A 57,404-nucleotide genomic window follows, 5' to 3' on the forward strand; every position below is an offset into this window, starting at 1 on the left:
GCGTCCGTGGTGGTGATCGGCCTACCGGTGATCGTGGTGGGTTCCGTGGTGGTGATCGGCCTACCGGTGATCGTGGTGGGTTCCGTGGTGGTGATCGGCCCACCGGTGATCGTGGTGGATACCGGGACCGGGACGATCGCGGTGGGTTCCGTGGCGATCGTGGGCCGCGGGACGACCGGGGCGGGGCCCGGGATGACCGTGGGCCGCGGGAGGGCTACCAGGGTGGGCGGGGCGACCGTCCGCAGGGTGGCTTCCGGGGCGACCGCGATGACCGGGGCGCGCGTGGCGGGTTCGACCGGGACCGTGGGGGGCAGCGCGACGGCGGCTTCCAGCGGGATCGGGGAAACTTCGACCGCGGCGGGCGCGGTGGCTTCGACCGGGATCGCGGTGGCCAGCGTGACGGTGGTCAGCGTGATGGAGGTCAGCGGGACGGCGGCTTCGACCGGGACCGGGGCGGGCAGGGCTTCCAGCGGGATCGCAGTGGGCCGCGGGATGGGGGCTTCCAGCGGGACCGCGGAGGGTCGGACCGTGGCGGGGCTCGTGAGGATCGTCCGCAGGGCGGTTTCCGGCGGGACGACCGGGGCGATCGCGGTGGCTTCCAGCGGGATGACCGCGGGGGTGACCGGGGTGGCTTCCAGCGGGATGACCGCGGGGGTGACCGGGGTGGCTTCCAGCGGGACGACCGCGGAGGCGACCGGGGCGGTTTCCGGCGGGATGACCGGGATGACCGGGGCGGTTTCCGGCGCGATGACCGGGGGGCGCGGGAGGCGTACCAGGAGAACCGCGGTCCTGAAGACCGGGGCGACGAGCGGCAGCCGGCCTTCCAGGCGCCCGCCATCCCCGACGACATTCAGGCCAGCGACCTCGACAAGGAAGTTCGCTCGGAGCTGCTGACGCTGTCGCGCGACATGGCCGACCGGGTGTCACGGCACCTGGTCGCGGCTGGGCAGATCATCGACGAGGACGCGGAACTGGCGCTGCAGCACGCGATCGCGGCTCGGCGGGTCGCCTCGCGGATCGCGGTCGTGCGGGAGGCGGTCGGGCTGGCCGCGTACGCCGCGGGAGACTGGGCCACGGCGATCGCGGAGCTGCGGACGTACCACCGGATGTCGGGGAAGCAGACCCACCTGGCCGAGATCGCCGACAGTGAGCGCGCGCTGGGCCGGCCGGAACGGGCAATCGACCTGTTCCGCGGGGCCGACCGCGAGGCGCTGGACAAGGCCAGCACGATCGAGCTCCTGATCGTGGCGGCGGGCGCCCGCGGTGACCTGGGCCAGCACGACGCCGCGGTGGCCATGCTGCAGGTGCGCGAACTCACCGCCGACGAGGACGCCGAGTGGGCGGCGCGGCTGCGGTACGCCTACGCCGACGCGCTGCTCGCGGCCGACCGCCGCGACGAGGCACGCGAGTGGTTCGCCCGCGCCGCGGCCGCCGACACCGACGAAACCACCGACGCCACCGAACGCCTCCTCGAACTCGACGGCGTCGTCATCGAAGGCGACGACGAGGACGAGGACGACCTCGCCACCGATGGGGCCGGGGACGAGTCCGACCAGACCGAGGCGCTCGCCGGTGACCGTGACGGGGACGGCGACGATCTCGACGGCGCTGATGACGTTGACGGCGCTGACGATCTCGACGGCGCTGACGATCTCGACGGCGATGAGGTTGAGGCGCGGGCCGGTGACGATGACTCGGACCAGGTCGGGGCGCGTGCCGGTGACCGTGACGATGACGATCTCGACAGCGATGAGGTTGAGGCGTGGGCCGGCGGGGACGACGACTCCGAAGACGATGATCTGGACGATGACGCGGTGCGGGCCGGGGACGAAGACGGCCTCGACGGGGGCCGGTCTGAGGCTCGCGCGGACGTCGACGATGCTCGGGTCCCGGACGGCGATCGCGCGGTGAGCGTCGATGAAGAGGACGACCTCGAAGGTGAGGACGACCTCGACGACGAGACGCGGACCGAGGCCGCGGTCGACCGGGTGGTCGCTCCCTCCTCCCCGGACGGCGGGGCCTCCGGTGACGCGGCCGCTTCGGGCGGTGTGGTGTCCGGTGGCGTGGCCGCTTCGGACGGCGCCGTGGTCGCTTCGAGCGGTGCGGGGTCCGGCGACGTGGCCGCCTCGGACGGCGGAGTGTCGGGTGACGGGGCAGCTGCTCCAGCCGTGCGGTTCTCTGATGGGGGACGGTCCGGCTCGGGCGACGATGGGGGACGGTCCGGCTCGGGCGACGATGGCGGGCTGTCCGGCTCGGGCGACGCGGTCGCGGGGGCGGAAGGCGACGAGAAGGCGGACGGGGACGAGTTCACCGGTGGTGGCTCGGACGGCGACGGGGAGCGCAAGGCGTGAGTGGTGGGCTGGTCGACGCGTACGACCTGGTGGTCTTTGATCTTGATGGGGTCGTCTATCTGATCGACCGGCCCATACCGGGCGCGGCGGAAGCCGTTGAGCGGCTGCGCGCCGATGGTGTTTCGGTTGCGTACGCGACCAACAACGCCTCGCGGCGCGCGGCCGACGTCGCCTCGCTGCTCACCGGGATGGGGGTTCCGGCCAAGGCCGACGAGGTTCTGACCTCGGCCGGCGCCGCCGCGGCCCTGCTCGCCCAGCGGCTCGCGCCGGGCTCGCCGGTGCTGGTGGTGGGCGCGGAAGCGTTGCGGGCCGAGGTTCGCGACGTGGGGCTGACGCCGGTCGAGACGTTCGAGGACAAGCCGGCCGCGGTGGTGCAGGGATACGGGCCGGACGTCGGCTGGCGCATCCTGGCCGAGGCGGCGCTGGCCGTGCGGGCCGGGGCGACCTGGGTGGCCACCAACACCGACCGCACCCTGCCCAGCCCGCGCGGCCCGCTGCCGGGCAACGGCTCGCTGGTGGCGGTGCTGCGTACCGCGCTGAACCGCGACCCGGACATCATCGTCGGCAAGCCCGAGCCGGCCCTGTTCACCACCGCGGCGACCCTGTCCGGCGCCGAGCACCCGCTGACCGTGGGCGACCGGCTGGACACCGACATCGAAGGCGCGAACAACGCCGGCACCGACAGCCTGCTCGTCCTGACCGGCGTGAGCGGACCGGCCGACCTCCTGGCGGCCGAGCCGGAGCGGCGCCCGACCTTCGTGGCGGCCGACCTGTCGGGGCTGTTCGAGCCGGCCGACGCGTCACGGATCCCGGGGGCGGAGACCACTTCGCTCGGCGGCTGGGACGTCACGGTCGCCGACGGCAATGTGACGCTGGGCGGGAGCGGCGCGGCCGTCGACGCCCTCCGGCTGTTGTGCCCGCACGCCTGGTCGGGGGCCACGGTGCGGGCGGGATCGGACGAGGCGCGAACGGTCCTCGGCGACTGGGGCGTCTGAGCTGGTCGCGGTCGAGCTTGGTGGCGGCCGTCTGAGCTGGTCGCGGTCGAGCTTGGTGGCGGGTGTTCGAGTTGGTCTTGGGCGTTCGCCGTTGACGGGCGGCCGGTCGGCTGGCTTGCCTTAGGGTGGCGGGGTGCCCGACGGCGAGGTCGAACGGTGGCTGCTGGAAGGGGACCCGGCGGTCCGGTGGCGGCTGCTCGGGGAAGGGCGGGAGCGGATCGCCACCGACGGGTGGGGTGCGCGGCTGCTGGCGGCGCAAAGTGACGACGGGAACTGGGGCGAGGGCGTCTACTCGCCCAAGTGGACGTCGACCACCTACACGCTGTTGCGGCTGCTCTGGCTGGGACTGCCGCCGGGGCATCCGGGTGCGCTGAGAGGATGCGCGCGGCTGTGGGAATGGCAGAAGCGGTGGCGTACGCCGGAAACCTGCATCGCCGCGATCCTGGTGCGGCTCAGCTGTTATCACGGTTATCAGGGTGAGCGGATCGGTGATCTGGTCGGGCATCTGCTGGAGCAGCAGCAGGACGACGGCGGCTGGAACTGTGCCGCGCGCGGCGACCGGACCAGGCACGGCTCGTTCCACACCTCGGTCCAGGTGCTGGAGGCGTTACGGGAGTACGACGGGCCGATCGATGTGGCGGCGGCGGTGCGGCGGGGGCGGGAGTTCTTTCTCGTACATCGGCTTTATCGATCGCATCGCTCGGATGCTGTAGCAATCAGGGGCAGCATGCGGTTTCCCGCCTTCCCGGAATGGCATTTCGACGTGCTGCGGGGGCTCGAATACTTCAGTGACAGCGGCGCCGGGGGCCGGGATGAGCGGTTGGAGGACGCCGTTCAGGTGATCCGGCGGGCGCGGCGCACGGACGGGCGGTGGCCCACCTATGCGCCTTATCCGGGACGGCAGTGGTTCGAGCTGGAACCCGTTGGGGCCGCCGGCCGATGGAGCACCGTGCGGGCGTTGCGCGTCCTCCGCTGGTGGGACTCAACCGACCAGACCTGACCGGTACGCGAAGACCCGTCCGAAGACGGCGCGGCTCCACCGACCATGCCCGACCGGTAGGCGAGGACCCGTCTGATCACGGCGCGGCTCAGTCGACCAGGCCTGATCGGTACGCGAAGACGACCAGCTGGGCGCGGTCCCGAGCGGACAGTTTGATCATGGCGCGGCTGACGTGGGTGCGGGCGGTCGCCGGGCTGACGACCAGGCGGGCGGCGATCTCCTCGTTGCTCAGGCCCTCGCCGACCAGGCCGACGATCTCGCGCTCGCGGTCGGTCAGGGACGCCAGCTGCGGATGCGGCTGCAGGACGCGGGACGGCCGGGACGCGAACTCGCGGACCACCTTGCGGGTCACCGACGGGGAGAGGAGCGCCTCGCCGGCGGCGATCAGGTGGATGGCGCGTACCAGATCAGCCGGTTTGGTGTCCTTGGTCAGGAAACCGCTGGCGCCGTGGCGGAGCGCGTCGAAGACGTACGCGTCGACCTCGAACGTCGTCAGCACCACGACCCGGGTGCCGGCCAGGTCAGGGTCGGCGGCGATCCGGCGGGTGGCCTCGATGCCGTCGATGCCGGGCATGCGGATGTCCATCAGCACGACGTCGGGGCGCAGGGCGCGGGCCTGCTCGACGGCGGCCAGCCCGTCCGCCGCCTCGCCGACGATCGTGACACCGTCCTCACTGTCCAGCAGGGTACGCAGGCCGAGCCGGACCAGGTCCTGATCGTCGGCGACGAGTACGCGTACGTCAGCCATCGGCTGCCCCCGGGTGGTAGGTGCGTGGCACGGCGCCGCGCAGCGGGATCGAGGCGGTCACCGCGAAGCCGCCGTCCGCGCCCGGACCGGTGTCGAGGCTGCCGCCGAGGGCCGTCACCCGCTCGCGCATGCCGACCAGCCCGTGCCCGCCGTCGTGGGCCGGTTGTGGAACGCCGCGGCCGGTGTCGGTGACCGCGATGCCGAGCCGGCCGTCGGCAACCGCGATCCGGACCGCGGCGGTGGCCGAGCCGGCGTGCCGGAGCACGTTGGTCAGCGATTCCTGGACCACGCGGTAGGCGGCGAGATCGACGGCGGTGGGCAGGCCGGTCAGCGGGCCCGAGATCGAGAGCTCGACGGATACGCCGGCCGAACGCGTCCGGTCGACCAGGGCGTCGAGGCGGGCCAGGCCGGGTGCCGGAGTGCGGTCGTCGACCTCCTCGGGGCCGCGTCGCACCGCGCCCAGGGTGACCCGTAGTTCGTCGAGCGACTCGCGGCTGGTCTTGCTGATCGCGGCGAGCGCTGCTTCGGCGGCCGCGAGCGCGGCGTGGTAGTCAGGCTGGGCCGGTGCGGGATCAGGCCCGTCGCCGGCCGCGGCATCGAGCCCGGCGGCGGAATCGACGGCGGCGGGGGGCTCAGGCGCGGCGGCGGAGTCAAGCGTGGCGGGGGACTCAGGCGCGGCGGCGGAGTCAACGGCGGCGGAGTCAAGCGCGGCGGGGGACTCGGACGCGGCGGGGGGTTCAAACGCGGCGGACGAGGGGGCGGTGGTGGAAGCGGCTGTCGCGTTCGGCGAGGGGGCGCGTTTGGCCAGCACGTGGAGGGCGATGTCGGCCTGCATCGTGATGGCGGCCAGCCCGTGGCCGACCACGTCGTGGACCTCCTGGGCGACGCGCAGACGTTCGGCGTCGGCGTGGCGGCGCAGCTCGTCGCGGCGGGACTGCAGCCGCTGCTCGCGGGTCACACGGACGGTAACGCCGACGGCCAGCGGAACCGCCACCCAGGCCGAGACCGGCAACGTAGGGATCAGCCCGAACCCGGTGCCGGCCATGCCGCACACGACGATCAGCACCGACGAGACAGCGGCCGCGGTGACCGACACCCGCAGCGGCCGGCGGGCGGCGACCATGTAGACGGCGAACCCCACACTGAACAGGATCGGGCCATAGAGCAGACCCATCAGTGTGTACGCACAGACGGCGGCAACCGTGACACCGAGGACCGGCAGCGGGAAGCGCCGCCGCAGCACGATCACGAGCGCCGCCACGACCACCGGGACGTACGCCCACCAGCCGTGCGGCGCGAGTCCGGTGTTGCGGGAAGCGGGCGCCGTCCCGAACACTCCGCTCAGGACCAGGAACAGCGCCAGCAAACCCGTCGGCCACTGTCACAGGATGTCACGCCGGCGGAGCACCACACCGCCCGCGACGGCGAAGACGACCAGGTACGCGGCCAGCACCAGCGCCGCCTGCCCACCGTCGACCAGGGCCGCCACCCCGGGCGTGTCCGTACCGCCGCCGAGCGCCGCCACCAGCGAACCGGCGTTCGGACCGGGCAGTCCCTTCTGCAGCTGCGCCACCCAGTCGAGCAGCGGCGCCGCGATCAGCGACAGCAGGTTCTGCACGGCCAGCAGCCACACCAGGCCCAGCCCGACCGGCAGCGCCACCCCGCGCAACGCGATGGCCAGCAGCGCCCCGAGCACCGTCCACATCGCCGCGATCAGCCAGCCGGCCCCGACCCCGACCAGCACATCGCCGCCCGAGGGCCAATCCAGCGGCACGCTCTCGCCCGCCGCGATCAGCGCACTCGCCGCGGCACCGAACGCGAACACCGCCAGCACCCCCACCAGCGCCGCGCCCAGGGCCACGACCAGCTTGGCGGCGTACACCCGAAGACGCGAAGGATCCTGGGTGAGCAGCGTCTTCCAGGTGCCCCAGCTGTATTCGCTGCCGACCGCGAGCACGCCCAGGATCAGCATCAGCGCACCGAGGAAGACCGGCAGCCCGCCGATGGAGTTGCCGACGAGCCGGTCCGGCAGCATCGACGCCAGTCCACGCCCCGCGGTCGGTCCGGCATCGGTGGCGCCGGCGTACCCCGCGTACGGAACGATGTAGGTAAAAATCAACGAAAGCGTGAGCGCGACCGCCAACAGCGTCCAAATCGCCGGCCGGCGCACCAGCTTGCGCGCCTCAGCGCGAATGTCATCAAACACGAGCGGTCTCCTCAAGGGGCGCGGTGGTCAGGTCGAAGAAGGCCTGTTCGAGGCTGCGTTCGCGCGGCGTGAGCGAGTGCACGGCGATGCCGGCGCGGACCAGCGCGACGTTGATCTCGGGCGCACGGCCGGGCGGGACGGCGAGGTCGAGGCCGTCGTCGCGGATCTCGACGGCGGTGCTGCCGAGCACGGTGCGCGCGACGGCGGCGGCTTCGGCGAGGGGCGAGGCGACGATCCGGAGGGTACGGTCACCGCGCAGCTCGGCCACCGTGCTCTCGGCAACGAGCCGCCCCCGGGAGATGATGCCGACCCGGTCGCAGAGTTCCTGCACCTCGGTCATCAGGTGACTGGACAGCAGCACCGTGCAGCCGGCCGCGCCGAGCCGCTTGACCAGCAGGCGCATGTCGGCCATGCCGGCCGGGTCGAGGCCGTTGGTCGGCTCGTCCAGCACCACCAGGCGCGGATCCTTGAGCAGGGCGGCCGCCACCCCCAGCCGCTGTTTCAGGCCGAGCGAGTAGGTGGCGTACCGGTCGTGGGCCCGCCCGGTCAGGTCAACCTGGTCGAGCACCAGCGCGATGCGGTCGGCACCCACCCGGGCGTGCCGCGCCATCGCTTTGAGATTGTCCGAACCACTGAGGTACGGGTAAAAGGCCGGCCCTTCGACCAGGGAACCCACCCGGGCCAGGTGGCCGCGCCGCCCCGGAGTGACACCGAACAGCCGCACCTCGCCCGACGTGGGCCGGATCAGCCCGAGCAGCATCCGTAACGTGGTGGTCTTGCCAGCGCCGTTCGGCCCGAGGAAGCCGTACACCTCTCCGGCCCGCACTTCGAGGTCGAGCGCGTCCACGGCGGTCAACGAGCCGTAGCGTTTGGTCAGTCGCCTCGTCGCTACGGGAGTGCTGTTCGCTACCGGGTTTTTCATGTCCCCGACACTCGTCGGCGGGCGCCCCGCTGACGTCCGCCGGCGTGCGGCTTCCGGTGTACGTCCCGGAGCGTAGTCCGAGCCGAACGCGGCTCTGCCGGAGCGCGAACCGCCCTGGGCTCAGGTCTCCCGGACCGCGGTTGCCGCGCGGTTCGCTACAGCAGCTTGCGGAGTTTAAGGAGGTCGAAGGGGTTGGCCTTGATCTTGACCTGGCCGGAGGCTACGGCGCGGGTGACGTCAAGGCCGCCGTGGATCAAGGAGATCAGGTCGTCGCTGTTCGCGATCAGGGCGATCTTCGCCTTCGGGTCGTCGCCGTCGGCTATGTCGACCAGCAAACCGTCGGTGAGGCGGGCGTGGAACGCTGTTTCGAGGTCGGTTACGCGGGCGGCCAGCGTACGGTCGAAGTCGAGCTTGCCCCTCGTCTCGGCGTTGCGTTCCAACCGGGCGGCGAGGTCGTGCAGAGCCTGCCGGCACTCGTCCACCGTGGCCATCGGCGTCCCTTCCTTCACAGCTTGATCCGCGACACTGGGATTGACCGCACGGTACCGCACGTTTTCGCGTTCGACCGACCGGTAGCGTGGCACCTGACGCGAAGGAGGGCGATCATGCAGGACGCATGGCGGGCGTATCTGGAGATGGCGCTCGGACTGACCGAGGCGCCCCGCAAAAGGGCGCAAAAAGTGGCCTCGGACCTGGTCAACCGCGGCGGCGCGACAGCCGCCCAGCTGCAGGGCCTGGTCGAGGATCTGATGAGTACGGGCATGCAGAACCGCGAGGCGCTGACCAACATCGTGCGCTTCGAGGTCGACCGGGCGCTGGGCATGGTCGGGCTGGCCACCGCGGACGAGGTCAAGGACCTGACCACCCGCGTCCGTGACCTGGAGAAGCGGCTGCGGGCGGCGCAGGCGCGGGTGTCCGCGGCCGAGTACGCCACCGGGCCGGGCTCGGACGGCGACGTGCTGGACAAGCCGGCGCCCCTCCCGGTCAAGAAGGTCGCGAAGAAGGCGGTCAAGAAGGCGGCACCGGCCGACCTCACGTCTCCGCCGGCCAAGAAGGCCACCCCCAACCAGATGCCCACGGCCGCGACCCCGCCGGTAAAGAAGGTCGCGCCGTCAAAGGTCGCACCCTCGAAGGCCGTGCCGTCGAAGGTCGCGCCGGTCGTCGGGGCCGCGCCCGGCAAGGTCGCGCCCGGCAAGAAGGCCGCACCCTCGAAGGTCGCGCCCGGCAAGAAGGCCGCGCCGGGGAAGAAAGCGGCGAAGGCCACCCCGGCGACGCCCGCGGGCACGGCCGAGTCGCCGGTGGCCGGTGTCGTGGACGCGGCGGCCGCGACCGAGCTGCCGCCGGTGACGAACGCCTCGTCCGGGACGGGCGCGTCGGGGACGAACGCGTCGTCGGGAACAGGTGCGTCGGCGGCGAAGAAAGCGCCGGCCAAGAAGGTCGCCAAGAAGGCGGTGGCCAAGAAGACCACGCCGGCCAAGAAGACTGCTCGCCCGGAGGGAGACCAGTGAGCTACCCGACGCCTACGCCCGGTCCGCGTCCTGGGCCGCCGCCGGGGCACAACATGTTCCAGCAGTCGGACGGCGAGACCGGCCACCCGGCTGTGGACGGCATGCTGGCCGCGCTGGAGAACGCCGCGCAGCTGCCGCCGGCCGAGCAGCTCGCCGAGTACGAAGCGGCACACGAGGTCCTGCGCGAGACGCTCGCGAGCATCGACGGCTAGTCGATGGCCCGTCGTGCTCGACTCGACGCCGAACTGGTTCGACGCAAGCTCGCCCGTTCGCGGGAGCAGGCCGCCGCGCTCGTCGCCGAAGGCCGCGTGCAGGTGCGCGGCACGGTGGCGCACAAGGTCGCCGCGATGATCGATCCGGCTGACCCGGTGCTGGTGACCGGTGAGGACCCCAAGGACGAGTACGTGTCCCGGGGCGGTCACAAACTCGCCGGAGCGCTGGCCGTGTTCGCCGAGCGGGGACTGACCGTCGCCGGTCGGCGTTGCCTGGACGCGGGCGCCTCCACCGGCGGCTTCACCGACGTGCTGCTGCGGGGCGGCGCCGCCCACGTCGCCGCGGTCGACGTCGGGTACGGCCAGTTGGCCTGGCCCATCCGTACCGATGAACGGGTCTTCGTTTTGGAGCGCACCAACGTCCGCACGCTGACCCCGGACCAGATCGGCGGGCCGGTCGATCTGACCGTGGCCGACCTGTCGTTCATCTCGCTGCGGCTGGTGCTGCCGGCGCTGGCCGCCTGCACCGCGCCGGACGGCGACCTCACGCTGATGGTGAAACCACAGTTCGAGGTGGGCAAGGACCGGGTCGGTGCCGGTGGCGTGGTCCGCGACCCGGGGCTGCGGGCCGAGGCGGTGCTGGACGTGTGTACGGCGGCCGCCGAGCTCGGGCTGGGTGTGGCCGACGTGACGGCCAGCCCGCTGCCGGGGCCGAGCGGCAATGTCGAGTTCTTCGTGTGGTTCCGCCGGGACGGGGTACGCGCCGACCCGGACCGCATACGCACCGTGGTCGCCGCCGGTCCGTCGGGTCGGATAACTTCGGACGAGTCGTCACCATTGGTAGCCGAGAGCGCCGTCCGGCCCCCGGACACCGCCCAGGGCCACCACTGAAGACAGGCCCCCTTTTGCGGAGGACATTTCGATGAGCCGTGCTGCCTTGCTGGTGGCCCACACGGGACGCCGGCAGAGCGCCGCGCACGCCCGGACCGTCGCCCAGGATCTGCTGGCCGCCGGGTTCGAGGTGCGGGTGCTGACCGAGGAGGCGGGTGACCTCGACTTCCCGGCCGGCGTGGTGCTGGTCAGCGACGACGCGGACGCCGCCGAGGGGGTGGAGATCGCGCTGGCCATGGGCGGTGACGGCACCTTCCTGCGGGCGGCCGAGCTGGCCCGCCCGGCCAAGGTGCCGATGCTGGGCATCAACACCGGACACGTCGGCTTCCTGGCGGTGGCCGAGACCGGTGACATCGACCGGGTGATCGAGGACGTGGTCGCCGGGTCGTACACCGTCCACGAACGGCTGACCCTGGACGTGCGGGCCGAGTACGACGGCCGGCTGATCGCCGAGTCGTTCGCGCTCAACGAGGTCAGCGTCGAGAAGGGACAGCGGGCCCAGATGCTCGAGCTGCTCGTCGACGTGGACGGGCGGCCGCTGTCCCGCTACGGCTGTGACGGCGTGGTGTGCGCCACGCCGACGGGTTCCACCGCGTACGCGTTCTCGGCCGGCGGGCCGGTGGTGTGGCCCGAGGTGGAGGCGCTGCTGCTGGTGCCGATCAGCGCGCACGCCCTGTTCAGCAAGCCGCTGGTGACCGCGCCGACCTCGACGTTCTCGATCACCGTGGACCCTTATACGTCCTTCGCCACGCTCTGTGCCGACGGGCGTCGCACCTGGGATCTCCCGCCGGGTGCGCAGGTCACGGTTCAGCGCGGTGACCTGCCGGTACGCCTGGTGAGGCTGGCTCCGCGGCCGTTCACCGACACTCTGGTGGCCAAGTTCGCACTCCCGGTGGATGGATGGCGCGGGAATCGGCGCTGAGCCGGAAGCGGTGAGGTGCGGGGACGCTGTGGACGAGCGCGGGAACCGGCGCTGGACCAGATGCGGGGACGCTGTGGAGGAGCGTGGCGGTCGGCGCTGAGCCGGAAGCGGTGAGGTGCGGGGACGCTGTGGACGAGCGTGGCGATCGACGCTGATCCACAGCCCTGGTGGGCATTCTTCGGCCGGTCCCACTACTGTCTGCCGTGTGCTGGAGGAACTGCGGATCACCGGGCTCGGTGTCATCGACGACACGACCCTGCACCTGAGCTCCGGGATGAATGTCATCACCGGTGAGACCGGCGCCGGCAAGACCATGGTGGTGACCGGTCTCGGGTTGCTGTTCGGGGGGCGCGCCGACGCCGGGCGGGTGCGCGCCGACCCGGGCCGCGCCGTTGTCGAAGGGCGGCTGCGGCTCAAGGGCTCGCTCGGCGGCGCCATCACGACGCGCATCACCGACGCCGGCGGCGAGGTCGACGACGACGGCAGCGTGCTGCTGAGCCGGACCGTCACCATCGAGGGCCGGTCCCGGGCGCACGTCGGTGGCCGGAGCATGCCGGCGTCCATGCTGGGCGAGATCGGCGAGCAGGTGCTGGCCGTGCACGGTCAGTCCGACCAGTTGCGGTTGCTGCGCCCGGCCGAGCAGCGGGCGGCCCTCGACCGGTTCGCCGGGCCCGAGCACGAGAAGCTGCTGGAGACCTATCGCGAGGCGTATTCGTCGTGGCGGGCCGTGGTCGACGACCTGGCCGACCGGCGGGCCAACGCCCGGGCCCGCTCGCAGGAGGCCGAGCTGCTCAAGCTCGGGCTGGACGAGATCACCCGGGTCGACCCCCAGCCGGGTGAGGACGACGATCTCAAGGCCGAGGTGCAGCGGCTCGAGCACGCCGAGGGGCTGCGGGTCGCGGCCACCCAGGCCGTGCTGGCGCTGTCCGGTGGCGTCGAGGTCACCGAGGATGTGCCCGACGCGACCCAGTTGCTCGGCACCGCGCGCCGCACCCTCGAGGCGCAGACGGCGGTGGACGCGTCGCTGGGCGACCTCGCGGCCCGCATCGAGGAGGCGGCGACCCTGGTCGGGGATGTCTCCTCCGAGCTGTCGACCTATCTGAGCTCGCTCGACGCCGACCCGGCGCGGCTGGAAGCGATCTACGAGCGGCGGGCGGCGCTGCGCGGGCTGTTGCGCAAGTACGCCGACGACGTCGACGGGGTGATCGCCTGGGCCGACAACGCGCGCACCCGGCTGGCCGCGCTCGACTCCTCCGACGAGTTGCTGGAGGAGCTCGACAAGGAGCGGCAGCGGCAGGAGACGCTGGTGCTCGACCTGGCCGGGCGGCTGACGGCGGCGCGTCAGGAGGCGGCCGGCCGGTTCTCCGAGGCGGTCAGTGTCGAGCTGGCGGGGCTGGCCATGCCGCACTCCCGGGTCGAGGTGGCGGTGATCGAGCGGTCCGAGGGGCCGGGACCGGACGGCGGCGACGAGGTCGAGCTGCGGCTGGTGGCCCATCCGGGTGCGCCGTCGCTGCCCCTGCAGAAAGGCGCGTCCGGTGGTGAGCTGTCCCGGGTGATGCTGGCCATCGAGGTGGTGTTCGCGGGGGCGGGCGGCCCGCCGACGCTGGTCTTCGACGAGGTGGACGCCGGGGTCGGCGGCACGGCGGCGGTCGAGATCGGCAAGCGGCTGGCGCGTCTCGCACGTACCCATCAGGTGTTGGTGGTTACGCACCTGCCGCAGGTCGCGGCCTTCGCCGATCGTCATCTGGTGGTCGCGAAGGACACCGGCGGGGCGATCACGACCAGTGGGGTACGGATCGTGGAGGAGACCGACCGGGCGCGGGAGTTGTCCCGGATGCTGGCTGGTCTGCCCGATTCGGACCTGGGGATAGCCCACGCCGAGGAGCTGCTGACCGTGGCCGGCAAGGAGAAGCGCGGCTGAGTGGGTTGTGCGGTCCGTGGCCGGCAAGGAGAAGCGTGGCTGAGTGGGTTGTGCGGTCCGTGGCCGGCAAGGAATAGCGCGGTGGGCATGGCGAAGCGCGCGGCTGAGTGCGTTGCGGACCGTGGGGGCAAGCGCGGCTGAGAGGGTTGCGGACCGTGGTGGGCAGAGAAAAAAGAAAAGAGATTTGCCCCTTTTGGGGGTGAGTTCGAGCATGTCGCGCGAGCTGAGGGTGAAGCCGCGTGACAGGATGGTGCACGATGCGACTTCCCACCTTGCGCCGGACCCGGACGGTCGAACCGGGGGCCTTCGCCGGCACCGCCCGCGTCGACCGCCGGACCAAACGCCTGGTCGGGCGGCTGCGCCCTGGTGAGATCGCGGTCATCGACCACGTCGACATCGACCGGGTGGCCGCCGACTCGCTGGTCGCGGTCGGTGTGCTCGCGGTGCTCAACGCCAAGCCGTCGATCTCGGGGCGCTACCCCAACCTCGGCCCGGAGGTGCTCGTCCAGGCCGGCATCACGCTGATCGACGGCCTGGGTGAGGACCTGCTGGAAAAGGTCAGCGAGGGCGACCTGGTCAGCATCGAGGACGAGAAGGTGCTGGTCGACGGCGAGGTGGTGGCCACCGGCATCCGGCAGGACGCGGTGACCGTGGCGACCGCGATGTCGGAGGCCCGTGAGGGTCTGTCGGTGCAGCTCGAGGCGTTCGCCGCGAACACCATGGACTACCTCAAGCAGGAACGCGACCTGCTGCTCGACGGCGTCGGCGTACCCGAGGTGGAGACCCGGATCGCCGGGCGGCACGTGCTGATCGTGGTGCGGGGGTACGACTACAAGGCCGACCTGGACGTGCTGCGACCGTACATCCGCGAGTTCAAGCCGGTGCTGATCGGGGTGGACGGCGGCGCTGACGCGCTGGTCGAGAACGGGTACAGCCCCGACATGATCATCGGGGACATGGACTCGGTCACCGACGACGTGCTGCGCTGTGGCGCCGAGATCGTGGTCCACGCGTACCCGGACGGTCGTGCTCCTGGTCTTGATCGGGTCTCGGCCCTGGACGTGCCGGCCTTGACCTTCCCGGCCGCGGCGACCAGCGAGGACCTGGCCATGCTGCTGGCCGATGAGAAGGGCGCGTCGCTGATCGTCGCGGTCGGCACCCATGCCAACCTGGTCGAGTTCCTGGACAAGGGGCGCGGCGGCATGGCGTCCACCTTCCTGACCCGGCTCAAGGTCGGCGGCAAGCTGGTCGACGCCAAGGGGGTGAGCCGGCTCTACCGGCAGAACATCTCCGGCTCGTCGCTGCTGCTGCTGGTGCTCTCCGCGGTGGCGGCGATGGCCTCCGCGGTGGCCGTGTCGACGGTCGGTAAGGCGTACCTCGCCGTGGTCTCCGAGTGGTGGGACAATCTCCTGTTCCAGCTCGGCCACCTCTTCTAGCCGTAGGGATCTCTCCCCGTGATCAACTTCCGGTACCACGTGGTGTCGCTGACGGCGGTCTTCCTCGCCCTGGCCATCGGATTGGTGGTGGGCACCGCGGCGCTCAACGGCCCGGTCGCCGACAGCCTCAAGGAGCAGGTGCAGTCGGTCAGCAAGGACAACAGCAACCTGCGTGATCAGCAAAATCAGTACCGCGAGGAGCTGAACCGGGCCCAGGACTTCGCCACCGAGGTGTCGCCGGCGCTGCTCAACGGCAAGCTGACCGGCCGCAAGATCCTGGTGCTGGCCCTGCCCAACACGCAGAAGTACGCCGACCAGGTGATCGCCATGTTGCAGGTGGCCGGGGCGACGATCACCGCCAAGGTCTCGGTCCAGGAGAAGTTCTTCGAGCCGGTCAACGGGGTCGAGCTGCTCGACCTGGCCGAGCAGGCGTCCCAGCCGACCGTGCCGGCGGCGGGGCTGCCGATGAACAGCGACGGGGTCGAGACCTCGGGCGCGCTGCTGGCCCGGGCGCTGCAGCAGCAGACCACCCCGGTCAGCGCGACCGATCTGACCGCGGTGCTGGCGGCCTACTCCGAGCCGGGCTACATCACCGCCGACGAGGTGGACGGCAAGGCGCCGACCGGCGGCGCCGAGGCCACCGTGATCGTTTCCGGGCTGCCCGCGACCGACACCAGCGCGACCAAGAAGAGCCAGGCCGCGGTGACCCTGACGACCCAGTTCAAGGGGACCGACCGGCCGCTGGTGGTGGCCGGGGACGGCGCCGTGGACGGCAACCTGGTGGCCGGCGTGCGCTCCGACCCGCTGCTGGTGAAGACCATCTCCACGGTGGACAACGCCAGTTCCACCCAGGGCCAGCTGTCCACCGCCCTGTGCGTGATCGAACGGGTGGTGCAGGGCAGGGTCGGCCAGTACGGCCTGGCCGCCGGCGCCACCTCGCTGGTGCCCAAGGCCGCCGCCTGACCGCCACTCCCTAAACTTCGTCCATGCGAAGGACCGCACCCGGCGTCGCCGCCCTCACCGCCCGCACCGTGCTCGCCTGGATCCGCCGTGATCCGCGGGCCGCCGCGCTCGAGCGCACCAACTTCCGCGGCCGCACGGTCACCCTGGCCGGTGGCCCGGCGCTGGCCGCCGGGGCGACAGTCGGGGCCGCCCTAGGCGCCGGCTCGGCCCGCACGGCCGCGGCCGCGGTCGCCGCCGGCGCGGTTTCCGGCGCCGTCGGCTTCTACGACGACCTGATCGGCAACCGGCCCGAGCAGAAGGCGGTGAAGGGCTTCGCCGGGCACCTCGGCGCGCTGCGCGAGGGACACGTGACCAGCGGCCTGGTCAAGATCGCCGGGGTGGGCGCGGCCGCGCTGGTGGCGTCGGCGCTGCTCGGCGGCCGCAAGCGCGACATCGTGCTGGGCGCGGGCGTGATCGCCGGCACGGCCAACCTGGTCAATCTGCTCGACCTGCGCCCGGGGCGTGCGATCAAGGCGGGAACGGTGATCGGCACGCCGCTGTCGCTCGGCGCCGGCGGGGGCTTGGCCGCCGGGGCGCTCGGTGCGGGGGCGGCGCTGCTGCCGGACGACCTGGGCGAGGAGATCATGCTCGGCGACGCCGGGGCCAACGCGCTGGGCGCGCTGCTCGGGCTGGCCCTGGCCGCGCGGACCGGCACGGCCGGGCGGGCGGTGGCGCTGACCGTCCTGGCCGGCCTGACCGCGGCCAGCGAAAAGATCAGCTTCACCAAGGTCATCCAGGAGACGCCGTGGCTGCGTCGGCTGGATGAGCTCGGCCGTTCGTGAAAAAACTCGCCGGTGCCGCGCTCCTCATCACCGCCCTGACGGTCCTGTCGCGGATCGCCGGGTTCGGCCGGACCGTCGTCTTTCTGCGGAGCGTCGGCGACGGGCCGCTGGGCAACATCTACAACGCCGCCAACACCATCCCGAACATCGTGTTCGAGCTGGTCGCCGGGGGTGCGCTGGCCTCGCTGGTGGTGCCGCTGCTGGCCGGCGACGTGGCGGCGGCCCGGCCGGACCGGGCCGGCCGGGTCGCCTCGGCCCTGCTGACCTGGGTGCTGGTGGCCATGGTGCCGCTCGCGATCCTGGTGGCGCTGCTGGCCGGGCCGATCAGCGGGCTGCTGCCGGACGTCCCGCCCGAGCACCGCGCGGTCGCCGCGAGCATGCTGAGGGTGTTCGCGCCGCAACTGCCGCTCTACGGCGCCGGGATCGTGCTGACCGGTGTGCTCCAGGCGCACCACCGCTTCGCCTGGCCGGTGATCGCCCCGCTGCTGTCCAGCGTGACGGTGATGGCGGCCTATCTGACCTATGCCGGGGTGGACGGGTCGCGGACGGACTTCGGTGGGCTCACCCGCACCGGTGAACTGGTCCTCTCGATCGGCACCACGCTCGGGGTGGTCGTGCTGGCCCTGTGCCTGCTGATCCCGCTGCGCCGGTTGCGGCTGCGCTGGCGGCCGAGCCTACGCTTCCCGGGCGACGAGGGCCGGCGGGCGGTGCGGCTGGGCTGGGCCGGCGCGGTCACGGTCGGTTCGCAGCAGGTGATGGTCGGCGTGGTCATCCTGCTCGCGGTGAGCGACGGGCTGACCGCTTACAGTGCCGCCCAGACGGTCTTCCTTCTGCCCTGGGCGGTGCTGGCGGTGCCGCTGGCCACAGCCGTGTATCCGACCCTGTCGGCCGCCGATCCGGACGGTTTCGACCGGGCGCTGGCGCCGGTGGCCCGCTCGGTGGTGCTGCTGGCCGGTCTGGGCGCGGCCGCGCTGTTCGCTCTGGCCGAGCCGGTCGCCTACCTGGTCGGCACCCGGTCGGCCGCGCCCGGGATCCGAGGGTTCGCGGCCGGATTGTTCGGGTACGCCCTGTTCGCGCTGCTCTCCCGTGCGTTGTACGCCCGGGGCGCCACGCGCGCGGCGGCCGCCTCGACCGCGGCCGGGTGGGGGGTCGCGGCGGTGGCCGCGGTGCTGCTCACGTGGGGGCTGGGGGAGGAGCGGCAGGTGTATGCGCTGGGGCTGGCCAACGCGATCGGCATGTCGGTGATCGGCCTGCTGCTGGTGTACGCGGTCCGCCGCCACGCCGGTGCCGCGGCCCTGAGCGGGCTGGGCCGGGCGGCGGCGGCCGGTATCGTGGCGGCGGTCGTCGCGGCGCTCGCCGGCTGGTCGCTGACGCGGGCGATCGCGAGCGGGATGGGCCCGGGCTTCGGCGGCAGCGTGGTGCAGGGGCTGGCCGGTGGCCTGGCGGTGCTCGCCGCCTACCTGGCCGTGGTCCTCCTGCTCGACCGGCGTGACCTGCGAGGACTGCGCGGCCTGCGCGGCCGCCGGACCCGAGAGGCCGACGGAGGCAGCGACGGTACGACACTGGCGGTGGAGAAGGACGCGGCGGCGGAAAGCGACGTGGCGGTAGGGAAGGACGCGGCGGCGGAAAGCGACGTGGCGGTGGGGAAAGACGCGGCGGGGAAAGGGGAGACGTGAGCAGCGGCAAGGTGGCCCTGGTGCTGGGCTCGAGCACCGGCGGAGTCGGCAACCACATCGCCTCTCTGGTCCGCGGCCTGGTCGCGGCCGGCCGGCCGGTGCTGGTGTGCGGTCCGGCCGCCACCGACGAGCTGTTCGGCTTCACCGCCGCCGGGGCCGCGTTCGCCGCCGTCGAGATCCCGCCCAACCCGGGACCGCAGGATTCCGGCGCGGTCCGCGCCTTGCGCCGCGAACTCGCCGGGCAGGGCGTCACCGTGATCCACGCGCACGGGCTGCGGGCCGGCCTGGTCGCCGGCCTCACCCGGCCGTCCGTGCCGCTGATCGTCACGCTGCACAACGCGGTGCTCGGCAAGGGCTTCCGGGCCAGCGCGTCGCAACTGGTCGAACGGATCGTGGTCCGCAACGCCACGCTGGTCCTGGGCGCGTCCGAGGACCTGGTCGAGCGGGCGGTCGCGCTGGGCGGCAGGGCCCGGCTGAGCCCGGTGGCCGCACCCGCCCTGCCGCCGGCCAAGCGGTCCCGGGCCGCGGTCCGAGCCGAGTTCCGCCTCGCCCCGGACGTACCCCTGATCCTCTCGGTCGGCCGGCTGCACCCACAGAAGCGTTACGACCTGCTGGTCGCCGCGGCGGCCCGGTGGCGGTCGCTGACCCCGTCGCCGGTCACCGTGGTGGCCGGGTCCGGTCCGAGCTACATGCCGCTGGCCCAGCAGGCCAGCGAGACGCACGCCCGGTTCCATCTGCTCGGCCGGCGCGACGACGTGCCCGACCTGCTGGCCGGGGCCGATCTGGCCGTGGTGACCAGCGACTGGGAGGCGCGGCAGCTGTTCGCCCAGGAGGCGCTACGGGCCGGCGTACCGCTGGTCTGCACCGCGGTCGGCGGCCTGCCGGGACTGGTCGGCGAGGCGGCGGTGCAGGTGCCGCCGGGCGATGTGGACGCGCTCGACGCCGCGGTCCGCCGCCTGCTCGACGACCCCGGGCTGCGGGCCGACTACGCGCGGCGCGGGCCGGAACGCGCCGCGGCCTGGCCGGACGAGGCCGCCACGGTGGCCGACGTGCTCGCCGCCTACGACGAGGTGAGTGGGTGAGGCTCCGCCCGCTTCGGACGCTGCCGCGACGGGGGATGAACCGGCTGCGGCGGATGCGCCGGGCCGGTTTCCCGGTACGCGCGGTACGCGGCTGGCTCCCCTACGTCATGGTCCTGGTCGCGGCGGCCGCCGGGGTGACGGCGCTGACCGTACGCCCGGCGCCCGGACCGGCCAAGCAGCCGCTGGACTACGTGGTCGTGGCCGGTGCGGCCGGGCTGCGCTGGGATGACCTCGACCCGCGGCTCACCCCGAACCTGTGGGCCGAGGCCGGCAAGGGTTCGGTGGGCTGGCTGTCGGTGCGCTCGGGCCACCGGGTGACCTGCCCGGCCGACGGCTGGCTGACGCTGGGCGCCGGCAACTACGCGGCCTGGGACGACGCGGCCGTCCCGGGCCAGTGCCCGCCGCTCGCCCCGGCGCTGACCCGGCCGGACAACCTCGGCGCGAGCATCGACCAGCAGAAGAACATCGTCCAGGACAATCAGGCACTGCCCTACGGCGCGGTGCCGGGCGCGCTGGCGGAGTCGGTGCGCTGCACTGTCGCCGTCGGGCCGGGGGCGGCGATCGCGGCGGCCCGCCCGTTCGGCCGGGTCGACCGGTACGAGGCCGAGCTGCCCGCCGACGCCAAGCCGCTGCTGTCCTCCTGTGTGCTCAGCATCGTCGACCTGGGCACCATCGCCGGTTCCGGGCCGCAGCGCCGGGCCGCCGTGGCCCGCGCCGACGCCCTGCTGGCCCGGGTGGTGGCCGGCCGCCCGGACCGCTCGCTGATCGTCGTCGCCGGGGTCGGTGGCACGTCCAGCTCGTCGCGCCTGCACGTGGCCATGGCCGAGGGGGAGGGCTGGGACGGCGGCTGGCTCACCTCGGCCGGCACCGGCCGCGACGGCTACCTGCAACTGGTCGACCTGGCCCCGACGGTGCTGACCGCGCTCGGCCGCCCGGAGCCGCAGGGCCTGTTCAGCGGGCGGACGGCGACGACCGTGCCGGGCCGCCCGGCCGGCCTCGAGGACGCGGTCCGCGGCGACCACGACGCCGACCGGCGGGCGACCGCCCAGCGGGGGGTGGCCGACGAGTTCTTCGCCGCCCTGGCCGCCGCCGATCTGGCCTTGTTCCTGGCCGCGGTGCCGCTGATGGTGCGGGCCCGCCGGCACGCCGGCCCGCGGGGCCCGGCGGCGCCGTCCCGGATCCTGCTCGGCGCGGTGGAGGTGGCGCTGATCGCGGTGGCCCTGGTGCTGCCGGCGGCGCTGCTCGCCGACGCGGCGCCGTGGTGGCGGGCGAGCCGTCCGGGCCTGGTCTTCGCCTTGGTCACGCTGGCCCTGGTGGCGATCGGCACGGCCGCCGTCCGGGTCGCGCCACGCTATCCACGGACCCTGTGGCCGATCGGCTCGGTCGCCCTGATCGGGGCCGTGGTGGTCGGCGCCGACCTCCTCACCGGCGCACAGTTGCAGCTCAACGGGGTGGCCGGATACTCGGCGGCGGCCGGGGGCCGGTACGCGGGCGTCGGCAACGTCGGGCTGGGCGTGTTCGTCACCGGGATGCTGGTGGTGGCCGGCTGCGTCGCACAATATCTGCGCAAGCCGTGGCGGCCGGTGGTGATGGTGCTGATCGGCGGGCTGGCGGTGGTCATGGTCGGCAGCCCGTACCTGGGCGCGGACCCGGCCGGCGCGATCGCGGTGACCGCCGGGGTGTGCGTGGCCGCGGCGATCAGCGCCGGTGGCTGGCTGACCTTCTCGCGGTTCGCCTGGGCGACCCTGGCCGGGCTGGGCGTGACCATCGGGTTCGCGGCGCTCGACCTGCGCCGGCCGCCGTCCGAGCAGGGCAGCCTGGGCCGGATCCTGACCGCGCTGGCCGACGGTACGGCCGGTCCGGCTTTGCAGCGGGCGGCCGCCGCGAACAGTCTGTCGCTGGTGGACAGTCCGCTGACCGTGATCTCGATCATCGGCGTGCTGATGCTGGCGTTCTGCCAGTTCTCGCCCTGGGGCGGGCTGAACCGGCTGTTCGGGCTGCATCCGGCGTTGCGGGCGGCGGGAGCCGGAACGACGGTGACGGCGCTGCTGGCCGGGCCGCTGGGGGGTACGGCACTGACCGTGGCCGGGGCGGCGGCGGCTGTGGCCGTACCCGTCGCGGTGTTGACGGCCTTGCGCGTGCTCGACCACGCCGCCGACCGCACCCGGCCCGACGGTGAGACGGACGGCCCCGGAGGACCAGGAATCGCCCGGAATGTCGCAGACACGCGGGGCGACCAGCCCGAACATGCCCCGGCATGAAGAGGTGTTACCGTGGAATCCCGTGGATGGCGCTGCCTCGCTTGGGTTGAAGCAAGCTCAGCGCCGGTTCGCAAGACCCTGTAGGACCGACCACGGGAGCTGGCTTTGGCCGTCACAGCGCGCGACACCCGACACATTTTCGTCACCGGGGGCGTCGCCTCCTCGCTGGGCAAGGGCCTCACCGCCTCCAGCCTCGGCAATCTGCTGACCGCGCGCGGGCTCCGGGTCGTGATGCAGAAACTCGACCCCTACCTGAACGTCGACCCCGGCACGATGAACCCGTTCCAGCACGGTGAGGTGTTCGTCACCGAGGACGGCGCCGAGACCGACCTGGACGTCGGCCACTACGAACGGTTCCTCGACCGGTCACTGTCGGCCAAGGCGAACGTCACGACCGGCCAGATCTATTCGGCGGTCATCGCCAAGGAGCGGCGCGGCGAATACCTGGGCGACACCGTGCAGGTCATCCCGCACGTGACGAACGAGATCAAAGAGCGCATCTTCGCGATGGCCGATCCGGACGAGTGCGGGCGTACCCCCGATGTCGTGATCACCGAGGTCGGCGGCACGGTCGGTGACATGGAGTCGCTGCCCTTCCTCGAGGCGATCCGCCAGGTCCGGCACGAGATCGGCCGCGACCACGTCTTCTATCTGCACGTCTCGCTGGTGCCCTACCTGGCGCCGTCGGGCGAGCTCAAGACCAAGCCGACCCAGCACTCGGTGGCCACCCTGCGCAACATCGGTATCCAGCCGGACGCGCTGGTCTGCCGCAGCGACCGGGAGATCCCGGAGAAGCTCAAGCACAAGCTGTCGCTCTACTGCGACGTCGACCGCGAGGCCGTGGTGGCCTGCCCGGACGCGCCGAGCATCTACGACATCCCCAAGGTGCTGCACCGCGAGGGACTGGACGCGTACGTCGTCCGCCGGCTCGGCCTGTCCTTCCGTGACGTCGACTGGGCCAGCTGGGACGACCTGCTGCAGCGCGTGCACCACCCGCGCCGCACGATCACCGTCGCCCTGGTCGGCAAGTACGTCGATCTGCCGGACGCATACCTGTCGGTGAGCGAGGCGATCCGCGCGGCCGGTTTCGCCAACAACGCCAAGGTGCAGCTGCGCTGGGTGCCCAGTGACGAGTGTGACACCCAGAGCGGCGCCGCGAGCGCGCTCAAGGGCGTGGACGGCATCGTGATCCCGGGCGGCTTCGGCATCCGCGGCATCGAGGGCAAGATCAATACTTCGCGGTACGCCCGGGAGAACGGCATCCCGATCCTCGGCCTGTGCCTGGGCCTGCAGTGCATGACCATCGACGCCGCCCGCAACCTGGCCGGGCTGGCCGGGGCCAACTCGCTCGAGTTCGACGAGACCACCCCGAACCCGGTCATCTCGACGATGGCCGACCAGCAGGACATCGTCGCCGGCAAGGGCGACATGGGCGGCACGATGCGGCTGGGCGCGTACCCGGCGGCGCTGACCCCCGGGTCGATCGTGGCCGAGGCGTACGACAGCACCGAGATCTCCGAGCGTCACCGCCACCGCTACGAGGTCAACAACGACTACCGCGACAAGCTGGCCAAGGCCGGTCTGAAGTTCTCCGGCACCTCGCCGGACGGGCGCCTGGTCGAGTTCATCGAGCTCGACCGCGATGCTCACCCGTTCTTCGTGGCCACCCAGGCGCACCCCGAGCTGAAGAGCCGGCCGACCCGGGCGCACCCGCTGTTCGCCGCGTTCGTCAAGGCCTCCGTCGCGTACGCGGCCGCCGACGAGCTGCCGGTCGGCCCGCTGGCCGAGGTCTCCGAGGTCCCGGCCCAGTCCGAGCCGGTCGCCGCGTCGTGACCACCTTCGAGCACGAGACGCTCGACCGCACCGAGCGGTACGCCGGGCCGATCTTCACCGTCTATTCCGACCGGGTGACGATGTCGAGCGGCGGTACCGCCGTCCGCGACGTGGTCGAGAACAAGGGCGCGGTCGGTGTGGTGGCGCTGGACGACGTCGGCCGGGTCGTGCTGATCCGCCAGTACCGGCATCCGGTGCACGAGCGGCTGTGGGAGATCCCGGCCGGGCTGCGCGACGTCAAGGGCGAGGACCCGCTGGTCACCGCCCGGCGCGAGCTGGCCGAGGAGACCGACTACCGGGCCGCCCGCTACGACCTGCTGATCGATCTGCAGACGTCGCCCGGGTTCAGCAACGAGACGATCCGGGTCTACCTGGCCCGCGACCTGACGCCGGTGCCGGACGACTCCCGCTATCAGCGCGAGGACGAGGAGGCCGACCTGGAGATCGCCTGGTTCGATCTGGACGAGGCGGTCGCCATGATCCTCCGCGGCGAGATCACGAATGCGTCAACGGTGGCGGGCCTGCTCGCGACCGCACGGACACGCGATGAGGGCTGGGCGACTCTCCGGCCGGTCTGAGGGGTCTTTCCGGGGGCTGTCTGAAGTAGATTGACGGCCCTCGGTTCCCTTTTTGGAGGCGGCTTTGTGGTCTGAGAGCTATCTGGGTGGGTCGCCGGAGGCGGAACGCGTCCTCTTCGAGGACCTCGCGCGCAAGATCATGCGGGCCCAGGTGAAGAACGCGGCCGGCGGGAAGATCGTTGCGGGCTTTCAGGCCAAGGGTACGTACGTCGTGGACGAGGCCTCGCTGCGGTTCGTCGACGACCTGCCGCCCGAGCTGACCGCCGGCTTCGCCCAGCCGGGGGCCGCGTACCCGGCCACGGTCCGGTTCAGCAACGCCGAGGGGCGGCTGCTGTCCGACAAAGACGCCGACCTGCGCGGCGTGGCGCTGCGGGTCGACGGCCACGACCTGACGATGACCAGCGCACCCGTCGCGCACGCCCGCGACGCCCAGCAGTTCGTCGACTTCGCGCTGCTCACCGCCGGGGGCGGGCTGTCCCGCGCCACCGGTCTGCTGCGGCTGCCGTTCGTGGTCGGTCCCGTCGAGGCCGTCCGCATGATCCGCAACATCCTCGGTGGCCGGACCACGATCGCCAGCGTGGCGACCATCTCGTATTGGAGCCGGACGCCGATCCGCTGGGGTGACACCGCGGTGCAGTACTCGCTGCGCCCGCTCGCCCCGGCCGCCGCGCAGCCCTTCGACGGTCCGGATTTCCTCACCGCCGAGATGGCCCACCGGCTCGCGGCCGGCGACGTCCGGTTCGAGCTGTGCGTGCAGCCGTTCCGGGACGCGAAGGCCACGCCGATCGAGGACGCCGCGGTTGACTGGCGTTCACCCTCGGCGCCGCCGATCGTCGTTGCCGTGCTCACCATCCCGCGGGGGACACCCACCTCCGGCGCCAACCTCCGCTACAACCCGTGGAACACGACCGAGGAGTTCCGGCCGCTGGGCAACCTCAACCGGGTCCGCCGGGCCGCCTACGACGCCAGCGCGGCCCACCGCAACCGGGAGCGGTTCGTCACCGAGGTGCCGTTGCGCAACACCATCTTCGGTGGCCTCGCGGGCCGGATCTTCGCGACCGCCAACCGCTTCGTCCCGTGGCACAAGATGCCCGGGGCGCTGGCCCTGCTCAACCTCGCGTCGTTCCGCGACGTGCTGCGCCGGGACAACCTGATCGACACCGAGGCGCGGGAGGCGCCGCCGCGCGTGCGTACCGTGCCCGCCGTCGCCTCTCCGGCCGAGCGAGAGTTCCGTACCCATGACGGCAGCGCCAACGACCTGTCCGATCCTCGGATGGGTGCGGTCGGCGCCGCTTTCGGCCGCAACATGCCCGCCGCCCCGCGCCCCGACCTGCACGACACCCCGAACCCGATAGTGGTCAGCCGGGAACTGCTGCGGCGCGAGAAGTTCATCCCGGCCACCACGCTGAACATCCTGGCCGCGACCTGGATCCAGTTCCAGGTGCACGACTGGGTGGTGCACCAGCGGCACCAGCTCGGCCAGGCCGACGTGCACGTGCCGCTGCCGCCCGGCATGCCCGGCTGGGTCAACACGCCGGGCGGGCCGGCCGAGTCGTCGATGCGCATCGGCGGGAACATCCCGCTGGCCAACGGCGCCTTCGGCAACGTCGTCTCGCACTGGTGGGACGGCTCCGAGGTGTACGGCACCTCACAGAGCGCCGCCCTGGCCCTTCGCGACGGGGCCAAGTTGCGGCTGACCGCCGAGGGCTACCTGCCGACCGACGTGCGCGGCGCCGAGATCACCGGCTTCAACGAGGCCTGGTGGCTGGGCCTGAGCAGCATGCACACGCTGTTCGCGCGGGAACACAACGTGCTCTGCGACGAGTTGCGCTCCCGCAACCCCGGATGGGACGACGAGCGGGTCTACCAGACCGCCCGGCTGATCGTGGCCGCCCTGATCGCCAAGATCCACACCATCGAGTGGACGCCGGCCATCCTCAAGACCGACACCCTGTACAAGGGCATGAACATCAACTGGAGTGGCGTACCCGCGAATGATCTCCTGTCCCGGATCGGCGTCTGGCTGACCGACGCGCACGCGCTGCACGGCATCCCCGGCACCACGCCCGACCACCACGCGGCGCCGTTCTCGCTGACCGAGGACTTCGTCACCGTCTACCGGATGCACCCGCTGGTCCCCGACGACTTCTCGTTCGGCGCCGCGGGTACGCGTACGCTGACCGATCTGCTCGGCGACAAGGCCGACGACGAGCTGCGGGCGATCGGGCTCACCGACGTGCTGCACTCGTTCGGCACGGCGCATCCGGGTGCGATCACGTTGCACAACTTCCCGCGTACCCTGATGAACCTGGAGCGGGACGGCGAGCTGATCGACCTGTCGGTGGTCGACCTGGTCCGCACCCGGCGACGGGACATCCCGCGCTACAACGACTTCCGGGCCGGGCTGCACATGCCGCGCCTGAACCGCTGGGACCAGCTGAGCTCCGACCCGGCCACGGTCGAGCGGCTGCGTGGCGTCTACCGCAGCATCGACGAGGTCGACACCATGGTCGGCATGTTCGCCGAGACCCCACCGGACGGTTTCGGCTTCTCCGACACGGCGTTCCGGGTCTTCATCCTGATGGCGTCCCGCCGCCTGCAGAGCGACCGCTTCCTGACCGTCGACTACCGCCCGGAGATCTACACCCAGTTCGGCCTGGACTGGATCGCCGAGACCACGATGAGCAAGCTCATCCAGCGCCACTGCCCGACCCTGACCCCACCGCCGGAGAACGCCTTCGCTCCCTGGGCCTCGTGAGCTCCGAGCCCTACCTGATCGCTCCCATCGAGAGGCCCTGCACCAGCCGCTCCTGGGCCGCGAACCCGGCGATGAGCACCGGAAGCGAGATGACCGTCGACGCGACACAGAGCTGCGCGAGGAAGAGTCCCTGGCTGGTCACGAAGCTGGTGAGGTAGACCGGCGCGGTGCCGGCCACGGTCGCGGTCAGGGTCCGGGCCAGCATCAGCTCGTTCCAGCTGAAGATGAAGCAGATGAGGCTGGTGGCGGCTAGTCCGGGCCGCACGACGGGTGCGACGACCCGCGTGAGGGTCTTGATCAGGCCGGCACCGTCGAGGGCAGCCGCCTCCAGCATCTCCCGGGGGACTTCGGCCAGGAACGACTGCATCATCCAGACGGCGATGGGCAGGTTCATGGCGGTGTAGAGCAGTACCAGGAAGCCGATCTGGTCGAGCAGGCCGGCGCGGCTGGCCACCAGGTACAGCGGGAGCAGCCCGGCCACGACGGGCAGGAATTTGGTCGACAGGAAGAAGAACAGGACGTCGGTCCACTTGCGAACGGGCTTGATCGAAAGTGCGTACGCGGCCGGCACCGCCAGCACGAGCACGAGACCGGTCGAGGCGACCGAGGCGATGACCGAGTTGATGAGCGCTGCCCACGTGGCGAAGCTGTTACTGAAGAAGGCCTGGTAGCCGGCGACGGTCAGGTGCGCCGCGACCGACGGTGGGTTCGTGGCGGCCTGAGGTTCGGTGTGCAGCGAGGTGAGGATCATCCAGACGATGGGAACGATCGCCAGCAGGCCGGCCGCCCAGGCCACGAGGGTCCAGATCCGGCCCCGGGTGGTCATCGGGTTCCCTCCCGGAACAGCGACGACACGACGCGAAGCGCGAACGTGGCGATGACGATGGTGCCGACGACCACGACCACGCCCATCGCCGAGGCGAGCCCGTAGTCCTGGGCCTGGAAGAAGGTTCGGTAGATCGTGTACGGCAGGTTGGAGGTGCCCAGGCCGCCCTGGGTGATGGTGAAGACGGCATCGAAGTTCTGGACGATGTAGATGCCGCCCAGCAGGGCACCGAGTTCGAGATATCGGCGCAGGTGCGGGAAGGTGATGTACCGGAAGACGTCGACGCCGCCGGCACCATCGATGTGGGCCGCCTCGACGGTATCGGGCGGCAGGCTCTGCAGGCCGGCCAAGATGATCAACATCATGAACGGTGTCCACTGCCAGATCAGGCCGGCCTCGATGGAGATCAACGGGTACTCGGACACCCATGCCGGCTGGGGCGCGGCCGACGACCCGAACAGTGACCAGACCCAGTTCAGGACGCCGTTGATCAGTCCGTAGGACGTGTTCAGCAGGACGTGTTTCCAGATCAGCGCCGACGCGACGGGCACCAGCAGGAATGGCGCGATCAACATGGTCCGGACCATGCCGCGGCCGGCGAAACGCCGGTTGAGCAGCAGCGCCAGGATCAGCCCGAGGACGAGCGAGACCCCGACGACGACCAGGGTCAGGATCAGGGTGGTCGCGACGGACGAGCGCAGCGCCGCGTTCTGCACGACCAGCCGGAAGTTGTCCAGGCCGGCGAAGGCGCGATCCTCGGGGTAGAGCGCGTTCCACCGCATGAGTGAGATGACCAGAGTCGCCACGAAGGGCACCTGGGTCAGCACGATCATGAAGATCAAGGCGGGCAGAAGCGGTGCTCGGCGCGCCCATGCGGCTCTGCGCGCTGTTCGTTGCTGGGTTCCGATTGGATGGACAGTTGCGCTCATAACGGGGCACTCCACGTGTTAAACGAAAGTTAGTGGAAGCTGTTGACTTACGAAGGCTTTCGGCAGAAGCTATCGGCAACAAGCTGTTAACACAAGGGAGCGACATGGGACTGGGAACGAGCATTCGACTGGCCCGGCTGTTCTCGCACAGCTCCGGAAACCTGTTCGGCGCGGCGATCGATCACTTCGTCGGATACGGCGACGTCCGGGCGGGAGGCCTGGCCGATCTGCCCGGCGCACTGAGCCGGATCATGGCCGCCGGTCCGGATGCGGTGACGATGATCAGTGGCACGGCCGGTCGGCTGTGGCCGAGGCACGCCGGCCGGGCCGCCCTGATCGTCCAGGGCGGCTGCTTCACCGCTGACGACCGGGTCCAACAGCTGATCGGTACCCCGGAAGACGCTGTCCGGCTCGGCGCCGACGCCTTGGCCGTAGCCATCCCGGTCCGGGGCGACACCGAGGGCAACTACCTGCGGTGGCTCTTCGACACCGTCCGCGCCGCCGCCCCGCTGGAGATGCCGGTCGTCGCGCACATCTACCCCCGCGACGAACGGAAGCAGATCGTCTTCACCCCCGAGGAGATCGCCTGGGCCGTGCGATGCGGACTGGAGACCGGCGTCGACGTGATCAAGGTCGGCTACCCGGGCGACGAGGCGGCCTTCGCCGAGATCGTCCGAACCTGCCCCACACCGATCGTGCTCGCCGGTGGACCGAAGACCGGCACCTTCACCGCGGCCCTGCAGCAGATCCAGGACGGACTGCGGGCCGGCGCGGTCGGCGCGGTCGTCGGCCGCAACCTCTGGGGCGCCGACGACGTGACAGCGGCCGGCAGTGCCTACGCGGCGGTCATCCACGACGGCGTACCCGCCGAGACCGCGGCCGAGCCGGTCAGGGCGAGGACCGGGCGGTGACAACCGGGTTCGCGGTGGTCGGCGGCGGCGCCGTCACCGTCGACCGGCTCGTCTTCGTCGACGCCCCGTTCGGTGACGGAAAGGGACGGGTCATCGGTCAGGAGACCCGGTTCGGCGGCAACGTCGCCACCGCGATGGTCGCCGCGGCGCGGGCCGGCACGACCTGCGCGTTCATTGGGCACCTGCCCGATGAGACAACCGGCGGCGGCGTGCTCGGCAACCTCCGTTCCGAAGGCGTCGACGTGGCCCACGCCCGAATCTCCCCCGACACCCCGCCGATACGGTCAGTCATCATCGTCGGCCCGGACGGTCGGCGCTTCATCGCCTACGACGACCGCACGACCATGGGGCTGCCGGACGACGTCGACCTCGGCCTCGTCCGGTCGGCCCGAGTTCTGATCCTCGACGAATACGGCCTCCCCGGCGGCATCCGTGCCGCCGAGGCGGCGCGGGCCGCCGGCGTCGCCGTCGTGGCCGACATCGAGCGGGCCGGCGGCCAGCGGATCGCCGACCTCATCGACCTGACCGATCACCTGATCGTCCCGCTCACGACGGCCACGTCGCTGACCGGCGCCGACGACCCGGTGGCGGCGGCTTCCGGGCTCTGGCGACCCGACCGGGCCGCCGTGGTGGTGACCGACGGCGCCAACGGCTGCTGGTATCGCACCCGTGACGGGCACGCGGGTGTGCGGCACCGGCCGGCCGAGCCCGTCACCGTCGTCGACACCACCGGTTGCGGCGACGTCTTTCACGGAAGCTACGCCGCCGCCCTCGCGCAGGGCGAGCCGATCGACATCTGTGTGGCGCGCGCGAGCGCCGCGGCCGCCGAGTGCGCGACCCACCCCGGCGGCATCGGACCACGGGAAACAACCCACTGACACCGGCAAAGGACCCCTCACCATGAAACGACACTCGAGACTGGTGGCCGCCCTCATGGCCGTCAGCACCATCGCCTCCGGTTGCGGCGGCGCCGGCGGCGGCAGTGACAGCACCTCCGGCGGTGGCGGCACCGTACGCGTCCTGATGGTCAACAACCCGCAGATGAAGCTGCTGCAGGAACTCACCCCCGAGTTCACCCGGGAGACCGGCGTCAAGGTCGCCTACACCGCGCTGCCCGAGAACGACGTACGCGACAAGGTCAACCAGGAGTACTCGAGCCAGGCCGGCCAGTACGACGTCACCAGCGTGAGCGCCTTCGAAGTGCCGATCTTCGCGAAGAACGGGTGGATGACCCCCCTCGACGGCTACGTGAGCACGACCCCGGACTTCGACCAGGCCGACGTCTTCCCCGCGTTCACCACCGGGCTCGGCGCGGGCGGCAAGCTGTACGGCGAGCCGTTCTACGGCGAGTCGTCCTTCCTGATGTACCGCAAGGACGTCTTTCAGGAACGGGGACTGACCATGCCCGACCACCCGACCTGGGACCAGGTGGCCGACCTGGCCGCCAAGGTGAACAAGGCCCGGCCCGGGATGGCCGGCATCTGCCTGCGTGGCCTGGCTGGATGGGGTCAGAACCTCGCCCCGCTCAACACCGTGATCAACACGTACGGCGGCCAGTGGTTCGACGCCGACTGGACCGCCAAGCTGAACAGCCCGGACGTCAGTGCCGCGACGCGGATGTACGTGAACCTGCTCCAGACGTCCGGTGAGCCCGGCGCGGCCGAGACCGGTGTCCAGGAGTGCATCAACATCGTGCTGCAGAGCAAGGCCGCGATGATGTACGACGCCACGTCGATCGCCGGTCTCTTCGAAGCGGGCGACTCGCCGATCAAGGGCAAGATGGGCTACGTCGCGGCGCCGGTCGACCAGACCCGGAACTCGGGCTGGCTGTGGACCTGGGCCTGGGGCATCCCGAAGTCGAGCCGGAGCGCGGACGCCGCCTGGAAGTTCATCAGCTGGGCGTCCAGCAAGAAGTTCGAGCAGGAGGTGGGCGACAGGTACGGGTGGAGCAAGGCGCCGACCGGAAAGCGCTCGTCGACGTACGCGCAGGCCGGCTACACGAAGGCCGCGTCGGCGTACTACGAGCAGGAACAGTCGGCCTTGCGGAACGCCAACCCGGTCCAGCCCGGCGTCAGTCCGCAGCCCTACACCGGCGTCCAGTTCGTCGGCATCCCGGAGTTCCCGGACCTCGGAACCCAGGTGTCGCAGGAGATCGCCAACGCGATCGCCGGCAAGGAGACAGTCGACCAGGCGCTGGCGAAAGCGCAGCGGCTGGCCGAGCCGGTCGGGGCGACCCACCGCGGCAAGTAGGGACGTTCACCCATGACCCAGCTAAGAACGGCCACCATCTCGTCGGCCTCGCGCCACACCGCAGTGCCCGCGTACGACCGGACAGCCGTCTCACCCGGCATCGTCCACATCGGCGTCGGCGGCTTCCACCGCGCACACCAGGCTGCCTACCTCGACTCTCTGCTGGCGGCCGACGCCGGAGCCCGGTCCTTCGGCATCAGCGGGATCAGCCTGCTGCCCCAGGACCGGCGGATCGTCGAGGTCATGAACGACCAGGACTGCCTCTACACGCTCCTGGTCCGTCACTCCGACGGAAGCATCGAGCCCCGCGTCATCGGCTCGATCGTCGAGCACCTGTTCGCACCGGACGACCCCGAACGAGTGCTCACCCGCATGGCCGACCCGGCCACCCGGATCGTGTCGCTCACCATCACCGAGGGCGGATACTTCTACCGGGCGGCGCACGACCAGATCGACATGGACGCCCCCGACCTAGAACACGACCGTACGAGCCCGAGCGCACCACGAACCGCGTTCGGCTACATCATCGAAGCCCTGCGCCGGCGGACGGCACGCGGCACCCCGCCGTTCACCGTGCTCTCCTGCGACAACGTCCATGCCAACGGCGACGTCGCCCGCCGGGTCGTCGTCGCCCTGGCCACCGCCCAGAACCGGGCCCTCGGCGAGTGGATCGAAAGCAATGTCGGCTTCCCCAACTCCATGGTCGACCGCATCACCCCTCGAACCTCCGACAGCGACATCGAAGCGGCCGCGGCCGCCACCGGCCTCACCGACGCGTGGCCGGTGGCCTGCGAGCCCTTCGCGCAATGGGTGATCGAGGACAGGTTCACCGACCGGCGGCCGGCCTGGGAACTCGTCGGCGCCCAGTTCGTCACCGACGTGCGGCCGTACGAACTGATGAAGATGCGCATCCTGAACGCCGGGCACCAGACCATCAGCTACGCCGGTCGGCTGCTCGGCCACCGGTACGGCCACCAGTCGTCCACCGACCCGGTCATCGGTGCCCTGCTCGACCGCTACACCCGCACCGAAGCCGCGACGACCCTCCCCGACGTCGCCGGGATCGACGTCGACGCCTACTGCACGACCATCGCCGAGCGCTTCGCCAACCGGCAGATCCGCGACACCATCACCCGGCTGACCAGTCAGAGCTCGACCAGCCTGCCCAGCTTCGTCCTGCCGGTCATCCGTGACCTGCTCGACCGCGGCCGGCCGGCGCCGGCGGCGACGGCCGTGGTGGCCGCGTGGGCGCGGTTCCTGGAGGGGGTCGACGACGCCGGCCGGCGCTACGAGGTCGACGATGCCCGTTCGGCCGACCTCTGCGCCCGTGCGGCTCGTCACGACGACGATCTCCTCGCGGTGATCCGCGGCAACCCGCTGTTCCACGGGCTGGAGGGCCGGCCCGAATTCGAGCGGCCGTACGCCGACACTCTGCGCGACATCCGTACCGCCGGCACCCGGGCCGCGCTCACCAGCGTCCTCGGGCCGACCGGCCCGGCCGTCCGCGGACGGTGACCGGCGACGTGGTGTTCACTGGTCCTGTGCTCGCCGAAGACCGCCGCAACCAGATCCTCGAGCTGCTCTATGCCCACCGGGTCGTCCGCACCCGGGACCTGCAGGAGAAGTTCGACGTCTCCGACGTGACGCTCCGCAGCGATCTGCAGGAACTCGAGCGCCGCGGGCGGCTGGTACGCACCCGTGGCGGTGCGGTCCTGTCCAACGCCGCCTCGGAAAAGACGACGTTCGACTCCCGGCTGATCCGCAACCGGGACGCCAAACGGCGGATCGGTGCGGCGGCATCGCAGTTCATCCACGGCGACACGACGGTGGTCTTCGACGCCGGCACGACGGTGCTGGCGCTGGCCCATCACATACCGCAGGTGAAGAACCTGACCGTCGTCACGCCGGCGCTGAATACCGCCCAGCACCTGCTCTCCGTCGACGGGGTGGACGTCGTCATGATCGGAGGGCCGGTCGACAAGGAGGCGATCAGCACGGTGGGGCCGGCCGGCCGGTACGGCGACGACCTCGCCCACACGACGTTCCTCGGCGCCCACGGCATCGACGGGGACCTCGACCTGGTCGACGTCTCACGCCAGCTGGCCGACTCGAAGCGGCAGCTCCTCCGGGCCGGACGCCGCGTCATCCTGCTCGCCGACTCCAGCAAACTCGGTGTCGAGGCCCCGGCGAAAGTGGCCGCGCTGAACACCGTCGACATCCTGATCACCGACGAGGAGGTTCCGGAAGGCCTGGCCGCGGAGATCCGGGATGCCGGCATCGAACTGATCGTCGCGTAGGCCCAGCTTCGCGGTGGGCCTTTTCCAAGGCGCAACCATTTACGCACGTGGAGCGGCTCGGCGCCCCGCTGTCACCGTCAGCGTTCCCGGCACCGCGCTGACCTCTGGCCGGGGGGCCAACCCAAGCTTGTGGCGGACGGCGGACTCGTGACGACCGCCGGCGAGCCGTCACTCCGGGGCGGAGACCCGGCCTGCGCTGTCGCCGAAGATCGCCGGGACTCTTTCGGCCAGGAGGATGTCGAAGGCCGTGTCGGCGAACCGCTGCTGATCGGCCGCGGGTAGGTGCGCGACGACCTGTCGCAAAGCGTCGGACACCTCGGCGTAGAAACTGTCGGTGATGCGTTTGCCCTGGGGTGTCAGGGCGACCGTCACCGCGCGCCGGTCGTGCGGGTTCGTGTCCCGGCGCGCGAGTCCGCGTCTTTCGATCCGGTCGACCAGCCCGGTGAGGCCGGGCCGCTCCACCCCGAGCATGCGGGTGAGTTCGGTCATGCCCCGCGCCTGATCCTTGATGACACACATCAGCTCGGCTTGTGCTGGGCTGAGGTCGTGCCGGCCGCAGATCCGCGCATAGTGCCCCTGCACGAGGAACGACAGCCGGACCAGCGCGGCCGCGATATCCGAGCTGTCCGGCACGGGGTGGTGTCCCTTCCTCGACATGACTTCCGATCATACCTTGCGCAACTTCGCGACGCGAAGTAGTTTCATTCGCGGCACGAAGTATTCCAAGGTTCCATGTAGCGAAGGAAGAAACTGTGAGCAATGCAGTCATCGCCCTGGTCGGCGGTAGCGGACAACTCGGCACGCTCGTCGCCGACGAGATCCTCGCACTCCCGGACGTCCAGCTGCGCCTTCTGGTGCGGCCCGGCCGCCGCGACCGGGTGGCCCACCTCGAACGCCGCGGCGCCCAGATCGTCGAGGGTGCGATCGGCGCCGGTGCCGAGCCGGCTCTGGCCGCTTTCGCCGCCGGGGCCACCACCGTCATCTCGGCCGTTCAAGGCGGCCCGGAGGTCATCATCGACGGGCAGAGCTCCCTGTTGCGCGCGGCGCGCGACAACGGCGTACGCCGCTTCATCCCGTCCGACTTCTCGCTGAACCTGTTCACCGTCGCGAAGGGCCAGATCCTGTCCTCGGACACTCGCCGGGCCTTTGCCGACGTGGCCGCCGCTGAGGCCGGCGACGTCGAGGTGGTCCACGTCCTCAATGGCCAATTCCTGGACCGGAAGGTCCTGTTCGGCTTCATCCGTGTTATCGACCCTGCCACCCGGACTGCCTACGTCTGGGGCGACGGCGACACCCCGATGGACTTCACCACCTACGCCGACACCGCCCGCTATACGGCCGCCGCCGCCACCGACGACAGCCCGATCGGCGACGTTCTGGGCGTCGCCGGCGACACCCTGACTTTCCACGAGACCGTTCTCGCCTTCGAGAAGGCCTCGGGCAAATCCCTGCGGGTGGAACGCCTCGGCTCGATGGCGGACCTCGACCAGCGCATCGCCGACCGGCAGCGGAGCGACCCCGCGGATTTTCACGCCTACCTGCCGCTCATGTACTACCGCGCCCAGCTCAACGGCACCGGCCGGATCGAACCGCTCATGAACGACCGTTACCCGTCGGTCACGCCGTCCACCGTCGAGCAGTACGTCACCCGCGAAGGACTCTGAGCCGCCCGTCGAGCATGCTCAACCCCCATGCGGCGCATCCGACTTCTGGCCTACGCGATCCTGGACGGCACCCTGATCCCGATCGACCGGATCGCTGATCAGACGTGGATGTTCACCTGATGAGCGGCCGACCGCGCCCTTCGACTCGTCCCGAAACCGACCGGACGAGGATGGAAAGGCTCAGTGATCAGCCCTCCTAGGCTTGACCGATGAATGTGACTCTCGCCCAGCTTCGCCTCGTGCTCGCGGTCGCGGAGAACGAGTCGTTCACGGTCGCGGCCGAGCAGGCGGTCATGAGCCAGCCCGCGCTGAGCCGGGCGGTCAAGGAGGTGGAGCGGGTCGTCGGAGCGCGACTCTTCGACCGGACGACGCGATCGGTGAGGTTGACCGCCGACGGCCGGGAGTTCGTCCGGGTCGCGGACGAGATCGTGCGCGCCGTCGATGGGGGGCTCGGTCGCTTCCAGGCTTATCGTCGAGGGATGTCCGGCACGGTCACCGTGGCCGCGCTACCTGCCCTCGCGGCCTGCATCATGCCGTTCGTCTGCCGGCGGTTCGCCGCTTCCCGGCCGGACGTGGACGTGCGGATCGTGGAGGGGGACACCGCTGAGGTGCTGGCCGACGTCCTCTCCGGCCGGGCTGACATCGCGGTGACCGAGGCGCCCCGGCCAACCGAGGGCCTGGAGCTCACGCTGATCGGGGAGGACGAGATGGTCGCCGTCTCAGCGCCGGGGCACCCGGTCACGGCCGGAAAGGAGGTTTCCTGGCGTGAATGGGCGACCTACCCCGTGGTCGGTCTCGGTGACAGCCGGAGAGCCGACGAGGCCTGCCGGCACAACGGCGTCGATCCCCACCGCGCGTACGTCGCCGACTCCGCGGCCACCGTCGTCGGCCTGGTCGCCGCTGGACTGGGAGTTGCCGCGATGCCGCTGAGCGCCCTTCCACTCACGGCACACCGTTCTGTAGTGGTGACCCCGCTGGTTCAGCCGCGCCTGGTTCAGCCGCTCGCGGTGGTCACCCGGACCGTGCCCGCACTCGCCCCGCCGGCACGCGAGTTCCTCGCCGAACTCGGCAACGTACGGTTCGACCCGCTGCACCGCGCCGCACCCGTTCAGCGACCGCAGACCTCGCTGGAACGACCCTGACGCAATAATGCCCGGGCCGCATGACCGGATCAGGATTTGGCATTTATCGCATTCTCCGAAACACGTTAAAGTCGATTCTGTTCGGATGACGTCGCGGCAATCGATCGCGCCGGCGGAAGGTATGAAACACCAAGTGTCTGTTGCGAATTATCCATCGAGCCACCGGGCCAGGCTTGAACGCCTCATGAAGGCCGGTCACGAAGCCGGTGACGAGGCAATCGTCAAGAGGATCATGGCATCGGACTTTGTGCTGCATTGTCCCGACGGAAGCAGCAAGACGCGCGACGAATCCGCCGAGACGTACGCGGCGATGCGAAACGCGCTGTCCAGCTTCACCATCACTTGCGACCTCGTGGTGGCCGAAGGCGACATGATCGCTTGCCGGACATCGATGGACGGCCGATTCACCCGTCCGTTCACCATGATGGAGGACAAAAAGATCGAGGCGCACGGCCGCCCGGTGCATTTCGAAACCGTCAGCATCTACCGATTCGATCCGCATGGCGTGCTGGTCGAAGAGTGGGCGCAGTCCGACAATATGACGCTTTTCAAGCAGCTCGGGATGACGATCTGACCAAGCGGCGAACCCGGACGCCGAGTCCCACCGGTTCTGCCGACAGCCTGCCAGCGGTGCCTAGAGTGCTGGTGTGGAGGATGGACGTTGGCGGGACCCGGAATGGCTCGATCAGGTACTCGCCTGGATCGACGCGCGGGTGGCCCGGAGCGGGGCGGTCGAGCAGCCGCATGTGCGGGCCTGGGCGACCGTGCTGCGAGTGCCCACAGTGGATGGTGACGTGTGGTTCAAGGCCAACGACGCGTCGCTGCGGCACGAGGTGGCGGTGGTCGAACGGATCAGCGCGCGCCGGCCCGACGTGGTGCCGCCGCTGATTGGGTCGGACGTCGCCAATGGGTGGCTGCTGATGGCCGACGCGGGGGAGACGCTGCGCAGTGTGACCGAGCGCGAGCGCAGCCTGGACCGATGGCTGGACGTCCTGCCGCGCTACGCGTCGGTGCAACGGGACCTGGCTGGCGAGGTCGGGGCCCTGCTCGCCGCCGGGGTGCCGGACATGCGGCTGGCCACCCTGCCGGCCGCCTACACGAAGCTGGTCGACGAGGTGGGGGCCGAGCCGCGGTTCCGCGACGCGGTCCCGGTGGTGGAAGCGCTGTGTGCCGAGCTCGACGGGTACGGCCTCCCGGAGCTGCTGCAGCACGACGACCTGCACGACGGACAGGTGTTCGTCCAGGACGGCCGGCACCTGGTCCTCGACTGGGGTGACGCGTGCGTGTCGCACCCGTTCTTCACGCTCGCCGTGACCGTTCAGGGCGGGCTCGCGTGGGGGCTGGACGACGTCGAGAACTCGGTCGATACCACGCCGTTCGTGGCCGCGTACCTGGAGGTCTTCGGCACCGGCCTGGAGCGGGCGGCCGAGATCGCGATGCGGCTGGGCTGGGTCTGCCGGGCAATCAACGGGCGGATCCCCGGCGACGACGTGCCGACGATGACGCGGTTGCGCATGTTCCTCGATGGACACCCATAGCGACGACGTCGTCGCGGTGAGCAAAAGCCCTGGTGGCTGGACCATCGACGAGATGCGATCAAGAATGGTCGGGTGCGACTATCTGGCGCCATGGCGGGGTTGTTCGAGGGATTCGAGGGCTATCGGGTGCTGGCCGGGGCCGATCTGGAGCGCGCGCTGACTCAGGCACTGGTCGCGGTCGACGCCGACGTGCTGCTCAACCTCTATCGCTACAACGGGCGAACGGCCGACGACCTGCTCGCCGTCTTCGCGCGGCTGGGTGATCGGCTGGTCGTGCCGTTCCAGGCGGTGGCCGACTTCCACCGCGACCGGCTGGCCGCGATCGGCCACCCGGAGCAGGCCACCAGGGAGGTCCGGGAAGGCCTGGCCCGCAGCGCGGCCGCCGCCGCCCGGGCGATGTCCACCTGGTCGAAGCGGGTCGCGCTGGCCGACGCCGAGGCGCAGCGGCTGCTCGACGGCGTGGAGAAGGCTTTCGGCGAGCTCAACTCGGCGGTCGACCTGGCCGAACCGGACCGGGTGCACACCGCCACGCCGACCGACGAGGACCCGGTGCTGCGGCGGCTGGCCGAGGTGCTGGACGGCCGGGTGCTGCGGCGCCCGGACGACGAGCAGTGGGGTGCGCTGGTCGCCGAGGGCAAACGGCGGGCCGGCGCCCGGATCCCGCCGGGGCACCTCGAGGCCGACGCCGACCAGCGCGGCGGCGATTATCTGGTCTACGCGCAGGCCTGTGCCGAGGCCGGCCGGCGCGGCCTCGACCTGATCATCGTCACCGGGGACGAGAAGGACGACTGGTGGCGGCGCGACCAGGGAACGGCGATCGGGCCGCGACCGGAGATGGCCACGGAGTTCTTCGACCTGACCGGCGGCCGACAGTTGTACCTGCTGCGGCCGGGCGATCTGCTGCGGCGGGCGGCGGCGCTGGGTGTCGCGGTGAGCCGGTCGTCGTGGCACGACGCGGCTCGGGACCGGCGCCGGGCGCAGTGGACCCCGCACCTGATCGGGCTGGTCCTCGATCAGCTCGGCGACGGCACCCGGGCCCTGTTGGCCGAGGTCGCGGCGGCCGGCGGCCGCAAGGACGTCGCCGAGGACACCGTCCTGTGGGAGACCGACGCGGGCCCGCTGGCCCTGGAGAGCTTCGACATCGAGATGGCCCGTCAGGCGCTGATCCAGGACCGGCGGTTCCCGGACGGCCTGGACGCCATCGCGGTGATCCGGGAGGACGAGGACGGCCGGCGGGTGTGGACGATGCCGGCCGAGGTCGTCGAACTGTGGGCAGCGCTGGCCAAACAGTGATCCATGACTATTGTGTACGCCGTGGACGAGGCTGAGGGCTCACGCCTGGGGATCGACGCCTCGGTGGCGCATCCGGCCAGGCGATACAACTACTTGCTCGGCGGCAAGGACAACTTCGCCGCCGATCGGGAGTCAGCGGACGAGTTCGTCCGGCAGTTCCCGACGGTTCGGCTGGCCGCACGCGAGAACCGCGGCATGCTCCAGCGGGCGGTCCGGTTCCTGGCCGCCGAGCGCGGCATCCGGCAGTTCCTGGACATCGGCACCGGGCTGCCCACCGCCGACAACACGCACGAGGTGGCCCAGCGCGTCGCGCCCGAGAGCCGGATCGTCTACGTCGACAACGACCCGCTGGTCATGACCCATGCCCGGGCCCTGCTGACCAGCGCCAAGCAGGGCCGCACGGCCTACCTCGAGGCCGACCTGCGCAACCCCGAGGCCATCCTCGAGGATGCGCGGGAGACCCTCGACCTGAGCCGGCCGGTGGGCCTCGTCCTGGTCGCCGTGCTGCACTTCATCCAGGGCGACGGCGCCGCCCTGCCGCTGGTCCGCCGGCTGCTCGAACCGCTGGCCCCGGGCAGCTACGTGATCGTCACCCACGCCACCCACGCCTTCGCGACGCCGGAGCAACTGGCCGGTTACATGCAGCGCCGGGCCGAGGGACAGTACGACCTGTGGGCGCGCGGACGCGACGAGATCGCCGAGCTTTTCGAGGGTCTGAACCTGGAGGAACCGGGCATCGTGCCCATCTCCGAGTGGCGGCCCGAGCCCGGCGCTGAACTTCCGCCCGCCAAGCACGTTTCCATCTTGGGCGCCGTCGCCAGGAAGTGATCTTCGCGCCGTTCGGCGGAAACCTGGCACCGGCGCTGGGAAGCTAGTCTCGGGGCGTCGGCGGGCAACGGCGCCCGGCGCGGGTGGAAAGGACGGTGGCGGCTGTGAAGGTCGGGATTCCCAGCGAGGTCAAGAACAACGAGTTCCGGGTGGCGATCACCCCGGCCGGCGTGTTCGAGTTCGCCCGGGCCGGGCACCAGGTCTTCGTGCAGGCCGGCGCCGGCGCCGGTTCCTCGATCCTGGACGACGACTTCGTCGCGGCGGGCGCCACGATCCTGCCCACGGCCGACGACGTGTGGGGCACGGCCGACCTCATCCTCAAGGTCAAGGAGCCGATCGCCGAGGAATACCCGCGGATGCGCGCGGGCCAGGTGCTCTTCACCTACCTCCACCTGGCCGCGTCCAAGGAGTGCACCGACGCGCTGATCGACCGCAAGGTCACCGGCATCGCGTACGAGACGGTCGAGCTGCCCGACCGGTCGCTGCCGCTGCTCGCGCCCATGTCCGAGGTCGCCGGCCGGCTCGCGCCGCAGGTCGGCGCCTACCACCTGATGCGCTCGGGTGGCGGCCGGGGCGTGCTGATGGGCGGCGTGCCCGGCGTCTACGCGGCCAAGACCGTGGTCATCGGCGCCGGTGTCTCCGGCATGAACGCGGCCGCGATCGCCCTCGGCATGCAGGCCGAGGTGCTGGTCCTGGACAAGAACATCGCCCGGCTCCGCGCGGCCGACGCCGACTATCGCGGCCACCTGCAGACGATCGCCTCCAACGCGTACGAGATCGAAAAGGCGGTGCTCGACGCCGACCTGGTCATCGGGGCCGTTCTCGTGCCGGGCGCGAAGGCTCCCAACCTGGTCCCCAACGAGCTCGTGGCCCGCATGAAGCCGGGCAGCGTGCTGGTCGACATCTCGATCGACCAGGGCGGCTGCTTCGAGGACTCGCGGCCGACCACGCACGCCGACCCGGTCTACCCGGTGCACAACTCGATGTTCTACTGCGTGGCCAACATGCCCGGCGCGGTGCCCCACACCAGCACGTACGCGCTGACCAACGTAACTTTGCCGTACGCGCTGGAGCTGGCCAATCACGGCTGGAAGGACGCCATCCGGCGGGACGCGTCGCTGGCCCTGGGCCTGAACACCTTCGACGGCCACGTGACCTACGGCCCGGTCGCCGAGGCGCACGGGATGGCCACGCTGAGCCTGAATGACGTCCTCAGCTAAGGCCGTCCGGACCTACCTCGACCACCTGAGCGTCGAGCGCGGGCTGTCAAAGAACACGTTCACCTCGTACCAACGGGATCTTGAACGGTATGTCCTTCTCATGGGGAAGGACCTGGCCGCGATCACGGCGGCCGACCTCGCCGGCTACCTGGGCCGGCTGCGGGCCGGTGACGACGACCACCCGCCGCTGTCGGCCAGTTCGGCGGCGCGGGCGATGAGCGCGGTGCGCGGGCTGCACCGGTTCGCCGCCCGCGAGGGGCTGATCGCGGTCGATGTGAGTCGTGACGTACGCCCACCCACGCCGCCCCGGCGCCTGCCCAAGGCGCTCGACCTCGACCAGGTCGAACGCCTGCTCGCCGCGCCGGCCGGTGACGACGGCCTGGTGCTGCGCGACCGGGCGCTGCTGGAGTTCCTCTACGGCACCGGCGCGCGGATCTCCGAGGCGGTCGGGCTGGACGTCGACGACCTCGACGACGACGCCGTCACGCTGCGCGGCAAGGGGGGAAAGACCCGGTTCGTCCCGCTCGGCCGGTACGCGCGGGCCGCGCTCGACGCCTATCTGGTACGCGCCCGCCCGCTCCTGATCGCCGGCGGACGCGGCACGCCCCGAGTCTTCCTCAACGCCCGCGGCGGCCCGCTGTCCCGGCAGAGTGCCTGGACCATCCTGCACCGGTCCGCGGCGGCCGCAGGACTGCCGACCGAGGGACCGCGCGCCGTGTCCCCGCACACACTTCGGCACTCGTACGCCACCCACCTGCTCGACGGCGGCGCCGACGTCCGCGTCGTCCAGGAGCTGCTCGGTCACGCCTCGGTCACCACGACGCAGGTCTACACACTGGTCACCGTGGACCGCCTCCGCGAGGTGTACGCCACCTCGCACCCGCGCGCTCGTTGAGGCTTGCGCACCGGTGGCTCCCGTCAATGACGACCGAGGTGCGACACGCCGACGACTGACCCCGGAGGCGCCGAGCGCGTGGCGTACAGTCGGGCATCGGCGAACGGGTCGGGAGGGGGCGACATGTCAGGCAACACTCATCAGGCGGAAGCCTGGACGTCAGCGCTCCGTGAGCAGCAGAGCTCGATGGATCTCGGCGCCGACCTGGGCCCGGCCGACCCGACGGCCTACACCATGCGGCGGCCCATCCCCGAGCCGATGCCGACCGACCGGCACGGACCGGCCCGCATCATCGCCCTGGCCAACCAGAAAGGTGGCGTCGGCAAGACCACGACCACCATCAACCTGGGCGCCGCCCTGGCCGAATACGGCCGCAAGGTGCTGCTGGTCGACTTCGACCCGCAGGGCGCCTGCTCGGTCGGCCTCGGAGTCAACCCGCACAACCTCGACCTGAGCATCTACAACCTGCTCATGCAGGACGACGTCACCGCCGAAGACGTCATCATCAAGACCGATGTGGCCGGCCTGCACCTGCTGCCCGCCAACATCGACCTCTCCGCGGCCGAGATCCAGCTGGTCAACGAGGTCGCCCGCGAGATGGCGCTGGCCCGGGTGCTGAAAAGGGTTCGCAAGGAGTACGACTTCATCCTGATCGACTGCCAGCCCTCCCTGGGCCTGCTGGCGATCAACGCGCTGACCGTCGCGCACGGCGTGCTCATCCCGCTGGAATGCGAGTTCTTCTCCCTTCGCGGTGTGGCCCTGCTGCTCGACACCATCGACAAGGTCCGCGAGCGGCTCAACTTCGACCTCGAGCTCGAGGGCATCCTGGCCACCATGTACGACAGCCGCACCACCCACTGCCGTCAGGTGTTGCAGCGAGTGGTCGAGGCGTTCGGCGACAAGGTCTACCAGACCGTCATCACCAAGACGGTCAAGTTCCCGGAAAGCACTGTCGCCGGCTCGTCCATCCTCACCCTCGACCCCGCCTCCTCCGGGGCCCGCAACTACCGCCAGCTGGCCCGCGAGGTCATCGCGGCCGAGACCGACCGCGACTAGCGACCTTTCTCAAATTCGAATTCGGGGGCGCCTCAACGCGAGGCGAATTTGAGAAAGGTCGAAGGCCCATGCTGTTCGCGCTCGGCCGGCCGGCCGTGTTCGCCGGCCTGCTCATCGGATTCGTGCTCGCGGTGCTGTTGCGCGCCTTCGCGATCCGCCTCGCCGGTCGTTCCCTGAACCTGTCCGACCGCCTGTCGCCGCGGCTGCGCGACAACGTCGACCCGTTCGGGGCGGTCGCCGCGGCGGTCGGCGGCGCCGGCTGGGGCAAGGCGCTCGACGTCGACGAGGTGCCGCGCACCCGGGGCCGGGGGCGGGCGGCCCTGGTGTTCCTGGCCGGCCCGATCGTCACCATCGTCGCCGGGCAACTCGTCTTCCTGGCCTACCGGCTGCTCTTCCCGTTCCCCGTCGCCAACCTGTCGGCGCTGCTGCGGGGCCTCTTCCCGGCCGACGCGGCCGACGGGTTCCTGCTCGGCGTGGCCGGCAGCCTGCTCGGGTTCGGCCTGCTCTCGCTGCTGCCCATCCCGCCGCTGGACGGCTTCGGGCTGCTGTGGTCGGCCCACCGCCGCCCCGGTCCCGGCCTGCAGGGCTACCGGCTGTGGTTCCAGGAGAAGAACATCGGCGTGGTCGTGCTGTTGGCATGCTGCTTCTACCCGCTGGGTAACCCGCTGCTCCTGTTGCCAGTTGATCTTCTCGGGACGGTGTTTCTCGCGCTGTGGGGGTAGGGGATGAGCCTCGGTACGGTCGTCGAGCCGGTGGTCTACGGTCAGCACGTGCCTTCTGACCCCGTCGCGGACCCCGTGGCCGACCCCGTCGCCGACCCTGTCGCCGACCAGCAAGAGGTCGATTCGGGCAAATTCACCGTGCGGCTGGACAACTTCACCGGGCCGTTCGACCTGCTGCTCCAGCTCATCGGCAAGCACAAGCTGGACGTCACCGAGGTGGCGTTGCACCAGGTCACCGACGACTTCATCGCCTACATCCGGGCTATGGGCGACGACTGGGACCTCGGCGAGGCGAGCGAGTTCCTGCTGGTCGCGGCCACCCTGCTCGACCTCAAGGCGGCCCGCCTGCTGCCCGCGGCCGACGTCGAGGACGAGGAAGACCTGGCCCTGCTCGAGGCCCGCGACCTGCTGTTCGCCCGGCTGCTGCAGTACAAGGCGTTCAAGGAGGCCGCGCTACACATCGAGGAGCTGGAGGGTACGGGCGCCCGCCGCTGGCCGCGCGCGGTAGGAATGGAGCCCCGGTTCGCCGAGGCGCTGCCCGAGCTGGTCCTTGGCATCGGGCCCGACCGGCTGTTCAAGCTGGCCCTCAAGCAGTTCCAGCCCAAGCCCGGTCCGCCCGAGGTGTCGATCGCGCACATCCACCAGGTCCGGGTCAGCGTCCGCGAACACGCCACGCTGCTGCGCGACCGGATGCGCCGGGCCGGCAGCGCCACGTTCAGCCTGCTGGTGGCCGACTGCGAGAACACGCTCGAGGTGGTGGCCCGATTCCTGGCCCTGCTCGAGCTGTACCGCGAGGGGCTGATCGAATTCGAGCAACCGGTGTCGCTGGACGAGCTCACGGTCCGCTGGATCGGCGGCGAGGGCGACGTCGATCTGGACATCGACGACTACGAGGGCACACCCCAGCCCCCCGAGCCAACGCCACCAGAAGCGGAGTCGGTCACCGACGAAGACATAGCCGCGATCGGTACGCCGCAAGCCACCGACACCGACACCGCTGACGACGCCTCTGGCACCGCCGCCGTGACCGGCGTCTCCGAGTCTGACGGTGGCTCCGCTGACGACGCCTCTGGCACCGCCGCCGTGACCGGCGTCTCCGAGTCTGACGGTGGCTCCGCTGACGACGCCATTGACACCGCCGCCGTGACCGGCGTCTCCGAGTCTGACGACGGCTCCGCTGACGACGCCACTGACACCGCCGCCGCCGCGACCGGCACCGCCGACTCCGACGCCGACTCCGACACCGACCTGGAGGACGCCGACTCCGCCGCCGAGCCCGGCACCGAACCGCACGACACCGACGAGGAGAAACCGTGACCGACGAGCGCCGCGACTCCCTGGCCGCCCAGGCGGCTTCTTGGGTCCCGCCCTGGGAACGGTCCCCTCGCGAACCCGATCGCACCTTCCAGGCCCAGGCCACCAACGCCGACCTTGACGACGCCGACCCTGACGACGTCGACCCCACCGACGCCGATCCCGACGCGGCCGACACCGGCACCGCCGACTCAGAACTTGACGCGCCCGACGACGACGCCGCCGATTCCGCCGCGTCCGACGTCGACCTCGACCCCGCCGCGTCTGACGCCGGCCCCGCCGCGTCCGAACCCAATCCCGAAGGGGCCGAGACCGCCGAACCCGCGGAGACCGCCGACGAGCTTTCCCCCTTTGCCGACGAGGCGGACGTGTCGGGCACCGTGGACGATCCCGCGTCGATCCCCGACCTCGACGAGCCTGAGGTGATCACCGGACCCGAGGTCGAGGTGCCGGACGCGATCGCCGAGGCGGCCGAGGCGCCCGACGAGGACGAGGGCACACCGGTGGACGCGCCGCTGCCGCCCGACGGGGACGACGCCGGGGATGTCTTCGACCAGGCGGCCGACGACGACGTCAGCGACGACGACGAGGTCGACCTGCCGGTGGGGGACGAACCGGAGGTCGCGGCCGGTGCTGTGACCGGGGAATCGACTGTTGTGGACGGCGGCGCGACCGAAGAGGCGGAGGTCACGGACGGCGTCGGAGAGGCGGCGGTTGCGGACGAAGCCCAAGGCTATCCGCCAATCGCGGACCAAGGCTCGGCGGGTGTGGACGACACCGCGGCTGTGGACAACACGGGGGCTGTGGACGACACGGCGGCTGAGGATGGCGCGGCCGAGGCTGGGGGCGCTGTGGCCGCGGCGATTCCGGCTCAGGCCGTACCCAGGAAGAGGCGCAAGAAAGACACCCAGCCGGAGCCCGCGCCCGAGCCGGAGGAAGAGCCGCACGTTCCGATGGAGGACGGCGAGCTGCGCGCCGCGCTGGAAGCGATCCTGCTGGTCGTCGACGAGCCGGTGGCCGAACTGCAGCTGGCGCAGATCGTCGAGGAGCCGGTGGAGCGGATCGGCGTGATGCTGGAGGACATCTCGGCGCGCTACACGGCGGCGGGGCACGGCTTCGACCTGCGGCGGGCGGCGGGCGGATGGCGGCTGTACACGCGGCCGGAATACGCCGCCTACGTGGAACGGTTCGTGCTCGACGGGCAGTCCGTCCGGCTCACCCAGGCCGCGCTGGAGACGCTGGCCGTGGTCGCCTACAAGCAGCCGGTGACCAGGTCGCGCATCTCAGCCATCCGGGGTGTGAACTGTGACGGCGTGATGCGTACCCTTGCTACGCGCGGCCTGATCGAGGAATGCGGCACCGAACCGGAAACGGGAGCACACCTTTACCGGACGACGACCTTGTTCCTCGAGAAGCTGGGCCTCAATTCGGTCGACCAGCTGCCCCCGCTGGCGCCGTTCCTGCCCGACGATGTGGAAGAAGTAATCGATGCCTCAGGCTGAGCCGGCCACCGCAGAGCGCCTGCAAAAGGTGCTCGCCCTCGCCGGAGTCGGTTCCCGGCGCGCCTGTGAAGACCTGATCTTCCGGCGGCGCGTCACGGTCAACGGCCGGGTGGCCAAGCTCGGCGACAAGGTCGACCCGGCCACTGCCGAGATCCAGGTCGACGGCCAGCGTGTGGTGACCGACACCAAGCTGGTCTACATCGCGATGAACAAGCCGCGTGGTGTGGTCGCCTCGATGGACGACGAGAAGGGCCGCACCGAGCTGGCCGACTTCCTCGACACGTTCGAGCAGCGCATCTACCACGTCGGCCGGCTCGACGCCGACAGCGAGGGCCTGCTGCTGCTGACCAACGACGGCACGCTCGCGCACAAGCTGATGCACCCGTCGTACGAGGTGGCCAAGACCTACCTGGCCGAGGTGCAGGGGCCGCTGCCACGGGCGGTCGGCCGCAAGCTGCAGTCGGGGGTGGAACTGGACGACGGCCCGGCCAAGGTGGACAGCTTCCGGCTGGTCGACACGCTCGGCAAGGTCGCCCAGATCGAGGTCGTCCTGCACGAGGGCCGCAAGCACATCGTCCGGCGGATGATGGACGAGGTCGGTCACCCGGTGCTGCGCCTGATCCGCACCGCGGTCGGCCCGATCCGCCTCGGCGACCTGCGCCCGGGCGGCTTCCGGCATCTGTCCAACGCCGAGAAGGCCGCCCTCTTCAAGAGCGTCGGCGACTGACCGGGCGCGACGCTCAGGGCTGCCGGAACCACAGCATGGGCACTGCGGGCTGCCGAAAGGGCAACCTACTCGCGGCGGGGAAGGTGCCAGGGGTTGGCGGCCTGCAGGGCGGGGGGCAGGAGGGCGTCGGGTACGGACTGGAAGGTCACCGGCCGCAGCCAGCGGCGAATCGAGGTCGTGCCGACCGAGGTGTGCGACGCGTTGGTGGTGGACGGCCAGGGGCCGCCGTGGCTCATGGCGTGCGAAACGGCCACACCGGTCGGCCAGCCGTTCCAGATGATCCGGCCGGCTCGGTCGGCGAGGACGCTCAGCAGACGGGCGACCGGGAACGGGTCGCCGGCCTCGCCATGGACGGTGGCGGTGAGTGAGCCCTCGACGGTGGCCAGGGCCGCGAACAGGTCGTCCTCGTCCCGGTACTCGACGATCAGGGCGGCCGGCCCGAAGTGCTCGTCGGTCAGGGACGGGTCCTCAGCCAGGGCCGGCGCGGTGGTGGTGAACAGCTGGGCCGAGGCCCACGAACCCTCGGCCGGTGCGTCGGCGGCGGTGGCCAGCACGGTGACGCCGTCCCGGGCGGCCAGCTCGGCCAGGCCGGACGCGAGCTGGTCGCCGATGCGGGCGTTGAGCAGGGGAGCGGGCGGCGTGGCGGCGACCGCGGCGGTCAGCGCGGGGCCCAGGCCGTGGCCGGCGGGCAGGAAGAGCAGGCCGGGCTTGGTGCAGAACTGGCCGGTGCCCAGGGTGAAGGAGCCGACGAAGCCGGTCACGATGTCGTCGGCCCGGGCGGCCAGCGCGGCGGGCGTGACAACGGTGGGGTTGATGCTGCCGAGCTCGCCGAAGAACGGGATCGGGTCGGGGCGGGCGGACGCCACGTCGAAGAGGAAACGGCCGCCCTTGGTGGAACCGGTGAAGCCGGCCGCCTTGACCCGCGGGTCCTTGAGCGCGGTGACGCCCTCGTCGTCGCCGAAGACGATGCCGAAGACGCCGGCCGGCAGCCCGGCGTCGGCGACCGCCCGCGCGGCCAGCGAGGCGACCGCACGGGACAGGCCGGGATGCGAGCCGTGGGCCTTGACCAGCACGGGGGCGCCGGCGGCGAGGGCCGACGCAGTGTCGCCGCCGAGCACGCTGAACGCGAACGGGAAGTTGCTGGCCGCGTAGACCAGGACGGGGCCGATCGGTTCGAGCATGCGGGCCAGGACCGGCCGGGGCGGCGTGGCGGTGGGGTCGGCGTCCTCGAGGATCGCTTCCAGGTACGCGCCTTCGGTCACCACCGACGCGAACAGGCGCAGCTGCGCGCTGGTGCGGGCCAGTTCCCCGGTCAGCCGGGCCTCGGGGAGCCCGGACTCGGCCATGGCCAGCGGGACCAGGGTCGCGGCGGCCGCGTCGAGCCGGTCGGCGAGCAGGGTGAGCAGTTCCGCGCGTACCCCCGGCGTGGTGGTCTTGAAAGCGCCGAAGGCGTCGGCGGCCGCCGCGAGCAGGGGCTGGGGGTCGGTGGCGGGCACGGCGTCGCCGACGGGCGAGCCGGTACGCGGATCGATGCCCTGGATGCTCATGGCGTGTTCCTCCGGTTGCCGGTGGACAGCAGGGACGTGGCGTCCACGACGGGGTTGGTGAGCGTGCCGACCTCGCTGACGGTGATGGCCACGGAGTCGCCGGCGGTCAGGGTGAAGTCGAGCGACGGCACGATGCCGGTGCCGGTCGAGAGGATCGCGCCGTCGGGCAGGTCGTACTGCCGGAAGAGGTAGGACACCAGGTCGTCGAGGCGCCGGTGCAGCAGCTTGGTCGACGTGGACGCGGACCAGACCTCGTCCGGGCCGCGCCGGACCGACGCCGAGATGGTCAGCTCGTACGGCGAAGGCACCTCCCAGGCCGGCCGGATGCCCGGACCGAGCGCGCAGGACCCGGCGTAGATCTTGGCCTGTGGCAGGTAGAGCGGGTTCTCGCCCTCGATCGTGCGGGACGACACGTCGTCGCAGACGGTGTAGCCGACGATCGTGCCGTCGGCCGCCACGACCACGGCCAGCTCGGGTTCGGGGACGTCGACGGGCGAGTCGTCGCGGATGCCGATCGGCTCGCCGTCGCCGGCTACCCGCCAGGCCACGCTCTTGAAGAACAGTTCGGGGCGGTCGGCGCCGTAGACCCGGGCGTACACGTCGGCGACCTCGCTCTCCTCCTGCCGCGCCTCGCTGGAGCGCTGATAGGTGACCCCGGCCGCCCACACCTCGGTCCGGCCGTCGACCGGGGCGAGCAGGCGTACCTGGTCGGTCTCGGCCGGACCGGCCGCGGCCTGCTCGACCATGCCGCGGAAGTCACCGTTGAGCAGCTCGGACAGTGACGCGACGGCGGCCCGGTGGACGGCGCCGTCGTCGGTGCGGACCCCGACGAACGTCTGACCCCGGACCTCGTACCTGATGACCAGCATGTGTACCTCCCGCATTGATCATGCCGTGTCGGTGAGCAGACGGGTGAGCTCGGCCGTGGCCTTGTCCGGGTCGAGGCCGGTGGTGACCACCTCGCGCACGATCTCCGACCCGGCCTCCTGCGCGGCCGGCCAGCCCGGATGCCGAGGGCGGATCTGGGCCTGGGCGAGGGTGCGGGCGGTCGGGCGGGTCCGCCAGTACGCGGCCGCGGCCGGTTGCCCGCCGTGCGCCGGTACGAAGTCGGTCTGCACGTCGGGGGCGAGGAATCCGCGGACCCAGGCGCGGACCTCGTCCCGCCGCCGGGTCGACGCGGACACCGCCAGGCCGGCGCCGCCGAGGACGCTGCGCAGGTCGGGGGCGTTGGCCCAGGCCAGGTCGGCGTAGTGGCCGTATTCGTAGGCGAGCGGGCAGTACGCGACGGCACCGGCGTCCAGCGCGTCGTGGACGGCGACCGGGCCGCCCAGCGACACCGCCTGATCGACGTGCGGCCACAGGTCGCGCAGCAGCCGCAGGGAGGCGGCGTCGCGGGGCATCGAGAGCCACATCAGCATCGCGTGCGGGCCGCCTAGGCAGAGGGCGCTCGGCACCGTACGCACCGCGCCCAGCACGTCCGGCCAGCGCTGCGGCACCGCGTCGATCCGGTCCGGCCGGTACACGCTGACCTGGCCGGCGGCGTCGATCGGGAGCGCCCACTGGCGGCCGCCGAGCGTGTAGCTCTCCCAGGACCGGCCGGCCGCCGCGGTGCGCCAGCGGGCCAGCTCGGACGGCGCGAACAGCTCACTCAACGGCAGCAGCAGGCCGTCCGCGACCGCGGCACCCAGCGCCGCGTGGTCGATCACGATCAGGTCGTGGCCGGCCGCCGGCTCGCGGGGCGGCCGCACCCCGAACTCCGTCGCCGGCTGCGCGTCCCAGGTCACGCCGCCACCGAAGGCGCGCAGCGGGGCGTAACCCCGGGGATGGTCCCAGGTCAACCCGCGCAGGTCCGTCACTGGCGCCCCCGTCGCTGCCGCACTCGCCTAAGGGCGTTGGCGGATCGGACGTTCATGACCGCGGGCGCAGCCGGAGCCCGCCCATCCCTCCGTCGACCGCGATCTCCGCCCCGGTCGTGGACCCGGCCTGCGGCGACGCCAGATATACCACGGCGTGCGCCACCTCCTCGGCCGACACCAGGCGCCCGTGCGGCTGTCGGGCCGCCAGCGCCGCCCGTTCCGCGGCCGGGTCGGGTGCGCGGTCGAGGAGCCGGCCCACCCACGGTGTGTCGGCGGTGCCGGGGTTGACGGCGTTGACCCGGATCCCGTCCGGCATGCCGTCCGCGGCCATCGCCCGGGTCAGCGCCGACACGGCCCCCTTGCTGGCCGAATACACCGCCCGCAGTGGGAGCCCGGCCGTCGCCGCGACCGACGAGGTGTTCACCACGGCCGCGTGTGGCGACGCCACCAGGTAAGGCCACGCCGCCCGGGAGACGCGTGCGGTGCCGACCACGTTCACGTCGAGGACGGCGCGCCACTCGTCGTCGGTGGCGTCCGCGACGCTGCCCTGTGCGCCGATGCCCGCGTTGTTGACCAGGATGTCCAGCCCGCCGAGGAGGCCGGCGGCGGTGCTGACGGCAGCGCGTACCCCGGCGTCGTCGGTGACGTCGGCCGACACGAAGCCGATCGCTTCCGGCAGGGTGGTGGGCCGGTCCTGGGCCCGATCGAGTACGACGACCCGGGCGCCCGCCTCGGCGAACGCGGTCGCGACGGCCCGGCCGATACCGGAGGCGCCGCCGGTGACCAGCGCGGCCAGGCCGTCGAGGGAGCCCATCAGGCGGCCCGGAAGGTCTGGCGCTGCCGTCCGAGGCCGTCGATCTCCAGTTCGACCACGTCGCCGTCGCGCAGGTAGGGCTGGCCGTCGCGGCCCATGGCCACGCCGGCCGGCGTACCGGTGTTGATCACGTCGCCGGGGTAGAGGGTCATGAACTGGCTCAGATAGTGCACGAGGTGGCGTACCCCGAAGATCATGTTCTTGGTCGTGCCGTCCTGGCGGAGCTCGCCGTTGACCCAGAGCCGCGCGCCCAGCCGCTGCGGGTCGTCGATCTCGTCGGCGGTAGCGATCCACGGCCCGAACGGGTTGAACGTCTCGCAGTTCTTGCCCTTGTCCCACTGGCCGCCGCGCTCGATCTGGAACTCGCGCTCGCTGACGTCGTTGCTGATCGCGTACCCGGCGATGTGCGCGTCCGCGTCCTCGGCGGCCGCCAGGTAGCGGGCCTTGGTGCCGATCACGACGGCCAGCTCGACCTCGTAGTCGGTCTTGACCGACCGGCGCGGGATGAGCACGTCGTCGGCCGGCCCGACCACGGTGTCCGGCGCCTTCATGAACACGATCGGCTCGGGCGGCGGGGTGGCGCCGGTCTCGGCGGCGTGGTCGGCGTAGTTCAGGCCGATGCAGACGATCTTGCCGATGCCGTGCAGGGGCGGGCCGTACGCGACCGGCTCGTCGATCGCCGGCAGGCCGGCGCCGCGGATGCCGTCCAGGAAGTCCGGGGTGAGCACGTCCGGGGTGATCGCGCCGGTCAGCGGCCGCAGGTCGTGCCACTGGCCGTCGATGCGCACCACGGGCACGATCCGGTCACCGACACGACTGTGTGCAAGATGCATACCAGGCATGACATCAAACATCCGAGGCCGGCGGAAGGTTTTGCCCGCCGCCCGGGCGGACTACCGGCAGCAGGATCTCGTCGACCACGGCGGTCACCTCGGCGGCGCCGATCGGGCCGGTGCGCCACGCCTCGATGAGCAGCATCCGTGGGCCGGCCTCGGCCACGCGCCCGGTGATCCGGGCCGGGTCGGCCTCACCGCGGGCGGCGGCCTCCCGCAGCACCCGCATCAGCAGTTCGTGGGCGGGCCGGATGACCCGTCGCCACACCTCGTCGAGCAGTTCCGGGTGGCGGTGCCGGTTGGCCAGCAGCGGGCGCAGGGCTTGTCCGCGCGGCTCGTCGAGGGTGCCGGCGAAACCGGTGAGCAGGGTGATCAGGTCGGTGCGGAGGGAGCCCGTACCGGGCGGATCGGGGGTTTGACCGTAACCGGCGACCGGGTCGGTGAGCGCGGCGAGCACCAGGTCGGCCGGGGTCGACCAGCGGCGGTAGAGGGCGGCCTTCCCGGTGCCGGCCGCCGTCGCGATCTTGTCGAAGGACAGCTCGGCGAAGCTCGTGCGGGCCAGCTGGTCCAGGGTGGTGCGGAAGATCGCCTCGGTGAGCGCGCTGCCACGGCGCCGGCTGCTCGTCATAGTGAACAGTATTGTGCACTATATGGATTGCCTCAACGACGTCGCGGTGGTCGATACCCGCGACGGCACGATCACCGCGCACCAGGACATTCACTTCGCCGGCGGGCGGATCAGCGCGATCGGCGCCACCGCCGGCCCGCACCGGGACCAGGTCCGTTTCGTCGTGCCCGGCTTCACCGACATGCACGCGCACCCGCTCAACCTGGCCGACCCCACCGCCGAGCTCCGCGTCATGCTGTCCTTCGGGATCACCGGCTACCGGCAGATGAGCGGCACGCCCGAGCTGACCCGCCATCGCCCCGCCGCCGACGACCGCACCCCGCGGCTGCTCGCCACTCCCGGCCCGGTGCTCACCCCGATCAACGCGGGCAAGCCGGCCCGGGCCGTGGCCGAGGTGCGACGGCAGGCCGCGGCCGGCGCCGACTTCATCAAGGCGGCCGTGATCACGCCCGAGATCTACCGGGTGGTGCAGGCCGAGGCCGACCGGCTGGGGCTGCCGGTGGTCGGCCACCTGCCGGCCGGGATCGACGTACGCGCGGCGTCCGCGGCCGGCTTCCGCTCGATCGAGCATCTCGGCCCCGGCCTCGGCGTGCTGGCCGGTTGCTCCGACCATGAGGACCATCTGCGTACGGCCTCAGCCGGCCGCCCCATCCCTGCTCCGCCGTTCCCGCTCCCGTTCGCCGACCGCATCGCCGGCAAGCTCATCGCCCGCATCGTCGTGAATCCGGCCCAGCTGACCAGCCCGTCCCTGCTGGCCGCGATCGACGACGCGGTCGGCAGCTTCGACGAGGAGAAGGCCCGCGACCTGGCCCGCGCGTTCGCCGCCGACGACACCTGGAACTGTCCGACCCTGATCCGGGTCAAGGCCCAGCAGCTGTGCGCCGATCCGGCCTTCCCGGCCGACCCCGACCTGCGCTACGTCACCGCCCGGGAGCGCAGGGACTGGGCGGCCGCGGCCGAGGCGTTCCGGCGCAAGTTCGACCAGACACAGCGAGCGATCTTCGCCGCCCAGTTCGAGCTCCAGCTGCGCCTGGTCCGGATCCTCGACCAGGAGGGCGCCCCGTTGCTGGCCGGCACGGACGCCGTCGGCGCGGCCTGGGTGGTGCCCGGCGCGTCCCTGCACGACGAGTTCGACCTGCTGGCCGAGGCCGGCCTGAGCCCGCTGCGCGTCCTGCAGACGGCGACCATCGACCCGGCCCGCTTCCTGCACCGCGAGCCGGACGCCGGCACCGTCGAGCCGGGCAAGGAGGCCGACCTGGTCCTGCTGGCCGCCGACCCCACCGCGTCGGTCGCGGGGCTGCACGCGATCACCGCCGTCGTCCGCGCCGGCACCCATTTAGATATTGATCTTCCTCATTGACACTAATGAGTAGAATGACGGGCGACGCGATCGAGCCCTCCAGATCGCCAGGGCGGCCGGCGCCGCCTGAGGCGGGGCAGATCCCCTGACCATCGGAGACGAATCCGTGGCCATCGCATCACGTCGTATCCTGGCGCTCGCTCTGGGCGCCGCCGTTGTCACAGGCATCGGCATCACCGCCATGAACGCCGACGCGGGAGTGTCCCGGGTCGCCGCCGTCACCCCGCCCCCCGTCAACGCCAAGTTCGACTATCAGATCGGTGGCGCGTACACGCCGCCGTCCGGGGTGCAGGTGGTCAGCCGCGACCGGGAGGCCTCGCCCGCCGCCGGCATCTACAACATCTGTTACGTCAACGCGTTCCAGACCCAGCCCATCCAGTCCGAGATCGACATGTGGCGTTCCAAGGGCCTGACCCTGAAGAACTCCCGTGGCCAGGAGGTGGTGGACGGGCAGTGGGACGAGATCCTGCTCGACATCACCACCGACGCCAAGCGCCAGGCCGTCGCCGCAGTGGTCAACGGCTGGATCGACGGGTGCGCGTCGAAGGGCTACAAGGCCATCGAGCCGGACAACCTCGACTCGTTCTCCCGGTCGCAGAACCTGATCGACGAGCAGGACGCCATCGCGTACATCTCGCTGCTGATCTCGCACGCCCACGGCAAGGGCCTGGCCATCGCCCAGAAGAACACCATCGGTGACATCGGCGACGGTGGCATCGGGGCGGCCGGCAAGAACGCCGGCCTGGACTTCGCGGTGGCCGAGGAATGCGGCCAGTACACCGAGTGCGGCGACTACCAGTCGCTGTACGGCAACAAGGTGATCGTCATCGAGTACACCACCGGCGGCTTCAACAAGGCCTGCTCGACGGTCGGCGCCCAGGTGTCAGTCGTCCGGCGCGACACCGCCGTCAGCCCGAACGGGCCCTACCAGGCCTGCTGAGCCCGACCCGGGGCCCGTGCCGATCAGGTGCGGGCCCGGTTCGGGTCACGAAGATCAAAGATCGACGACCTGCGCCGCGTACGCGAGACCGGCGCCGAAGCCCACCAGCAGCGCCGGGCCCTTGACGCCGGGCAGGGCGGCCAGCGCCTGCGGGATGGACGCGGCGCCGGTGTTGCCGTTGGTGACCACGTCGGTGGCCACCCGGACATGCGGGCCCAGCCCCAGCGCCCGGGCCGCCGCCGTGGTGATGCGCAGGTTGGCCTGGTGCGGGACGAACGCCGCCAGGTCGGACGCGGTCAGGCCGGCCTCGTCGAGCGCCCGCCGCGCCACCTCGGGCACGATCGACGTCGCCCAGCGGAAGACCTCGGGGCCCTGCATGCGCAGCGTGCCCGTCTCGTCGTACCGCAGCATCTCGCTCTTGGCGCCGTCGGCGCCCCACACCACCGGGCCGATGCCGCACGTCTCGGCCGGGCCCACCACCACCGCGCCCGCGCCGTCGCCGAACAGGAACGCGGTGCCACGGTCGCGCGGGTCGACGACGTCGGTCATCCGCTCGGCGCCGATCAGGACCACGGTGCCGGCCGCGCCGCCGCGGATCAGGGCGTCGGCGGTGGCCAGCGCGTACGGGAAACCGGCGCACGCCGCGCCCAGATCCATCGCCGCCGCCCCGGCAGCGCCCAGGGTCTCGGCCACCAGCGGTGCCACGGTCGTCGAGCGGCCGCGATGGGTCATGGTCGCCACCAGCACCGCCGACACGTCGTGCGGGCCGACGCCGGCGCCGGCCAGGGCCTTCGAGGCGGCCGCGGCGGCCATCGTGACCAGGTCCTCGTCCGGTCCGGCGTGCCGCCGCGAGGCAATGCCACTGCGCCGGCGGATCCACTCGTCGCTGGAGTCGATCAGCGCGGCGACGGTCTCGTTGCCGACCTCGGCGCGTGGCCGGTAGGTGCCGGCGCTCAAGATCCGCGACCCGGGGTGACCGGGGCGGCACCGCAGCGTTGTGCCCATGGTCAGACAACGACAGCAAACCCGATTGAGTACGACGTGAACGGCGCGTTTTCAGCCGGTGAGACCTTCGTACGCCGGCCCCAGGACCGCCTTGCCCGACGAGGAGGCTGGATCTTCTTGCGCGTACGCACGTTCGCGCTCGCGCATTTCTCGGTCGCGGGTTTTTCTTTCGCCGCGCGTGCAACAGATCGGCTGCGCCGGGCGTGTTAGACCCGACCGACCC

51 protein-coding genes and 3 pseudogenes are annotated in these 57,404 nt (G+C 71.5%); 39 read left to right on the forward strand and 15 right to left on the reverse strand.

The genetic code is table 11. The features are described 5' to 3' along the window. The 4 genes and pseudogenes from ACGFIO_RS35745 to ACGFIO_RS35760 all read left to right on the forward strand — a co-directional run. Window positions 1-894: pseudogene (locus ACGFIO_RS35745) on the forward strand (hypothetical protein); the annotation flags it as partial. A 14-nt stretch (window positions 895-908) separates the two neighbouring features. Next, window positions 909-2,351, forward strand: a complete 1,443-nt coding sequence (locus ACGFIO_RS35750) for a hypothetical protein (protein ID WP_392833562.1) — start codon at window positions 909-911, stop codon at window positions 2,349-2,351. Beyond that, a complete protein-coding gene (locus tag ACGFIO_RS35755) occupies window positions 2,348-3,346 on the forward strand; it encodes an HAD-IIA family hydrolase (RefSeq protein WP_392833564.1) in 999 nt (332 codons plus the stop codon). The genes ACGFIO_RS35750 and ACGFIO_RS35755 overlap by 4 nt, the downstream gene beginning before the upstream one ends. A gap of 133 nt (window positions 3,347-3,479) precedes the next feature. Then, window positions 3,480-4,346 (forward strand): hypothetical protein, encoded by an 867-nt coding sequence (locus ACGFIO_RS35760; protein ID WP_392833567.1) that lies wholly within the window; start codon window positions 3,480-3,482, stop codon window positions 4,344-4,346. Window positions 4,347-4,434: 88 nt separating this feature from the next. Here ACGFIO_RS35760 and ACGFIO_RS35765 read toward each other — a convergent pair whose 3' ends face one another. From ACGFIO_RS35765 to ACGFIO_RS35785, 5 genes are all read right to left on the reverse strand, one after another. After that, the gene (locus ACGFIO_RS35765; RefSeq protein WP_392833568.1) at window positions 4,435-5,094 is read right to left on the reverse strand and encodes a response regulator; all 660 of its coding nucleotides are present in this window, start codon (window positions 5,092-5,094) and stop codon (window positions 4,435-4,437) included. Further along, on the reverse strand, window positions 5,087-6,460 hold the full coding sequence (locus tag ACGFIO_RS35770) for a sensor histidine kinase (protein ID WP_392833571.1): 1,374 nt from the start codon (window positions 6,458-6,460) through the stop codon (window positions 5,087-5,089). Before ACGFIO_RS35770 ends, ACGFIO_RS35765 begins: the two co-directional genes overlap by 8 nt. A gap of 15 nt (window positions 6,461-6,475) precedes the next feature. After that, window positions 6,476-7,300 carry an ABC transporter permease gene (locus ACGFIO_RS35775; protein WP_392833574.1) on the reverse strand — a complete coding sequence of 275 codons (825 nt, stop codon included), beginning with the start codon at window positions 7,298-7,300 and terminating at the stop codon, window positions 6,476-6,478. Continuing rightward, window positions 7,293-8,222 carry an ABC transporter ATP-binding protein gene (locus ACGFIO_RS35780; protein WP_392833577.1) on the reverse strand — a complete coding sequence of 310 codons (930 nt, stop codon included), beginning with the start codon at window positions 8,220-8,222 and terminating at the stop codon, window positions 7,293-7,295. Before ACGFIO_RS35780 ends, ACGFIO_RS35775 begins: the two co-directional genes overlap by 8 nt. Window positions 8,223-8,377: 155 nt before the next feature. After that, complete coding sequence (locus ACGFIO_RS35785; RefSeq protein WP_392833822.1) at window positions 8,378-8,713, reverse strand: SCP2 sterol-binding domain-containing protein; 336 nt, start codon at window positions 8,711-8,713, stop codon at window positions 8,378-8,380. 114 nt (window positions 8,714-8,827) lie between these two features. Here ACGFIO_RS35785 and ACGFIO_RS35790 point away from each other — a divergent pair, with 114 nt between their 5' ends. From ACGFIO_RS35790 to ACGFIO_RS35855, 14 genes are all read left to right on the forward strand, one after another. Continuing rightward, window positions 8,828-9,730, forward strand: a complete 903-nt coding sequence (locus ACGFIO_RS35790) for a hypothetical protein (protein ID WP_392833579.1) — start codon at window positions 8,828-8,830, stop codon at window positions 9,728-9,730. Then, on the forward strand, window positions 9,727-9,942 hold the full coding sequence (locus ACGFIO_RS35795) for a hypothetical protein (protein WP_392833581.1): 216 nt from the start codon (window positions 9,727-9,729) through the stop codon (window positions 9,940-9,942). The genes ACGFIO_RS35790 and ACGFIO_RS35795 overlap by 4 nt, the downstream gene beginning before the upstream one ends. Window positions 9,943-9,945: 3 nt before the next feature. After that, window positions 9,946-10,833 carry a TlyA family RNA methyltransferase gene (locus ACGFIO_RS35800; protein ID WP_392833582.1) on the forward strand — a complete coding sequence of 296 codons (888 nt, stop codon included), beginning with the start codon at window positions 9,946-9,948 and terminating at the stop codon, window positions 10,831-10,833. A gap of 31 nt (window positions 10,834-10,864) precedes the next feature. Beyond that, window positions 10,865-11,755: an NAD kinase gene (locus ACGFIO_RS35805; protein WP_392833585.1), complete on the forward strand. Its 891-nt coding sequence runs from the start codon at window positions 10,865-10,867 to the stop codon at window positions 11,753-11,755. 205 nt (window positions 11,756-11,960) lie between these two features. Then, complete coding sequence (gene recN, locus ACGFIO_RS35810) at window positions 11,961-13,676, forward strand: DNA repair protein RecN (protein WP_392833587.1); 1,716 nt, start codon at window positions 11,961-11,963, stop codon at window positions 13,674-13,676. A gap of 257 nt (window positions 13,677-13,933) precedes the next feature. Further along, window positions 13,934-15,112, forward strand: coding sequence for a putative cytokinetic ring protein SteA (steA, locus tag ACGFIO_RS35815; RefSeq protein WP_392833589.1), 1,179 nt, complete (start codon window positions 13,934-13,936; stop codon window positions 15,110-15,112). 18 nt (window positions 15,113-15,130) lie between these two features. Further along, complete coding sequence (locus ACGFIO_RS35820) at window positions 15,131-16,075, forward strand: copper transporter (RefSeq protein ID WP_392833592.1); 945 nt, start codon at window positions 15,131-15,133, stop codon at window positions 16,073-16,075. Window positions 16,076-16,098: 23 nt separating this feature from the next. Beyond that, window positions 16,099-16,896 (forward strand): hypothetical protein, encoded by a 798-nt coding sequence (locus tag ACGFIO_RS35825; protein WP_392833594.1) that lies wholly within the window; start codon window positions 16,099-16,101, stop codon window positions 16,894-16,896. Beyond that, window positions 16,893-18,572 carry a murein biosynthesis integral membrane protein MurJ gene (murJ, locus tag ACGFIO_RS35830; RefSeq protein ID WP_392833597.1) on the forward strand — a complete coding sequence of 560 codons (1,680 nt, stop codon included), beginning with the start codon at window positions 16,893-16,895 and terminating at the stop codon, window positions 18,570-18,572. Before ACGFIO_RS35825 ends, murJ begins: the two co-directional genes overlap by 4 nt. Next, window positions 18,569-19,654 carry a glycosyltransferase family 4 protein gene (locus tag ACGFIO_RS35835; RefSeq protein ID WP_392833600.1) on the forward strand — a complete coding sequence of 362 codons (1,086 nt, stop codon included), beginning with the start codon at window positions 18,569-18,571 and terminating at the stop codon, window positions 19,652-19,654. Before murJ ends, ACGFIO_RS35835 begins: the two co-directional genes overlap by 4 nt. Beyond that, window positions 19,651-21,915, forward strand: a complete 2,265-nt coding sequence (locus ACGFIO_RS35840) for a hypothetical protein (RefSeq protein WP_392833602.1) — start codon at window positions 19,651-19,653, stop codon at window positions 21,913-21,915. The genes ACGFIO_RS35835 and ACGFIO_RS35840 overlap by 4 nt, the downstream gene beginning before the upstream one ends. 105 nt (window positions 21,916-22,020) lie before the next feature. Next, window positions 22,021-23,748, forward strand: coding sequence for a CTP synthase (locus ACGFIO_RS35845; RefSeq protein WP_392833603.1), 1,728 nt, complete (start codon window positions 22,021-22,023; stop codon window positions 23,746-23,748). Beyond that, on the forward strand, window positions 23,745-24,326 hold the full coding sequence (locus ACGFIO_RS35850) for an NUDIX domain-containing protein (protein WP_392833604.1): 582 nt from the start codon (window positions 23,745-23,747) through the stop codon (window positions 24,324-24,326). The genes ACGFIO_RS35845 and ACGFIO_RS35850 overlap by 4 nt, the downstream gene beginning before the upstream one ends. 64 nt (window positions 24,327-24,390) lie before the next feature. Then, window positions 24,391-27,084: a peroxidase family protein gene (locus ACGFIO_RS35855; protein ID WP_392833606.1), complete on the forward strand. Its 2,694-nt coding sequence runs from the start codon at window positions 24,391-24,393 to the stop codon at window positions 27,082-27,084. A gap of 10 nt (window positions 27,085-27,094) precedes the next feature. On the opposite strand, the gene ACGFIO_RS35860 is transcribed toward ACGFIO_RS35855, so the two are convergent. Then, on the reverse strand, window positions 27,095-27,910 hold the full coding sequence (locus tag ACGFIO_RS35860) for a carbohydrate ABC transporter permease (RefSeq protein WP_392833609.1): 816 nt from the start codon (window positions 27,908-27,910) through the stop codon (window positions 27,095-27,097). Beyond that, on the reverse strand, window positions 27,907-28,743 hold the full coding sequence (locus ACGFIO_RS35865; RefSeq protein WP_392833612.1) for a carbohydrate ABC transporter permease: 837 nt from the start codon (window positions 28,741-28,743) through the stop codon (window positions 27,907-27,909). The genes ACGFIO_RS35860 and ACGFIO_RS35865 overlap by 4 nt, the downstream gene beginning before the upstream one ends. 200 nt (window positions 28,744-28,943) lie before the next feature. On the opposite strand from ACGFIO_RS35865, the gene ACGFIO_RS35870 reads away from it, so the two are divergent. From ACGFIO_RS35870 to ACGFIO_RS35890, 5 genes are read left to right on the forward strand one after another with little or no spacing between them, the layout of a single operon-like run. After that, window positions 28,944-29,750, forward strand: coding sequence for a hypothetical protein (locus tag ACGFIO_RS35870; RefSeq protein WP_392833615.1), 807 nt, complete (start codon window positions 28,944-28,946; stop codon window positions 29,748-29,750). Next, a complete protein-coding gene (locus tag ACGFIO_RS35875) occupies window positions 29,747-30,628 on the forward strand; it encodes a PfkB family carbohydrate kinase (protein WP_392833617.1) in 882 nt (293 codons plus the stop codon). Before ACGFIO_RS35870 ends, ACGFIO_RS35875 begins: the two co-directional genes overlap by 4 nt. Window positions 30,629-30,650: 22 nt before the next feature. Beyond that, window positions 30,651-32,000 (forward strand): ABC transporter substrate-binding protein, encoded by a 1,350-nt coding sequence (locus ACGFIO_RS35880; protein WP_392833620.1) that lies wholly within the window; start codon window positions 30,651-30,653, stop codon window positions 31,998-32,000. Between the two features lie 12 nt (window positions 32,001-32,012). Next, window positions 32,013-33,515, forward strand: coding sequence for a mannitol dehydrogenase family protein (locus ACGFIO_RS35885; RefSeq protein WP_392833623.1), 1,503 nt, complete (start codon window positions 32,013-32,015; stop codon window positions 33,513-33,515). Window positions 33,516-33,541: 26 nt separating this feature from the next. After that, window positions 33,542-34,297 carry a DeoR/GlpR family DNA-binding transcription regulator gene (locus tag ACGFIO_RS35890; RefSeq protein WP_392833625.1) on the forward strand — a complete coding sequence of 252 codons (756 nt, stop codon included), beginning with the start codon at window positions 33,542-33,544 and terminating at the stop codon, window positions 34,295-34,297. 168 nt (window positions 34,298-34,465) lie between these two features. On the opposite strand, the gene ACGFIO_RS35895 is transcribed toward ACGFIO_RS35890, so the two are convergent. After that, window positions 34,466-34,954 carry a MarR family winged helix-turn-helix transcriptional regulator gene (locus tag ACGFIO_RS35895; protein WP_392833627.1) on the reverse strand — a complete coding sequence of 163 codons (489 nt, stop codon included), beginning with the start codon at window positions 34,952-34,954 and terminating at the stop codon, window positions 34,466-34,468. Between the two features lie 95 nt (window positions 34,955-35,049). Between ACGFIO_RS35895 and ACGFIO_RS35900 the strand changes: the two genes are divergently transcribed. The 14 genes and pseudogenes from ACGFIO_RS35900 to ACGFIO_RS35965 all read left to right on the forward strand — a co-directional run bounded on the left by ACGFIO_RS35900 (window position 35,050) and on the right by ACGFIO_RS35965 (window position 48,198). Then, complete coding sequence (locus tag ACGFIO_RS35900) at window positions 35,050-35,961, forward strand: NmrA family NAD(P)-binding protein (protein WP_392833630.1); 912 nt, start codon at window positions 35,050-35,052, stop codon at window positions 35,959-35,961. Between the two features lie 21 nt (window positions 35,962-35,982). After that, window positions 35,983-36,063 (forward strand): annotated as a pseudogene (locus tag ACGFIO_RS35905) (IS5/IS1182 family transposase); the annotation flags it as partial. Window positions 36,064-36,170: 107 nt separating this feature from the next. Further along, window positions 36,171-37,103 (forward strand): LysR family transcriptional regulator, encoded by a 933-nt coding sequence (locus ACGFIO_RS35910; RefSeq protein ID WP_392833633.1) that lies wholly within the window; start codon window positions 36,171-36,173, stop codon window positions 37,101-37,103. A gap of 85 nt (window positions 37,104-37,188) precedes the next feature. Beyond that, entirely contained in the window at window positions 37,189-37,677 is a 489-nt protein-coding gene (locus ACGFIO_RS35915) for an ester cyclase (protein WP_392833636.1), read from the forward strand. A 73-nt stretch (window positions 37,678-37,750) separates the two neighbouring features. After that, window positions 37,751-38,641, forward strand: coding sequence for a phosphotransferase (locus ACGFIO_RS35920; RefSeq protein ID WP_392833639.1), 891 nt, complete (start codon window positions 37,751-37,753; stop codon window positions 38,639-38,641). Window positions 38,642-38,731: 90 nt separating this feature from the next. Continuing rightward, window positions 38,732-39,934, forward strand: coding sequence for a PIN-like domain-containing protein (locus ACGFIO_RS35925; protein WP_392833640.1), 1,203 nt, complete (start codon window positions 38,732-38,734; stop codon window positions 39,932-39,934). Between the two features lie 21 nt (window positions 39,935-39,955). Beyond that, on the forward strand, window positions 39,956-40,762 hold the full coding sequence (locus tag ACGFIO_RS35930) for an SAM-dependent methyltransferase (protein ID WP_392833643.1): 807 nt from the start codon (window positions 39,956-39,958) through the stop codon (window positions 40,760-40,762). Between the two features lie 104 nt (window positions 40,763-40,866). Next, a complete protein-coding gene (ald, locus tag ACGFIO_RS35935; RefSeq protein ID WP_392833646.1) occupies window positions 40,867-41,982 on the forward strand; it encodes an alanine dehydrogenase in 1,116 nt (371 codons plus the stop codon). After that, window positions 41,966-42,877 carry a site-specific tyrosine recombinase XerD gene (locus tag ACGFIO_RS35940; RefSeq protein WP_392833648.1) on the forward strand — a complete coding sequence of 304 codons (912 nt, stop codon included), beginning with the start codon at window positions 41,966-41,968 and terminating at the stop codon, window positions 42,875-42,877. The genes ald and ACGFIO_RS35940 overlap by 17 nt, the downstream gene beginning before the upstream one ends. Window positions 42,878-43,000: 123 nt before the next feature. After that, window positions 43,001-43,933 carry a ParA family protein gene (locus tag ACGFIO_RS35945; RefSeq protein WP_392833650.1) on the forward strand — a complete coding sequence of 311 codons (933 nt, stop codon included), beginning with the start codon at window positions 43,001-43,003 and terminating at the stop codon, window positions 43,931-43,933. A gap of 68 nt (window positions 43,934-44,001) precedes the next feature. Next, window positions 44,002-44,655 carry a hypothetical protein gene (locus ACGFIO_RS35950; protein ID WP_392833652.1) on the forward strand — a complete coding sequence of 218 codons (654 nt, stop codon included), beginning with the start codon at window positions 44,002-44,004 and terminating at the stop codon, window positions 44,653-44,655. Window positions 44,656-44,658: 3 nt separating this feature from the next. Continuing rightward, window positions 44,659-45,765, forward strand: a pseudogene (locus tag ACGFIO_RS35955) (segregation and condensation protein A); the annotation flags it as partial. 947 nt (window positions 45,766-46,712) lie between these two features. After that, on the forward strand, window positions 46,713-47,471 hold the full coding sequence (gene scpB, locus ACGFIO_RS35960) for an SMC-Scp complex subunit ScpB (RefSeq protein WP_392833824.1): 759 nt from the start codon (window positions 46,713-46,715) through the stop codon (window positions 47,469-47,471). Further along, entirely contained in the window at window positions 47,458-48,198 is a 741-nt protein-coding gene (locus tag ACGFIO_RS35965; RefSeq protein WP_392833654.1) for a pseudouridine synthase, read from the forward strand. Before scpB ends, ACGFIO_RS35965 begins: the two co-directional genes overlap by 14 nt. A 65-nt stretch (window positions 48,199-48,263) precedes the next feature. Here the strand turns inward: ACGFIO_RS35965 and ACGFIO_RS35970 are convergent, their stop codons facing one another. Genes ACGFIO_RS35970 through ACGFIO_RS35995 form a run of 6 tightly spaced genes read right to left on the reverse strand, consistent with a single transcriptional unit; the run spans window position 48,264 to window position 53,876 of the window. Next, entirely contained in the window at window positions 48,264-49,745 is a 1,482-nt protein-coding gene (locus tag ACGFIO_RS35970) for an aldehyde dehydrogenase (NADP(+)) (RefSeq protein ID WP_392833656.1), read from the reverse strand. After that, on the reverse strand, window positions 49,742-50,614 hold the full coding sequence (locus ACGFIO_RS35975; protein ID WP_392833658.1) for a fumarylacetoacetate hydrolase family protein: 873 nt from the start codon (window positions 50,612-50,614) through the stop codon (window positions 49,742-49,744). Before ACGFIO_RS35975 ends, ACGFIO_RS35970 begins: the two co-directional genes overlap by 4 nt. Window positions 50,615-50,632: 18 nt before the next feature. Continuing rightward, the gene (locus ACGFIO_RS35980; protein ID WP_392833660.1) at window positions 50,633-51,601 is read right to left on the reverse strand and encodes a hypothetical protein; all 969 of its coding nucleotides are present in this window, start codon (window positions 51,599-51,601) and stop codon (window positions 50,633-50,635) included. A 52-nt stretch (window positions 51,602-51,653) separates the two neighbouring features. Then, window positions 51,654-52,415, reverse strand: coding sequence for an SDR family NAD(P)-dependent oxidoreductase (locus tag ACGFIO_RS35985; protein WP_392833663.1), 762 nt, complete (start codon window positions 52,413-52,415; stop codon window positions 51,654-51,656). Then, the gene (locus tag ACGFIO_RS35990; RefSeq protein ID WP_392833665.1) at window positions 52,415-53,248 is read right to left on the reverse strand and encodes a fumarylacetoacetate hydrolase family protein; all 834 of its coding nucleotides are present in this window, start codon (window positions 53,246-53,248) and stop codon (window positions 52,415-52,417) included. The genes ACGFIO_RS35985 and ACGFIO_RS35990 overlap by 1 nt, the downstream gene beginning before the upstream one ends. Window positions 53,249-53,261: 13 nt before the next feature. Next, window positions 53,262-53,876, reverse strand: coding sequence for a TetR-like C-terminal domain-containing protein (locus tag ACGFIO_RS35995; protein ID WP_392833669.1), 615 nt, complete (start codon window positions 53,874-53,876; stop codon window positions 53,262-53,264). A gap of 22 nt (window positions 53,877-53,898) precedes the next feature. Between ACGFIO_RS35995 and ACGFIO_RS36000 the strand changes: the two genes are divergently transcribed. Further along, window positions 53,899-55,236, forward strand: a complete 1,338-nt coding sequence (locus ACGFIO_RS36000) for an amidohydrolase family protein (protein ID WP_392833671.1) — start codon at window positions 53,899-53,901, stop codon at window positions 55,234-55,236. A gap of 106 nt (window positions 55,237-55,342) precedes the next feature. Further along, window positions 55,343-56,176 (forward strand): endo alpha-1,4 polygalactosaminidase, encoded by an 834-nt coding sequence (locus ACGFIO_RS36005; RefSeq protein WP_392833673.1) that lies wholly within the window; start codon window positions 55,343-55,345, stop codon window positions 56,174-56,176. Window positions 56,177-56,230: 54 nt separating this feature from the next. Here ACGFIO_RS36005 and ACGFIO_RS36010 read toward each other — a convergent pair whose 3' ends face one another. Further along, window positions 56,231-57,181 carry a beta-ketoacyl-ACP synthase 3 gene (locus ACGFIO_RS36010; protein WP_392833675.1) on the reverse strand — a complete coding sequence of 317 codons (951 nt, stop codon included), beginning with the start codon at window positions 57,179-57,181 and terminating at the stop codon, window positions 56,231-56,233. Between the last annotated feature and the right edge of the window lie 223 nt (window positions 57,182-57,404).

It is taken from the genome of Actinoplanes sp. NPDC049265 (assembly GCF_043197135.1).
Classification (GTDB): Bacteria; Actinomycetota; Actinomycetes; order Mycobacteriales; family Micromonosporaceae; genus Actinoplanes.

Excerpts from the sequence above, each read along its gene's own strand:
- ACGFIO_RS35750 (WP_392833562.1), top strand. The coding sequence starts at position 909 with ATGGCCGACCGGGTGTCACGGCACCTGGTCGCGGCTGGGCAGATCATC.
- ACGFIO_RS35765 (WP_392833568.1), bottom strand. The coding sequence starts at position 5,094 with ATGGCTGACGTACGCGTACTCGTCGCCGACGATCAGGACCTGGTCCGG.
- ACGFIO_RS35780 (WP_392833577.1), bottom strand. The coding sequence starts at position 8,222 with ATGAAAAACCCGGTAGCGAACAGCACTCCCGTAGCGACGAGGCGACTG.
- ACGFIO_RS35785 (WP_392833822.1), bottom strand. The coding sequence starts at position 8,713 with ATGGCCACGGTGGACGAGTGCCGGCAGGCTCTGCACGACCTCGCCGCC.
- ACGFIO_RS35790 (WP_392833579.1), top strand. The coding sequence starts at position 8,828 with ATGCAGGACGCATGGCGGGCGTATCTGGAGATGGCGCTCGGACTGACC.
- ACGFIO_RS35800 (WP_392833582.1), top strand. The coding sequence starts at position 9,946 with ATGGCCCGTCGTGCTCGACTCGACGCCGAACTGGTTCGACGCAAGCTC.
- ACGFIO_RS35805 (WP_392833585.1), top strand. The coding sequence starts at position 10,865 with ATGAGCCGTGCTGCCTTGCTGGTGGCCCACACGGGACGCCGGCAGAGC.
- steA (WP_392833589.1), top strand. The coding sequence starts at position 13,934 with ATGCGACTTCCCACCTTGCGCCGGACCCGGACGGTCGAACCGGGGGCC.
- ACGFIO_RS35825 (WP_392833594.1), top strand. The coding sequence starts at position 16,099 with ATGCGAAGGACCGCACCCGGCGTCGCCGCCCTCACCGCCCGCACCGTG.
- ACGFIO_RS35860 (WP_392833609.1), bottom strand. The coding sequence starts at position 27,910 with ATGACCACCCGGGGCCGGATCTGGACCCTCGTGGCCTGGGCGGCCGGC.
- ACGFIO_RS35865 (WP_392833612.1), bottom strand. The coding sequence starts at position 28,743 with ATGATCGTGCTGACCCAGGTGCCCTTCGTGGCGACTCTGGTCATCTCA.
- ACGFIO_RS35870 (WP_392833615.1), top strand. The coding sequence starts at position 28,944 with ATGGGACTGGGAACGAGCATTCGACTGGCCCGGCTGTTCTCGCACAGC.
- ACGFIO_RS35880 (WP_392833620.1), top strand. The coding sequence starts at position 30,651 with ATGAAACGACACTCGAGACTGGTGGCCGCCCTCATGGCCGTCAGCACC.
- ACGFIO_RS35885 (WP_392833623.1), top strand. The coding sequence starts at position 32,013 with ATGACCCAGCTAAGAACGGCCACCATCTCGTCGGCCTCGCGCCACACC.
- ACGFIO_RS35895 (WP_392833627.1), bottom strand. The coding sequence starts at position 34,954 with ATGTCGAGGAAGGGACACCACCCCGTGCCGGACAGCTCGGATATCGCG.
- ACGFIO_RS35910 (WP_392833633.1), top strand. The coding sequence starts at position 36,171 with ATGAATGTGACTCTCGCCCAGCTTCGCCTCGTGCTCGCGGTCGCGGAG.
- ACGFIO_RS35915 (WP_392833636.1), top strand. The coding sequence starts at position 37,189 with ATGACGTCGCGGCAATCGATCGCGCCGGCGGAAGGTATGAAACACCAA.
- ACGFIO_RS35925 (WP_392833640.1), top strand. The coding sequence starts at position 38,732 with ATGGCGGGGTTGTTCGAGGGATTCGAGGGCTATCGGGTGCTGGCCGGG.
- ACGFIO_RS35940 (WP_392833648.1), top strand. The coding sequence starts at position 41,966 with ATGACGTCCTCAGCTAAGGCCGTCCGGACCTACCTCGACCACCTGAGC.
- ACGFIO_RS35945 (WP_392833650.1), top strand. The coding sequence starts at position 43,001 with ATGTCAGGCAACACTCATCAGGCGGAAGCCTGGACGTCAGCGCTCCGT.
- ACGFIO_RS35950 (WP_392833652.1), top strand. The coding sequence starts at position 44,002 with ATGCTGTTCGCGCTCGGCCGGCCGGCCGTGTTCGCCGGCCTGCTCATC.
- ACGFIO_RS35965 (WP_392833654.1), top strand. The coding sequence starts at position 47,458 with ATGCCTCAGGCTGAGCCGGCCACCGCAGAGCGCCTGCAAAAGGTGCTC.
- ACGFIO_RS35970 (WP_392833656.1), bottom strand. The coding sequence starts at position 49,745 with ATGAGCATCCAGGGCATCGATCCGCGTACCGGCTCGCCCGTCGGCGAC.
- ACGFIO_RS35975 (WP_392833658.1), bottom strand. The coding sequence starts at position 50,614 with ATGCTGGTCATCAGGTACGAGGTCCGGGGTCAGACGTTCGTCGGGGTC.
- ACGFIO_RS35985 (WP_392833663.1), bottom strand. The coding sequence starts at position 52,415 with ATGGGCTCCCTCGACGGCCTGGCCGCGCTGGTCACCGGCGGCGCCTCC.
- ACGFIO_RS35990 (WP_392833665.1), bottom strand. The coding sequence starts at position 53,248 with ATGCATCTTGCACACAGTCGTGTCGGTGACCGGATCGTGCCCGTGGTG.
- ACGFIO_RS35995 (WP_392833669.1), bottom strand. The coding sequence starts at position 53,876 with ATGACGAGCAGCCGGCGCCGTGGCAGCGCGCTCACCGAGGCGATCTTC.
- ACGFIO_RS36000 (WP_392833671.1), top strand. The coding sequence starts at position 53,899 with ATGGATTGCCTCAACGACGTCGCGGTGGTCGATACCCGCGACGGCACG.
- ACGFIO_RS36010 (WP_392833675.1), bottom strand. The coding sequence starts at position 57,181 with ATGGGCACAACGCTGCGGTGCCGCCCCGGTCACCCCGGGTCGCGGATC.